The sequence below is a fragment of the Clostridium disporicum genome (assembly GCF_001405015.1).
GTDB classification, from domain to species: domain Bacteria; phylum Bacillota; class Clostridia; order Clostridiales; family Clostridiaceae; genus Clostridium; species Clostridium disporicum_B.
In genome coordinates, this window is record NZ_CYZX01000006.1 from 115,344 (window position 1) to 169,711 (window position 54,368).

A 54,368-nucleotide genomic window follows, 5' to 3' on the forward strand; every position below is an offset into this window, starting at 1 on the left:
AGAGAAAAAAAGAGATGTTTTAGGATATTTTATAGGAATAGAAATATCTAGTATAGATGCTTCAGAAAAAATATCTAAAATCTTAACTAAAAAGTTTAAAGATATATGTGATAGGGTTTATGATGAAATAGTAAAAATAGTGGCTTAATCGATAAGATTAGGCTATTATTTTTTATAAAATTAGCATCTAAATATTACGGAAAATGTAAAATTTATTATAATATTTCAATATTTAAATGAAGTAAAGATAACTACCTAATATTTAATATGAATATTTATTAAGTAAAATAGTAAATTGAAAAGTGTCAGTGTATTTTATAGAATATTAAGTAACAATAATATATTAAAGGTAATATAAATATAGTAGATATAAAATATGTTAGGAATACTAAAGGTGTATTATGTAATAGAAAGTTGGTGCGCAATGAGTGAGTTAATAAGTGAATTAGGAATAGTAGATACCTTTTTTAAATTGTTATTAGCATTAATATGTGGAGGAATTCTTGGAATAGATAGGGGAAGAAAAAATAGGCCTGCAGGATTTCGAACTTATATGCTTGTATGCGTAGCATCAGCTATTGTTATGATTACAAATGAATATATAACAACAAAATATGGTGGAGATCCATCAAGAATGGGTGCACAAGTTATTAGTGGAATTGGTTTTTTAGGTGCTGGTACAATAATAGTTACAGGTAGAAATAGAGTTAAAGGACTTACTACAGCAGCTGGATTATGGGCATCTGCTTGTATCGGGTTAACTATAGGAATAGGTTATTATTCAGGAGCTATAGTTGGATGCTTAATGATTTTTGTTGCTATGGAACTTTTACATGGATTGGAAAAGAATTTAATGTATAAAACAAAGGAGATAACTTTGTATGTTGAATTTTCATCTATTACTGATATTGGAAAGTTTATAAAGTCTATTAAAATTAATGGTCTTAAGGTAAGTGATATGGAACTCATAAAGTCAAACAATATAAATGAACCGATTGTAGGTGGTATATTTACGATAACATCTCCAAAGATGACATCATATGATCATGTTATTGAAATATTAAGAAAATCAGAAGGTATATGTACGATTGAAGAAGTGTAGAGCGTATATCGAATATAAAGAGTTATATAAAAGTAATAGACAATTTTAGGAAAAGTAATATAATAATAATATAAGTAAGTTAAATTATAGAAAGGTAAAGGTATTAAGCTGATGAGAATGTAATGTATTTTCGATTTATATGACAACTAAATTTTAAAATAGGCCGAATAGTAAAAAATTATTTTTACTGAGGTTTTATTTGTGTTGTTTAAAGTTGAGAGATACATTACTGTTAAATTGATATACCTTTAATTAAAGTTTATCTGAATGTCAGATATAAATTTAGCTATTTTAATTAACTCATTAATAGAAGATAGTGGTTTTATTTAACTATGCTTTTGTATAGTTTGATTAGTTATATAAAAAAGGTTATTAAGTAAGTGATTATCTCTCCAAAAAAGAAGGAGGGATTTTTTTATGATTTTAATTAAAGTTGATAAGTTAAAAGAAGAAAGATTAATTATAGTAAGAAATAAAATAGCAGAGATTATTTCATTAATATCTATAGAAAGTAATAGTGAAAAAAAGAGTATGTATGAAAAACAATATGAAGAATTATTAAAGGAACTTAAAGTATTATCATAGTTAGCAAAAATAGTTTAGTATTCAAAAGATATATGTTAAATAATTGATAAAATATATTTTATTGGATATATAAATGGTGTATAATCATAGTGGCCATGATAGATAGTATTTTTTGAGAAAGTAACGTAGTTACACATTTATTTAGTAGAGAGTAAGCTCGATAATAAAAAAGGAGTGATGTTTTATGATGAATAAAAGAACTTATTTAGATATTGTATTAAATGGTGAGGCTGGTATTAAATAACCTTACGCATATGTAAAACTTAATACCTCCTCACATAGGATTTTTATTTGTATTTATGTAGGAGGAAAAGAAAATTGAATAAAATAAATTTATATAATATAGGATTAACAGAAAGATTTAAGCAAGAAGCTACTATGTATGAGAACTTATATTTAGCAAGAGTATCAGTTCAGCATAAGGATAAGTATAAAGTAATTACCGAAGAAGGAGAAGTATGGGCTGAAGTTTCAGGAAGGTTTAAATATGAAGCTTTAGGTACAGAAAGTTTTCCAGCTGTTGGCGATTGGGTAATGGTTGATAGATTAAATGATTTAACTGGCAATGCTATAATTCATAAGGTGTTAAGAAGAAAGAGCGCATTTGAAAGAAAGGTTGCAGGTTTTAGAAGAGATGTACAGGTGGTAGCAGCTAATATAGATACTGTTTTTATATGTATGGCTCTTAATAATGATTTTAATATTCGTAGACTAGAAAGATATATTTCAGTAGCTTGGGATAGTATGGCTACTCCTGTAATTGTATTAACTAAGTCAGACCTTTGCGATGATATATTAGAGAAGCAATTAGAAGTTGAATCAGTTGCCATAGGTATAGAAGTTATTGTAACAAGCTCAATGAGTGGAGAAGGTTATGAATTAATAAAGCGATATATAGGAAGAGATAAAACAGTAGCATTTATAGGAGCATCAGGAGTAGGAAAATCAACTCTTATTAATAAATTAATGGGAGAAGAACTTCTTGAAACTGGAGGAATAAGCAATTATGATAAAGGAAGACATACTACTACATTTAGGCAGCTTTTAATTTTACCAGATGGTGGAGTAGTTATAGATACTCCAGGAATGAGGGAACTACAATTGATTACAGCAGATTTAGATAAATCATTTGCTGATATTGATAGTTTAGCAAGAGATTGTAAATTTTCAGACTGTAAGCATGAAAGTGAACCAGGATGTGCAGTAAGAAAAGCTATAGAAAATGGTGAGCTTGATGAAGAAAGATTACAAAGCTATAAAAAAATTAATAAAGAACTTAAATATCAAGAGCTAAATTCAAAATCTTTAGAAAAAGAAAAAATCAATAATATGTTTGGTAGCATATCAAAGATGAAAAAAGCAAGAAGAGAAGTTAAAGCAAAGAACAAACGAAGATAAGTGTATTTTAAAATAGAGTGATTTTATATCACTCTATTTTTTATTTGTTTTTATAAAGATTTGTTAAGAATTTCTTTATATTATATGAAATTAAATTATCAATAAAGGTTTTGTATGATTCTATAATTATTTGAGCATTATAATATTTAATTAATAAATGCTAATAAAATTTTGGGAGAAAATAATGAGGTACATAATAAAATTATTATTAATTATAACAATAGTAATTATGATAAATATTACTTTAGAATCTATGATTGATTTAGATATGAGCAGATGTGTAAATGTAGAGTATAAAGAAAATGAGAAGACAAATGGAGATGAAAAACAGCTATTATTAAATAAGTATTTTGAAAAAGAAGTTGATTTAGATACTATAATCAGAAATAGTTCTTATAGAATAATAGCTCATAGGGGATACTCAAATATAGCTCCAGAAAATACTATACCTGCTTATAAAATGGCAGGTGAATATGGATTCTATGGAGCAGAAGCTGATGTATATGAGACAAAAGATGGTTACTATATATTAATGCATGATGAAACTGTTGATAGAACTACAACAGGTACAGGATTAGTATCAGAGTTGACATTAACTCAGATAAAAGAACTAACAGTTGATTTTGGAGCTAATATATCAGAATATCCAATGTTAAGGGTTCCGACATTAGAGGAATTTTTTATTGTATGTAATGAATATAATATGATACCTGTTATAGAGATAAAAAGTATTAGTAATCCGCATACATTTATTGATTTAATAAAGAAATATGGATTAGAAGATAAATGTATTATTATATCATTTAATAGAAAGTTATTAGAAAATATAAGAAGCATAAATAAAAAGATTAATATACAAGCTATATTAGATATAACGATAGATAACATTAATTACTGTAAAAAAAATAATTTTGATATTGACACATCATATAAAGCTTTAAGAAGACAATTAGTTAGTTATGCACATTCAAAGGGGGTAAAAGTTAACACGTGGACTATTGATGATATTAAAACAAAATCAAAGGTAATAAAATATGGTGTTGATTTTATTACTACAGATTTGTTCATTAACTAAAGAAAGGTGATAGATAATTAATTAAAATTAAATTTATAGTAATAAGAGTAATTGTTATTTATGTAATTCTTTTGTGATATTTAATTATATATTAGTGAAGTATTTTATAAAATAATAGATAAGGGGGGGAAGTGTTCCTCCTTATCTATATTTATTATTTTAAAGATTTTATCTTTTTATTAAGCTTATTATAAATATTGTTAATTATATATTCTTCAGTACAGAAATCTGAAAGTTTATCTATTGGTAACCATTTAACTCCTTCGGTTTCTTCTTCGTTAACTACCAATTCTTCGTTTTCATCAGCTTCTAGAAGATAAGTAACATTAAGATGAAGGTGACTTGATACATAAGAGCCTCTTTTAATATGTCCATTAACAGTTATTACATCTAAAGAAAAAATATCATTAATAACTGGAACTACATTTTTAATACCGGTTTCCTCTTTAGCTTCCTTTATAGCAACATAAAGTAAATCACTATCACCATCAGCGTGCCCGCCAGTCCAAGCCCATGAATTATATATTTTATGATAAATCATAAGGACTTTATCTCTATTTTTGTTTATAACATAACCAGAGCTAGTTATATGCATTACTACATTTTCTCTAGTTAGTAAGTTGTTAAAATTAGAAATAGCTCCTAAAATAAGTTCTTTATCTTTAGCTTCTTGTTCGTTGTATGGAACATACTTTTTTATATCCTCAATCCAACTCATTATAAAAACCTCCCTATAAATAATTTAAGAGTTATAAATTATTTATTTAAATTATAGTGTAAAAAATAACCTACAGCAATAATGTACTGTAGGTATAAATCAAGTGTTTTGTAAAGCAGTAGTTATTTATCTTTGATAAAGTTAAACTATTCTATTAACATAAGACTATTAAATATCTAAAAGATTTTTCTTATAGTTAGAGTAAAGATTTCTTAAAAGGCTCATCTTTTCATCTAATTCTAGAGAAAGGTCTGATGCAACTTGAAGATTATTTGTAGCAAGTGCAGTTTTAATTCTTGTAAATAAACTTTTTGTTGTATAAGTATCTTTCATTATATAATGTCTTAAATCATTTATTTTCATCCAGTTAGAAACATCTAAGTCAAGAGCTCTATCTAAAGAATGTAGGCACTTACACGCTCTAACTTCATCCATGTATCTGTTTATAGTTCTATTTCCAATTTCAGTCATCCATCTTTCAGTCATAGCTATTCTAAAGCTGTTTATAAGCTTATCGTTCATAACATCATTTCTTTTTAAGATGTTTAACTTTTCTGGATATAAATCTAAAGCAGAAATATTTTCAATAACTGTTCTTGGTGGATTACCAAAGAATTTAACTATTTCTTCGTCAGAGAAATGTTCAAATACATCCTCTTCAGTTCTATAAGCTCTATCTTTTTCTAAGTAGTCAGCTTCATCACCAGCATTTTTTGATAATTCAGCTAATAATTCATCTTGAGTTTTATTATTATTAACTGCATAAAGTATACCATCAAGCATAGCCATATAAGAAACAGCCATAGTTATATAAGTATTTGAGTGTGGATTTGGTGAACGAAGCTCAAATCTTGTTGCAAGTGGGTTTGCTAAATCTCTTATTAACCCAATAAGTATAGTTCTATTTCTTGATGGATTATCAGGACTTAAACCTAATGAAGTAACTATACACACTGGTGCTTCAAAGCCTGGTTTTAATCTCTTAAATGAAGTATTAGTTGAAGATATAAATGGATTCATAACTTCATAATTCTTAAGAACTCCCATTAAAGCCCCATATCCTATAATAGATAAGAAGTGATTTTCATCAGTGTGGAATAGGTTAACTCTTTTGCCACTCTTAAGCTTTAAGCTTACTCCTAAGTGAGTGTGCATACCAGATCCAGCAACACCTTCAAGTGGTTTAGCAGAAAAAGTAACTTCTAATCCATTTCTTCTAAATGTCTCTTGTATTAATATTCTTATGAATAATTCGTTATCGGCAGCTTGTACAGCATCAGAAAATTTCCAGTCTATTTCAAGTTGTTCCATTATATGATTAAAGTTACCAGAAGCATCAAGTTTTGCTTTAACTCCACCAACTTCTTTATGACCCATTTCAGGTTCAAAACCATATTCATCCATTAAAAGTAAGCATTCTTCCATAGCAGTACGAACAGCACCTTTAGTTCTTGTCCAATATTGTTCGTGAAGAGCTTGAGATGTATGTAATTCTTCAATTTCAGCTATGTTGTTTGGAGTCTTAACCCAGAATTCTAATTCAGTAGCAGAAGTTATAACAATATCTTCGATATCATCTTTTGAGACTTTATAACTAGTTAATATTTCAGGAGTAGAATTAAAGATAGTCCATAAATTTTCTTTAAAAGTAGTAATTGCTGATTTTAGGATATTTCTTGAATCAACAGCAACGTCATTGTGTAATAAGAAGCAAGGAATTCTTAAAGTTCCTACAGGTTTATTTGAGATTGGATCAATAAAATCATAGTTATAATCAACAAACCAATTACAGTTTAAATCGGCAACCATATCTACCTTTGCGTTGTTTAAAGTTGCTATACCAGGAAGTACAACTGAAGAACCATCAGTTTGAACAGCTACTCCATTTAAAAAAGTATTAATATCTTCTAAGAAAAGACTTACAGGAATTTTTTCATCAGTATCATTTCCAGAAAGATCTACTCCTACAAGTGATACAAATTTTATTTGTGGATTAAGATTTAAGATATTTTTTAAATCTTCAACAGAGTGTTTAGTTTTAGGTATTGTATAAAGTAAATCTTTAATCATAATATTATTATTCAATAAACATTCGTAAAACTGAAATATTATTGAAAAATCTTCACATCCTTTCGATAATAAGTCGTATAAAATAAATAAAAACAAAATTATTATTCGTAAAATTGTATAATGAAATTTTATTATAAGTAAATAATACTGTCAATGAAAAATGTAATTTTTTGATGAAATAGTAAATTATTAAATATTATGAGTTATTATATTGATAATTATTAAAGTATGAAGTAATAAATGAAGAAAGTATAGGAGTAAATAAAAATCGCGTTTCTAATCTAAAGCTATCCTAATATATGTTTATATAAATAAATGGTATAATATGGATGGTGATAAAGGGATAGAAAGGAGAGAAAGAGATGGAATTTCCGATGCATATTGTAGCTGCAGGGGCTTTGGTTACTAATGAGAGAGGAGAAGTTTTACTTGTAAAGAATCCTTATAGAGGATGGGAGTTTCCAGGAGGACAAATTGAAAATGGAGAAGATTTAATAGAAGGTGTTACTAGAGAGGTTTTTGAGGAATCAGGAATTATTATTAAGGTAGATAATCTTGTAGGGGTATATTCTAATACTAAATCGTATCTAGGGTGGGATAATGAGACAATAGTGCCTACTAAAGTTATTTTTGACTTTTTAGCAACTGCAGAAGGTGGAGCTTTAAAGTGTAGCGAAGAGAGTGTTGAAGTAGGTTGGTTTGAAAAAGATAAGGTTTTAAATATGATAACTGAACCGTGGTTACTTGATAGAGCTGAAGATATGTTAAAGTTTAATGGCGAAATAGTTTATAGGGTATATTCAAGTAGACCATATGAAATATTTAGAGAAACGAAGCTTTAGATAAAAATGATATGAATATTTCAGAAAAATATTTACAAAAGTGAATTGACAGTATATTACAAGGTATGTAATATAGATTATAAAGTAAATAGAAAATTGCTAGGGGTGCCTTTTGGCTGAGAGATAGCTTGCTATTAACCCTTGTACCTGATCTGGATAATACCAGCGGAGGAAAGCATCGTAATGTATTTAAATAACTAATAGTATTTTTATATATAAGCATAGCCATATTCTGTTGGAATATGGCTATTTTTTTATTCAAAGAATCCATTATGGTATCAGGGAAGTTTGATATTTACAATATTAAAACTAGGAGGAACAAAAATGAGAAATTACAAAATACCTACACTAACTATTGCAGGTTCAGATTCATCAGGAGGTGCAGGTGTACAAGCTGATTTAAAGACATTTAGTGCAATAGGGACTTATGGAATGAGCGTTATAACAGCAATAACTGCTCAAAATACACAAGGAGTATTTCTTGTGGAGGATTTAAGTGAAGAAGTTATAAGAAAGCAGATAGAAGTTGTGTTTGAAGATATTGAGCCAGCTGCTGTAAAAATAGGAATGGTATCTAGTCCAGTGATAATCTCTTCTATAGTAGAAACTTTAAAGAGGTATAATCCGAAATATTTAGTAGTTGACCCAGTTATGATATCTAAGAGTGGATATTATTTACTTAAACCAGAGGCTAAAAAGAGCTTAATAGAAGAGCTTATTCCAATGGCATATATAATAACACCAAATACCCTTGAGGCTGAAGAAATATCTGGGATGAATATAGAAACAGTAGATGATATGAGAGAAGTAGGAGAAAAAATATTAGAACTAGGACCTAAGTATGTTCTTATGAAAGGTGGACACTTAGAAGGAGATGCTGTTGATGTACTAATAGGTAAAGACACTTTTGAAATTTTTAAGCAAGAGAGATTAGATAGAAAAAATACTCATGGTACAGGTTGTACTTTATCATCTGCAATAACATCTCACTTAGCCTTAGGATATGACATAAAAGAAGCTGTTAGATTAAGCAAGGAGTATATAACTGAAGCAATAAGACACAGCTTTGATATAGGCAAAGGAGTAGGGCCAGTAAATCATTTTTATAAATTTGAGGATTAGTGAGGAATAGGCAATGTATGAATTAATTAATAAAGTAAAAGAAGTAAATCCGTTAGTATTACACTACACAAATGAAGTAACTATAAATGATTGTGCCAATATAACTTTAGCAATAGGGGCAAGTCCGTTAATGAGTTATTCGGATGAAGAGGTAGAAGAGATAGTAAGTATTGCAAGTGCTGTAGTAATAAATATTGGAACAATGAATTCATCTAGATTAGATTTGTTTATAAAGGCTGGAAAGGCTGCTAATAAATATAATAAGCCAGTAGTTTTAGATCCAGTAGGAGTGTTTGCTACAAAAACACGAACAGATTTTACAAATAATCTTTTAAATGAAATAAAGTTTGATGTAGTTAAAGGGAATATCGCTGAAATTAAATCTATTGGTGGACTTGATGTAAGAGGGCAAGGGGTAGATTCTTTTGATGACGGCGAGGATATCTCAGAGGTTATAAAAAAGGTTGCTAAAAAATTAGATACTATTGTTGTTGCAACAGGCAAGGTTGATTTTATAAGCGATGGATATAGAGTTATAAAAATAAATAATGGTACTACAAAGCTTAAAAGTATTACAGGTACTGGCTGTATGACAGGAAGCTTAATAGGTAGTTACTTAGGTACATTTGATACTTTAATGAAATTAGGACAAGTACTTAAAGATAAGAAAGTTGAAGCTGTAGCTATGGGGGTACTTACTATGGGATTAAGTGGAGAACTTGTGGACGTAAACAACATAGCTATAGGAAGTTTCAAGGAAAAATTAATGAATAATGTATATGAACTAAATGTAGATAAACTAAAGGAATTTGGGAGAGTTGAATAATATGAAGTTTACGGATGAATTATTTGAAGAAGTTAAGGAGCTATGGGATAGGTATTTAGAGCATCCTTTTGTAAAAGGAATTGGAGAAGGAACCTTGGATAAAGAGAAATTTAAAAAGTATCTTATACAAGATTATTTATATTTAAAGGATTATGCAAAAGTTTTTGCTCTTGGATTAGTTAAAGCAAAGACTATGAAAGAAATGAAGTTTTATAGTGATTCAATTAGAGGTACTTTAGAAGATGAAACACAAGTGCACACTAACTACTTAAGATATTTCGGATTAAGTGATGAAGCAGTAGAAAAGTATAGATGTGAACTTACAACAGCAAGCTATACAAGTTATATGTTAGCTATTGCATCTAAAGGAGGTTCAAAGGAGATAGCTATGACTATAATGCCCTGTACTTGGAGCTATTATTATATAGGAAAAAACCTTTATGATAGATATAAAGATACATTAGAAGATAATTTCTATAAGCCGTGGATTGAAGAATATTCATCTGAAGAATTTAAAGGATGTGCTGATGCATGGATAAATTATATTGATTATTTATGTGAAAATATATCTGAAAGTGAGAAGGAAGATTTAAAGGATATATTTATAAAATCAAGCCTTTATGAGATGGAATTTTGGAATATGGCTTATGAAGGATAATTTATTTATGGAGGAATAAATATGACAATTATTATAGGAATAGCAGCAGTTATTACATTTATACTATATTTTTTAGATTTAAAAAAGAATCCTATTAATACTAAGCAGATGGTTATAATTGCAATGGTAAGTGCAATATCATTTATCTTAAGTTTAATACAGTTTATTAAATATCCTCAAGATGGTGGAATATCACTATGCTCAATGATGCCTGTCATGGTTCTTTCATTGCTTTATGGAAGAACTGCAGGGCTTACAGGAGGAATTATATTTGGATTATTATCAATGCTTAATGGTGTATATGTAGTTCATCCAGTTCAATTTTTATTAGATTATATTTTGGCAAGGATGGTACTTGGACTAGCAGGTATCTTTGGAAATGATAATAAAGTTAAAGTTATATTAGGATCAGCATTTGCTGTTACTGTTTCAGTGTTTATAAGCTTTTTATCTGGGGTAGTATTCTTTGGGGAATTTGCACCAGCCGGTATGGGGGTAGTTTTATATTCATTCTTGTACAACTTTACAACAGCAGGAATAGAAGGAATATTATCGATAGGTGTAATTGCACTTATTCCGCTAGAAAGATTTAAGAAGCAGATTGCAAAAGATAGTAAGGCTGCGTAATAGAAGGAGCAATATATAATACCGGGGAGGAGTAAATTAATGAAAGAATTAAAATTATATCTTGTAACAGATTCAGATATCTTAAGAGATAGAGATTTTTACAAATCTATAGAAGCTGCACTTAAAGGCGGAGTTACCATGCTTCAGCTTAGAGAGAAAAATGCTTCTGGAAAAGAGTTTTTAAAGAAAGCTGTAAGGCTTAGAGAATTAACTAGAAAATATGATGTTAAATTTATTATTAATGATAGAGTCGATATAGCAATGCTTTGTGATGCAGATGGAGTACATGTTGGACAAAGTGATATTCCAGCAGATAAAGTAAGGCAGCTTTTAGGTCCTAATAAAATCATTGGAGTTTCAGCAAGAACGGTAGAGGAAGCAAGAACAGCAAAAGAAAATGGGGCTGATTATTTAGGGGTAGGTGCAATGTTTACTACAACAACTAAACTTGATGCAAAGGCTATTTCTATAGAAAAATTAATGGAGATAAAAGAAAATGTTAATCTACCTATAGTTGCAATAGGTGGCTTAAACTTAAATAATATAGAAATGCTTAAGCAATGTAATATCGATGGCTATGCAGTTGTATCTGCAATTCTTAAAGCAGAAGATATAAACACTGAATGTGAAAAATGGATAGATGCAATTAGTACTTAGAGTTAAATTAGGGATGAAAGATATAAGACATAAGATAGGAGAAGTGTGTATGGAGATAACAAAATCAAGTTTAAGTACAACTAAAAAGATTGTTTTAAGTGGAATATTAGTTTCTTTAGCTACAGTTCTTGGAACTTTTTCCATACCAATTTTGGGAGCTAAAGCATCACCGGTGCAGCACTTTATAAATGTAGTTACTGGAATAACATTAGGACCTGCATATGGAATGGGATGTGCTTTTATTTCATCACTATTAAGAAATATATTAGGTACAGGAAGTGTTCTGGCTTTTCCTGGAAGTATGATAGGTGCATTTTTAGCTGGAACTTTATATAAAAAATATCACAAAAGTGAGTTGGCAGTAATTGGAGAGGTTATTGGTACAGGAGTAATTGGTGCATTAGTAGCATATCCTTTAGCAGCTTTTGTACTTGGTAAGGAAGTAGCTATGTTTGTATATATAGTTCCATTTACTACAAGTTCCTTACTAGGAAGTATAATTGCATATATAGTTTTAAAACTGAAAGTAATAAGAAACTTCTTATAGATTAAATAAAAATCAAAATGTCATAAGTGCAGAGGAATATATAAATTTGCTACTGTAAAAGTATGGTTTATAATAGTAGGTTATAAGTGCCTGAATAGATATAAGATTCAGGCACTGATTTTAACTATTATAAAAGTGAATTTAAAAAATTAATATCATAGATAAATATAAATTACATATTTATACTCACATAGACTAAGAATCTATATGAGGTATATTTTTTTCAATTAATCTCATAAAAACGTCAGGGGTAACAATTCTCACTTTAGGATTTTTGTTTAATTTGGTTATTACATCATTAACATTATCCATAGTATTACTCCAAACATGTACGTAAACAAAAGTATATGAATTAGGGTTTTTAATATCGGTATATCCTAAATTTACTCGTGTATTAATGTTATTAATAAGTTCAGTTTCATCTTCTAAACCTCCCCAAAGTAAATCACGACAAGAGACTACAGGTTTATTATTTGACCAGACTATTTTTCCTTCATAACTATTGTTCTTATAATAATTAAGGTATAAAAGTCCATTTATATTAGAGTTATTTGTATATTTATCCCATAAATCTTTCTTGTAAAAAGCGTCATCATCAAGTATTAGAATATAATGTTGATCGACTATAGCCATATACTCGTTTAATCTTTTTGTATAATCACCAAGTTTTTCAAAAGGAAATTTACTAGGGTACATGTAGCCATTACCAGAAGCAGGAACAACAAAATTATCGGAATACTTTGAATGACTAGCAGATTTATAATATTTATCAAAAACTGTAGGAGCTAAATAATAAATTGAAGGACTAATTGACCATCCTAAATTGAAATTACCTCTATATGGAGAGCCGAACCAATTCTTTACACTATAATTGCTACCAAGTAGCCATTGTTGATTATCACCATCAGACATAATGAATGTAACATAGTGAACACCATCTTCATCAATAAACTCAGTATTTGATTTTTGAGTTTTAGGAGTGGAAGGATAAGAACTTAGAACAGAAAGGTTGTAAGACCAGTCTGCAGCTATAATATCTACTCCATACTTTGATGCAATTGATACATTGGTGTATTCATCAGGGCCCCATCCTAAGATATGACCACCATCATCCATAGAATTAAAGATAGTTTCTCTTAATGATGTATCACTTAAATTATCCTCATAAAAAATGAGGGATTTTGACATAATAGCATAATCTCTTAAAGATGTAAATTTATCGGATGGAAGTTCTATTACGATAGAATGATTTAAACCTGAATTCCATAAATTATTATATGCCCAATACTTATCTGTATTTATACAATCTTGTATTAAATTAGTTATTCCGTGTTTATTAATAATAGACTCAATAGATTCTTCAATAGCAATAGAATTTTTTAGCGAGGCTAGTGTACAAGCGTTATTTATTGATGGGGGTTTTACATTACTATAAAGTACATATCCATCAATATAAGAGTTAAATATATCTATTAGTTTCCATGGATCCTTGATAGTTTTATATTTTACATTATATATGGTCTTTAAATCTTTTAGCCAAATTTCGTAATCAGGTTCACTTGGGCTAAGAATGTAAATTTGTTTTTCAGATTTATTGGATATAAGACCTTGGAGTGTTGCAATCATGGTCTTTTCTTCATTCGTCATATTATCTTCAGATATAACATAAAGGTATTTAGGCATTTTATAATTTTTAATATAAGTATCAGTAATTGAATCATTAAAAAAATTATTACCAGAAATATTTAAATTACTTAAGCTATCTAAATTTAAATATTTAATATTTTCAATACAACTTATATCACTAGTTTTACGGAAGTTTCTTGGAAGTATTTTTGTATTTACCGAATCTTCTATAATATTGACATCTGACATAACAGTAGGAGAATATGTAAATAGTGTAAAAGAAAATAGAAAAGATATGAAGAGTAAAAAAGTTTTTTTAAACGACTTTATCATTTGTAAGGCCTCCATATTAATATGTTAACAATTATTATCGTTAATCAATATAGGATAATTTATTCAAAAAATTATAAATAAGTAATAGATACTTCGTGGTTATGCTAAATAGAATGTTTTGATATAAAATAAATATAGTACTCTAAGTAGAGAGATAGTCATATTATATAATGATAATATTTTTAGAAAGAGTTGGAGTATATGGATAAAGAGCATGAAGCAAATCTAAGTTATACTATATGTTATGCTTTGCGACATGAGCCGTGGAGATTTAACTTAGAATTAGATGAAAATGGTTTTTGCGAAGTGAATGATTTATTAAATAGTCTAAAGCTTTATTATGATGACATTACTATTTTAGATATTAAATATGTTGTTGAAAATGATCCTAAGGGAAGATTTGAATTAATAGAAAATAAAATAAGAGCTGTTTATGGACATTCATTTGAAAGAAAAATTATTTATAATGAGATTATTCCACCAGATATTTTATATCATGGAACAACTTTAGAAGTATATAATGAATTTATTTCAAAAGAAGGATTAAAGCATCAAAAAAGACAATACGTACACTTATCATCTACAGTAGAAACAGCTATTATGGTAGCGAGACGTAGAAAGAATAAAACTCATATAGTTTTAGAAATAAATGCTAGGGAAGCATATAAAGATGGAGTGAAATTTTATAAAGCAAGTGATGATATATATCTTTCAAATGATATTCCAGCTATATATTTAAAAATTAAAAATATATAAAATGAAGCCAATAGAATTTTTAGGAGTTTTATTGGCTTTAATTATAATATAATTTTATCATTATACTGTGGTTTAGGATTGCAATAAAAACAAAACAATATAAAACACATATAATATATAAGATTAATTATTTTAGGAACTATTATATGAAAAAGTCTAAAAGAGTTAAAAATAATTGTAAAGATAGTAGAAATTTAAATAGAAAATTAGCTAATGAAAAGAATGATTATAGTAAAGAAAAATCTTCTAGTAGTGACACCTCATCAAGTTCTACAGAAAGTAAAGTGAATTATGAAGAATTAATTGCACAAATAAATCAATTAAATTTATCATTTGATACATTATTAATTATATTAACAGCTATATTGTTAAATATATATTATGTTTATTATACTAGAACACAAGCTTTAGATACGCTTAATAATACTAAATACGCAGATTTGTTGATAGATGGTACAAAGTTACCAAGAATAACTAATGCGATGTTTCTGTATGCAACAGCAATTTTTTTAGAAATTAATTATAGTAATTATGAAAACTTAAATTCAGTACAAGGTGAAGAAAGAAATTGCAAGGAAATAAATAAAGCATATAGAGCATTTTTTTCGACACTTCTAGTTCTTATAGCAACAGCAATGAGCAGAAGTAATTTAGAGGTTTAAAAAACCTCTATTTTTAATTTATATACGTAATGTAAATAATGTTAAAGAATATTTAAGATATTTACTACACTTAAGCTCATTAATTTAGATTAATATGATTTAATTTGATGTTTTAAGGAATAATTATTATAGAGAGGATTTACTTGGAGGTTTTATATGGAATGGAATAATATTAAGACAAAGGATGATATATATAAGTTAATGAATGTGTTTGGAAACTTTCATGATAGCTGTATAAAGGAAATACATTATGTTAGTGGAGCTTATGTAAATGAAAATTTAGAGATGAATCCTATAAATAAAAGGCGCAATGTTACTGTAGTATTTCAGAGACAATTAAGTAACCCATCAGAAATTGAGGTTGTTTTTGAGAAAATAAGCAAGCTAAATTTGGCACCTGTAAATGAAAGATATGATTGTATAATTTTAGATTCATTCATGGATATTTTTGAAGGGGAAATATATTGGGCTGATAGTAAAAGTTTTGATATACATGATATAAGAGATTATGATGATTTTACATGGATATGTTCAGAAAATGTTAAATGGAGATGTATAAATTAGAGTATTTATATTAAAGAATTAATTTATATAAATAAATAAGTTTTTTATGAATAAGATTACTACAAAGAAATATGACTTATGCAAAGATTACGAATAAATGCAGAAGTCATATTTTTTATTTTTATGAAGGAATATTTTAAAATAAACTAAGTCTATAGACTAAAAATCTTTCTCTAGAGTCCTTAATAAAAAGTTCATCTATTTTAACTTCTTTAATAAGTGTGAAAGCTGTACAGCTTTCTAAGTAATATATGTAATCATCAGAAGGATAATATAAAACTATATCTACTACTCTATTACATTTTTCAATAGACTCTAAAATATTATCAACTATTTTCATAAATATTTGTATTGAAAAAGGGTTAAAGAAGTAAAATTTATTATCTTTTTCAGACACTATATAGTTTTCAGCAAAATCATTTACAAAATTAATTTTACCTATAGATTTTTTGTGATTAAGTAAATAAGAGTTTGTATTTGATAAACAATCATTATAGAAATTCTTATCCATTTCTACACCTGTAACATTAGAATTAAAAAAATGATTTATATAAAATAATAATCTGCCTTTTCCACAACCATAATCAACAATATAATCAGAGTCACATACTTTATACTCTTTAAATAAAAGTTCAAGTGCTGAATATGGTGTTGCCTCGTATCTATTATAGTGAAGTGATTGGTGAAAATTCTTTTGTTCTTTCTTTGTTTCGATATTTAATAATCTTTCGTAATCCTGTTCTATCATAGTATTTCCTTTCGTAATAGTAGTTTTTCTACTGTTTATATAATGAAAATAACCATATATATAATAACATTAGAATAAGGTAAATATAAATAGTATATTTAATTCTGTGAATATAATTTGAAAAATATGAATTACTAGATATACAATAATTTATTATATATTGCAATATAATTTCAGTAATGGAAAATTAAATAAAAAACAAACAATATTAAGGTTATGTGGTATAATTTACAGGATAAGAACTCAAAAGGAGAAAGATATGAGAAGTGAAAAATCTTATAAATGGACAATTATAGCTTGTTATATAGGATATTTTGTACAAGCTACAGTAATAAATTTAGTACCAATATTGTTTGTAACGTTAAGAGAAGGTTATGGGTTATCTTATTCTCAGTTAGGTGCGTTAGTACTTATAAATTTTGTTACCCAAGTAATATTTGATGTAGTATTTAGTAGGCCTGTTGATAAATATGGGTTTAGACCATTTGTTGTAGTTGCTCATGGAATATGTGCATTAGGGTTAATATTATTTTCTATAACTCCAAGGGTATTTAGTGAAAATATTTTCGCAGGCTTTGTGCTTTCTACTATAATATTTTCAGGAGGGGGAGGACTTTTAGAACTAGTTATTAGTCCGATTATTGATTCTATACCATCAGATGATAAGGCAACGGCAATGAGTTTGTTACATTCATTCTATGCATGGGGACAAGTAACGGTTGTTGTTATAACATCTATTTTTTTATTTTCTTTTGGAAAAGAAAAATGGTGGATTATTATGATGATTTGGGCAATAGTTCCTATAGTAAATTTCTTTATATTTATGAGAGTGCCATTAACTCAAAAATTACACGAATCTAAAATTATGAAGATAAGAGAACTTATAAAAAATCCTATTTTTATAGTTGCTTTTTTTGCAATAATGTTAGGTGCTGCATCAGAAGTTAGTATGAATCAGTGGGCAGCGACTTATATGGAAAGAGGACTTTTAATACCTAAGTTTGTAGGAGATATGTTAGGTATGTGCTTCTTTGCAATTATGTTAGGAATAGGTAGAGCTATATATGGAGTATATGGTTCTAGAATAAATATAAATAAGGTGATGATTTGGGGATCGCTAGGAGCAGCGATATGTTATTTAGTAGTAGCTATATCACCGTATAATTGGTTATCTATTATAGCCTGTGGAATTTGTGGAATATTTGTAAGTTTATTATGGCCAGGAACGTTAGTAGTGGCATCAAGCAGGTTACCATTAGCTGGAGCTTCCATGTTTGCATTACTTGCTGCAGCAGGAGATGTTGGAGCAGCTATAGGGCCTTGGCTTATTGGTAGAGTTACTGATTTTACAACTAGTAATTGGACATCTTCTGCTAGTTATTCAATTAATTCTGAACAATTTGGATTAAGAGTAGCTATACTTTTAGCTGCAGTGTTTCCAATATTGACAATGATTTTTCACAGTATATTAAAGAATATTAAAGTAAAACAGAAAAGTTATGAATGTGAGAAGATAAGTTACGGAGAATAAATGAGCGATTAAGCTAAAAAGCTACAAATAATAATTTAATGTGATTTAAAACACTCTAAATATAATATTTAAAAAGTTATCTTATTAGTTCAAGATAACTTTTTATTTTTAAAAATAAAATATTTGATTATCAAAATAAATTCTGATATTATATCTGTATTGTAATTTTTACATAAGCTATAAAGAACCTCATTAATGGGGTTACTTATATTGAAGGGTGGTAAAAAAGATGAGAAACAAAGGAATTATTTTATTTTTATCAATTATTTTATCAATTGTCTTAGGAGTTACTTCGTTATATACTCCAAGACCTAAAAGTGAAGACAGTGGATTTTCTACAGAAATTGCAAAGGAGCATATAAAAGAGATTTCTAAGGAAGTTCATAGTATACAAGAACCAGAGGCCCTAGGAAGAGTTAGAGAGTATATATTAAATGAGTTAAAAGAATTGGGATTAGAACCAGAAGTATTTACATATGAAGGTGTAGAAAGTTCTAAAGGTGGTATATATGACATAAATAATATATATGCTAAAATTGATGGAAAAAATGGAGAAGATGGAAGTTATATTATGCTAGCATCTCACTATGATTCATCGCCTAAGAAGAGGTCAGGAGAGGATGGAGAGTCAAAAGGAGCAGCAGATGCCGGATATGGTGTATCTACTATCTTAGAAATAGTTAGAATTATAAAAGAAAGTGGACAAGAATTAGAAAATGGTATAAAGATATTAATTACTGATGGTGAAGAAATGGGGCTTATGGGGGCAAAGGAAGAGATGAATAATAACTTTGACCTATATGAGAATGTTAACTTTGTAGTTAATTTAGAAGCACGTGGAATTAAAGGACCAGCTTTGATGTTTGAAACTAGTAACAATAATAAAAAGGTTATAGATTTATACAAGAAGGCTAATTTACCAGTATCATACTCTTTAGCTGCTGATGTATATAATAAGATGCCTAACGGTTCAGACTTTACAGAGTTTAAAAATGCAGGTTTACCTGGAATAAATTTTGCTGTATTGAATGACTTAGATTATTATCATACAAAGAATGATAATTACGATAATATAAGTGATACATCTATCCAACATTATGGAGAACAAGTACTACCTATAGTACAAGAATATGTATACAACGCAAAATATGGACAAGCTGATTATTTTCAATCTAATCAAAATAGTGTGTTCTTTACCTTATTACCAAATGTATTTATAAATTATACTTCACTTATAGCTACTATACTTGCGGTAATTTCATTAATAGCCTTAGTAGTTATTATGAGAAACTTAAAAGTAAACGCTAAGATGGTAGTAAAATGGATAGCTGTTTGGACAGGATTAGCATTAGCTAGTACAGCAATAGGTATAGCAATATCTTACATAATTTCAATGGTAAGTGGTATTGAATTTAAAATAACGTATATGCCTAGAATTACAGGTTCAGATTTCATTGTTTTAATGGCTGTAATTTTAACTTCTGTTTTAGTGGTACTATTATCAAAGAAATTAGCTAAAAATAGAGAAGATTTAGAGTCTATGCTGTTTGGGGGACTTTGGTTTAATGAGTTTTTATTAGTAATATTTATGATAGCCCTTCCAGGGGGAAGCTACTTGTTCTTATGGCCAGTAATTATGACTCTTATCTCTATAATTTTAACTAAGAAATTTAAAAATCAAAATATGTTATTAATAGCTACTATGTTTACTATAGTTATGTATGTACCTGTAATTTACAATATTTACATTGCGTTAACTATTGGGGCATTAGGAGTAGTCATGTTATTAACATTAATGTCTCTATCAACTATAGTACCATTAGCTCTTAATGTATCTATGGAGAAGGAGAATGTTATTAGAAATATATATAGAAAAGTTGCATAGATAAAATATAGATGGGTATGTATCAAAATAATTTTTGATACATACCCATTAAAATTAAATTTAGCCTACAGAAACTTCATTTTTAGAATCAATATACTTTAAATTATCTGAAGTTTTTAAATTTCTCATTTCAATGTTATATAACATATTTACATCTTAGTATGAAATATATGCAACTTAGTATAAAAGCATTGTAGTGTAATAATAGAAGTCATATACTTAAAATATGGAAAAATTATAGAGGGGGCTTTAAATGAGAATAATTATAAATGAATCGGAAGATATAGAGGAATTAGAAATAGTAGTTAATTGTAAGAGAGTAGATGAAAATTTGCTTAAAATGATAGCTACAATTAGAGCCTTCGATAGAAAGATAACTGGAACAAAGGATGGGAAATTATTCATTTTAGATGTAGACCACATTTACTATTTTGAATCAGTTGATAAAAAGACTTTTATTTATCTTCATAAAGATGTTTATGAGAGTAGTTTAAGATTATATGAATTAGAGGATAAGTTTGCCAATTCGGATTTCTTTAGAGCATCTAAATCAACTATTATAAATCTTTCTAAAATAAAAGTTATTACTCCTGTATTTGGAGGAAAGCTAGAAGTTATTTTGGAAAATAACGAAAAATTAGTAGTATCAAGGCAATATGTGCCTTTATTAAAGAGAAAGCTTAATTTTTAAGGAGGTGTATTATTATGAGAACATTCTTCATTAATAGTTATGAGATAAAGAAGTTATGCTGTTTGTTTTTTGCAGGTGAAGTTATAATGTATGCTTTAATAGGACCATTTATTGGTGCTGATAGTATATCGTTTTCTCTTATATGGCAAATGGCTGCAATATCAATATTGTTAACTATGCTGCAATATGTATTATATACTTTTAATTTTATGAATAAGGTAAAAAGGGAAGTTAAAGTATTAATTCATTATTTTATATTAATAGGATTAGGATATGGATTCGCAAAAGTTTTTAATTGGTTTAATTTAAATGATTTAAATAATATCATTATAGCAGTTAGTATTTTTACTGTATGCTTTATAATAACAGCTGGCTCTATTTACATTTATACAAAGCTTACTGGTGAAAGATTTAATGAAAGGTTGAAGGTATATAAGGAATTAAAAAAAAGTAATGAAGGTGAGGGAAATTAGATGTATGCTATTGAAACGAAAAGTTTAACAAAAAGTTATGGGAAAAGTAGAGGTATAGTAGATGTTAATTTAAAAGTTAAAGAAGGAGAAATTTTTGGATTTGTAGGACCTAATGGAGCGGGTAAATCTACTACTATAAGAACATTATTAAATTTTATCTTTCCAACATCAGGAGAAGGTAAAATTTTAGGGAAAGATATTGTAAAGAAAAGTTCAGAAATAAAAAAGATTCTAGGATATGTACCTAGTGAAGTTAAGTTTTATGACGATATAAAGGTTAAAGATATAATAAAGTACTCATCAAGCTTTTATAATTCTTGTAGTAAGGAAGAAATAACTAGGCTTTGTGAAAATCTTGAGGTAGAAGTTGAAAAGAAAATGGGAGAGTTAAGTTTAGGCAATAAAAAGAAGGTTGCTATAGTACAAGCTCTTATTCATAACCCTAAATTACTTATATTAGATGAACCAACAAATGGATTAGATCCACTTATTCAAAAAAAGCTATTTGAAATTTTATTAGAGCAAAATAAGAAGGGAACTACAGTATTTTTATCTTCTCATAATTTAGTAGAGGTTGAAAATTTCTGTCACCGAGTTGCAGTTATTAAAGAAGGTAGAATTATTGATACTATTGAGATAGATAAGCTAACTAAAAATCTAGGATTAAAAGTTACTATAGAAGCTAAGGGAATAAAGAGAGAGGATATAGAAAGCTTAGGAGGAGAAGTTATATCTTTAAAAGGTACTGAGTTTATATTTAATTATTCAAATGGTGCAGATGATCTTATAAAAGCCTTATCAAAATTTTATATAGATAAGATTTTAATTCATGAACAAAGTCTTGAAGATACTTTTATGAACTATTATGAAAATGAAGGGGGAAAATAACCATGAATATTTTTAAATTTGAATTTAAGAGGCAATTTAAATCTCTTATAATTTGGTCTATTGTATGTAGTGCATTAGTTATAATGTTTATGGCTCTTTTTCCTAGTATGAAGGATATGGGAATGCAAGAACTTGTCGGAGATAAGTTAGGTGCGATGCCTTCTACTCTATTGGAAGCTTTTAATATAGATGAAATGATGGATTTTTCAAATATTAAAGATTATATGGGGTATTGTCTTCAATATATAGTGATGGCAGCAGGAATATATGGGTTAATATTAGGAGCATCAGCTTTAAGTAAGGAAGAAAAAGATGGGACAATAGAATTCCTTTATTCAAAACCTATAACTAGAAATAAAATAGTTACCTCAAAGCTTTTAGCATCTATAGTAATTATCTTTATATTCATTTTTATAATTGGATTAGTAACGATGGCAATAGGTATAATAGTAAAACCAGAGGATATAAAGACTATAGATTTATTGATGGATATTAAGATTATGTATATTGGAATGGCTATGCTTTCTTATACATTTATGTCAATAGGATTTTTATTATCAATGATAATAAAAGCAAGAACTAATGTTACAGCAGTAGCTTTAGGAGTGTTTTTTGCAAGTTACTTTGTAGGTGTATTAGGAAAGTTAAAGGAGTCTTTTGAATGGCTAATATATTTTTCTCCTACAGATTATTTTATACCAGCTAAGATATTTAAAGATGGATTTGAACTTAGATATGTAATTGTAGCAACTGTTTTAATATTAGTGAGTATTGTTGGAACTTATATAATTTATAATAAGAAGGATTTAGGCTAAGTAGTAAAATTAATAGCTACGATATAAAATCTAAAAGTTTTTAAAATGTAATAATAAAAATTTAAATATTAACTAAAAAATTATATCCCAATGATATGCAAAAAAATACGTATCATTGGGGTATGTTATTTTAAGGAAATTTTAAGAATTTCGATAGCTTATATTTAAGATTTTATATTTATAATCATTATTATCATGAAAAATGGAGGAAAAGTAATGAAGGTTTTAGAGGTAAATAATTTAAAAAAGACCATTGGCAAGAGAGAAATCATTAAAGGTGTAAGCTTTGAAATAAATTCAGGAGAAATTTTTGGCTTCTTAGGTCCTAATGGGGCTGGTAAGACTACTACAATAAGAATGCTTGTAGGTTTAATTAAACCTACAGATGGAGAAATTAAAATATGTGGACATGATTTAAAAAAGAATACAAGCAAGGCATTAAAAGAAGTTGGTGCTGTAGTTGAAAATCCTGAGTTATATAAATATTTATCAGGAAGAGAAAATTTAATGCAGATAGCAAGAATAAGAAAAATATCTAAGGAGCAAGTAGAGGAAACTATAAAGCTTGTTGGACTTGAAAATAGGATAGATGATAAAGTAAGAAAGTATTCATTAGGTATGAAGCAAAGATTAGGATTAGCAGCTTCACTTTTATCAAGACCTAAGCTTCTAATTTTAGATGAGCCTACAAATGGATTAGACCCTTCAGGAATATTAGATTTTAGAGAGGTAGTTCAAAAGGCTGCTAGAGAAAGAGATATGGCTGTATTTGTATCTTCTCATATTTTATCTGAAGTTCAGAATCTTTGTGATAAGGTTGCTTTTATTAATGATGGTGTGATTAAAGCTGTAGAGGATATTAATAAAGAAAGCAATACAATGGAAACAGATAGTGATGTAGTATGTTTAGTTTCTAATGATGATAACAATATTTTAGTTAAGGAAATAAGCAAGTTATCTTATATTTCATCATGTAATGAAAGTGATAAAGGATTAAAGATAATAATGGAATGTAACTCCACTCCTAAACTAGTTAAACATTTAGCTATGAATAACTTTAGTATTGAAGAAATTTATAAAGAAAGAAAAGGGCTAGAGCAGAGATATATGGAACTAGTAGAGGGAGGTATAAGATAATGTTACTTACACTTATTAAAAATGAACTTATTAAATTATTAAAAAAGGGAAAGACATGGATAGTATTTGCGCTGTTTGCTTTGTTTATAGGAATTACAATCTTTGGGCAATATAGCTCAGATAAGAATATGAGGATGTGGCAGTCTCCAGAGAAACAATTGGAGATGGCAAAAGAGAACTTAGATTACTACAAAGAGGAGCTTGAATTAAATAAAAATTCTGATGTAAATCCAGAGTATATAGCATCTTTGGAGGAATCAATAGAATATTCTAAAGAGCAGATAAAGAGTTATGAAGATATAATTAAAAATGGTGTAAATGAAGATGAATGGAAAAAGCAATTAGATGAAGAAATAGAATATGCCAAAGAATCTATAATAAGATATGAGAAGTATGATGATGAATGGTCAAAGCAGTACGCTATGGAATCAAAAGAAAGATTAGAGCAATTAACGTATCTTAGAGATAATAATATTCAACCACTTTATGGATGGGAATATGATGCATATAATTATATGAGTTCACTAATGCAGTTTTTAGGAATGGCTATATTAGTAGCTGGTATAGCTGTATTTATGAGTGATATAGTATCAGGAGAATGCACTCCTGCAACATTAAAGTTTTTACTAATTCAGCCTGTAACTAGAGGAAAAGTGTTACTATCAAAATTTATAGCAGTTACTATAACTGTTCTTACGATGATTTTAGGAGCAGAAATTTTAGGATTCTTATTTGTTAATATAACTAGTGGAGTTAATAATTCTGCATACCCAGTAAGTATTGGAACAGTTTATGAAAAGATAATAAATGCTGATGGAACAACTATATTATCAAAAGTTGTAGGTTCAGGACATATGGGAACAAACTTAGAGTTATTTACAAAAGCTATGTTATTCCAAGCATTATTTATAATAACAGCGTGTGCAGTTATCTTTATGATTTCTACATTAATAAAAAGTAGTATGATAACTATGGCGATTTCAGTAGTAGTTACAGTATTCTTAACTATAGGAAGTTATAACCTGTCAGCATTAAGAAAAATAGCACATTTAGTATTTTTAAACTTTGGGGACTCAATAAGTGTATTCACAGGAAGCAGTGCTATGATGATGCAAAATCCAAATATGACAGTAACAAATGGAGTAATAGTAATGATAGCAACAACATTAGTTGCATATTTAATAGCACATATTAATTTTAGTAAAAAAGATATATTAATATAGTAATAAGGAGTTGTTTTGAGACAACTCCTTTAGTTTTGGTTAAATGTGGAGTGTGTTTGAAATTATTGTGTATATAGTTGAAAATAGGAATTTTTATAGTAGAATAAAATGTAGAGTTTTTTAGGGGTAGGAGGTGAGAAGTTATAAGTTTTTTTAGATTTAATAAAAAGATAATAGCGTTGCTATTGGCTTTTTATTTGATTATTAATATTTTTACCAATATACAGTACTCAATATTAAATGAAAATCACAATTGCTTAAGAGGTCATTGTGAAATTTGTATTAATATTGAAAAGAGTGCAGAAAATTTGCAGCATTTTGGATCAGCACTTATAATCTTCTCTCTTATGAAATCTATAGGATTAGATTTTATCCAATATCTTGTAAGAAAAACTAAATATTTTCTTAATAGCATCACATTAATTAGTTTGAAGGTGAGGCTTGATATTTAAATCTCTAGATAATGATTTTAAATATTTAATACATTAAAAGGAGATTATAATGATAGAAATAAGAGACGTTTATAAAGAGTTTTCAAATGAGAGAATTAATTTTAGCAATATAAAATTTGAAGATAATAAATCATATGTTATATTAGGACCTTCTGGATGTGGTAAGTCGACATTACTAAATATTATTAGTGGAAATATAAAAGCTGATGGAGGAACTATTACTATAGATATTGATAATTCTCTATATAATTTAGAAAAATTATCAAGTGAAGAACTTCAAAAATATAGACGAGATAATATAAGTTATGTATCTCAAGAGTTTAATCTTTTTAATGATTTTACGGTTAAAGATAATTTAAAGTTAATTGAAAAAGTTAAAGGGAAGAGGATATCTATAGAGGAAGCTTTAGATGTTGTAAGTTTAAAAAATAAAGTAAATCAGAAAGTAAAAACTTTGTCTGGAGGAGAAAAGCAAAGAGTTTGTATAGCAAGAGCATTGCTTCAAGAAGGAAAGATACTTTTATGTGATGAGCCAACTGGTTCATTAAATCAAGCTTTAGCTAACGACATTATAAAATCTTTAATAGATGTTCATAAGAAAAATAAAAATATGTTAATAGTAGTTACTCATGATGATAGATTAATAGAGAACTTTGATTGTGTAATAAAATACGATGACTTTATAAAGATGAATATTGGAGGTGCTAATTAATGTTTAGATATTCAATAAAATCTTTATTAAGCAAGAAAACAGTAAGTATATTATTTATTATATCAATATGTATAGCAATTTCTATAAGTATGTTATCTATAAATATTAGTTCACAAATAGATGAAGGATTTTATCAGGTAGATAAAAAATACGATATTATAGTTGGACCTAAAGGTAGTAGTACTCAATTAGTAATGTCTAGTTTGTTTTTCTCAGATGACCCATTAGGAACTATAGATACGGATTATTTAGATAATATAATGGATGAATATGAGGTAACTACTATAGTTCCATTAGCTATGGCTGATTCATATAAAGGAAATAGAATAGTAGGAACTACAACTGATTTGCTAAATGATTATAGCTTGAAATCAGGAGAATTATTTAAAGAAGATTATGAAGTTGTTGTAGGATATAACATTGCTACTAGCTATAATCTTTCTATAGGAGATGAAATTACTACATCTCATGGGACAAGTAACTATGCAGAAGAACACACAAGTTCACCATATATTTTAGTTGGTATCTTAGATAAGACTAATACATCATATGATAACACTCTTTTTACAAGTATAAATAGTGTATGGAATGCACACGATGAAGAACACATTCATTCAGAAGAAGAAGAGCATTCTCATGAAGGGGATGATCATAATATGGGTTATACATCTATACTTGTTAAAACAGGAAGTTTGGCAACAGCAAATAAAATAGAAACTTCTTTAAGTGAAGATGTTGATGTACAAGCTGTAAACACTACAAAGATATTAAGAAAGCTAGTTGGTAATATTGATATGAGTAAGCAGGTTGCTTTATTGCTTTGTGGAATAATAGTAGTGTTAGCATCACTATTAACTTGTGTAATGAGCTTTTTAATGCTTGTTAATTCTAAGAATGATATTAAGTTACTTAAGTTTTTAGGAATGAATAAGAGTAAAATATATAGCTACGTTTTAGGACAAGTAATAATATTAATAGCTGTAAGTATAACTATTTCTTTATTAATTAATAGGGTAGCTTTAAGTCTAGTAAATAATATATCATCATCTTTAGGAATAGTACTTGACTTAACAAAGGTATATCCAACAGAGTTTTATATTGTATTCATATATGTTGGAGTTATTATAGTATCAACCCTTATATATTCTTACATTAGAGTAAAAAAGGAGAAGTAGTAATGAAAAAGCTAGTTTTTATATTATTTATAATACCTATGATAATGATTGGATGTGTAGCATCAGGTGAAAAAGATAATAATGAAATAACAGAAGTAAAATTTAAAGATATGATAGATATAAAGGAATTAGAAAAGTTAGATGGAAAGAAGATAAAAATGGTTGGATTCTTTGCACAGAGCTCTCCGTTAGATGGATCAATGGCGTATTTAATGAATATGCCTTATCAGAATTGTGCATATTGTCTACCTAATACAAATCAACTTATGAATACTATGGCGGTATATCCTAAGAAAGGTAAACAAATAGAATTTACAGACCTACCAGTAGAAATTATAGGAACTATAAAGTTTGAAAATATAACTGATCAAATGGGATATTCATATAATTATAGAATAGTTGATGCTGAAATATCTTTAGCAGATGTTGATTCTATGAGTGATGATGTGAAAATATATACTGATTTAGTTGATAGGGGGTTTCCTGATAAAATAAGCAATATAATATTACTTATAAATAATATACAGTCAATTAGAGTTGAGGGAGAAAATTTAGAGTCTGTAGAATTAATTCCAGATGAATTAGTAGAAGAGGTATATGAATTATTTAACGGATTAGATAAAGATAAGTATATTGATGTCCTAGCAATAGTTGATGAGGTAAAAATATTAGTAGATAAAGTTAATAATTCATTAATAACTAAAGATTATGATAGTATGGATGAGTATATAGATAATGAAGTTGAAATTTTTTATAAAGTATATGAATGGTTAATGAAGCCACAAGTATAATTAAATATATATATTTATATAATATTAAACACATTTTCAAATGTAGAATCAACTAAAAATATAATATTTTATTGTTAATTAAGAAAAGCTTGGACATAAAATGTCCAAGCTTTTAACTTTATATCTGCCATAAGGCATCTTTATATTAAACTAAGTTAAATATGATTCATTTGCCATAAATACAAACCTAGTTTACCATTCTCCTGGATAGGCAAGAATAGTAACTTCTACTTGTCTACGTCCCCAGCTAACACACTCACTATGTGTGTTAAAATATACATCTACTATGTTTCCTTTTATAGCACCACCTGTATCTGATGCTATTGCAACTCCATAACCTGATACATGAACCTTTGAACCTAAAGGAATAACATTTGGATCAACTGCAACGGTACTTATTCCATTTGGATTATGGATTGGCTTTAGCCCAATAGCTGTTATGCCACCACCAGTATAAGCTGTTGATTCCATTTGATATGTTGCTTTACCATCTTCATCTAATGATGGAGGGGCAACAGGTGGAGTGTTTGCCTCTTCAATTATAACATTACCTTGATAAATTCCATCTTGAGCTAGTCCAATTACATAAGAGCTAGTTAATTGAGGGAGTAATCCTTCAAGTGTATTAACTGCATCTTGAATTTGTGATATTGAAGAGGTAGAAGAGTTAATAATTGATAATGGGTGCTCAACAAGAGTTTTTTCATTAGCTTCAATTATTGCAAAAACCTCATTTTTTTGTTCGTTAAGTTCATTTAAAGCTGATTGCTGTTCAGACTTCTTACTTTCAACTTCAGCTAAATCTTTAGATATTTCTTCATTTAGTGAATTCAATTCATCTTCATTCTTTTTTAGTGATTCAGAAGTTTGTTCAAGTTTTTCTTTCTTTTCATCTATATCCTTCATAAGTTCTTTATCAAGAGATATTATTTTTGATACAGAATGTATTCTGTTAAATAAATCTGAAAAACTTTCTGAATTAAGAACAAATAATATAATATTAGAAGTAAGGTTGCTTTTATACAGGGAACGAACTCTAATATTAAGTTTATTTTGTGCTTCATCCATTTCTTTTTCATTTTGGATTAATAGGTTTTTAGTGTTTTCTATCTCTATTTTTGTATCTTCAATTTTTCTGTTATTTTCCTCTAGATTTTGATTTATTTCTTCAATTTCTACATCTAAGCTAGAGATCTTTTCATTTATTTGTTTAATTTCCGTGTTAAGTTCTTGGTACTTAACTTTATGTTGATCAATAGATGTATTTTCAGGAGCTGCCATTACAGGAAAAGAAACATTAAAAGTAACACATAGTGCTAAAGCGCTAGCTATTAATTTTAATTCTTTATTCAAAATATACCTCCTAGTATCTAATGGTTACATATCTAGTATATAACATAAACATAAGAAGATGCAAATTTACTCTAGCAAAAGGAATATATGTAAAAAATACACAGTAATGATATAATGGTTATAGTGCATATATTTTGTTATATAAAGATAAGAATAACATGAATATATATTTAGGAGAATAATAATGAGTAATACAAGTAGTATAAATAAAACAATATCTGAAATAATTAAGGAAAGAACCTCAGTAAGGACATATGAAGAATGTGAAATTGATGAAGATAAGATAGTAAAAATTGAAGAGTATATTAATAATTTGAAGGGGCCCTTTAATGAAAAAGTAAGATTTAAGTTAATAAACTCAAAGGAACCTTTAAAGGGAGAAAAGATAGGTACTTATGGAATTATAAAAGGTGCTAATAATTTTATTGCAGTTGCTTATGAAAATGGTGAAATGGCATTAGAAGAAGTTGGGTATGAAATGGAAAAAGTAATTCTTTATATAACCTCTCTTGGATTAGGAACTTGTTGGATTGGAGGTACTTTTAATAAGGGAGAGTTTTCGAAGTCTATGGAATTAAAGGAAGATGAAGTTTTACCTATAGTAACTCCTTTTGGTAAGAGTGGAGAGAATAAGCGTTTTATAGAAAAGACTATGAAGTTTTTGACTAAATCAAAAAAGAGAAAAGAATGGTACGAAATTTTTTTCTTAAGAGATTTTTCTGTACCATTGACACCAGTAATTAATTTAGGTTACTTTAAAGAGGTACTTGAAAATGTTAGATTGGCTCCATCGGCACTTAATAAGCAACCTTGGAGAATAGTTAAAGATGGTAATAAATTTCATTTCTATATTAACTCATCTAAGAAGAAAAATGATAAGTTAACATTTGATATTCATAGAATTGATATGGGAATAGCTATGTGTCATTTCGATTTAACATGCAAGGAATTAGGATTAGAAGGAAGGTTTATTAAATGTAATCCAGAGATAACAGATACACCTAAAAATATTAGTTATGTTATTACTTGGGTCCATGAGAGTGTTTAAGTTAGGTATATATAGATACTTTTTATGGATAAATTATTAAATATGTGGATTTCTAATTTTGAAAATATAAGTGTATTATAATTACTTATGAGAAAGTTTGTCTTATGACAATATAATGGAGGAAAAAGTAAATGGAAAAGTTATACTATTTAGATAGATATATTAAGGAGTTTACAGCTGAGGTTGTAGAGGTTAAAGAGATAGATGGAATGTATCATGTAGCTTTAGATAAAAGTGCATTTTTCCCAGGTGGAGGTGGTCAACCTGGAGATACTGGATTTATTGAAAGTAGTAAAGTAATAGATGTATATGAAGATAATGGAGTAGTTTATCATGTTCTTGAAAAGAAACCATTAAAAATACATAGAGTAAAATGTAAAATTGATTGGGAAAAAAGATATGATGGAATGCAACAACATTTAGGACAGCATGTCTTATCAGGGTGCTTTTACTCATTGTTTAATGCTAATACTGTAAGCTTCCATATGGGAAGTGAAAGTAGTACTGTAGATATTGAGGGATTCTTAGAGGAAGATAAAATAAGAGAAGCTGAAAGATTTGCAAATGAAATAATTAATCAAAATATAGAAGTTGAATTTTTTACGCCAAGTAAATCAGAGCTTAAAAAGATAAAAATAAGAAGAGCTTTACCGAAAACTGATGATGCGATTACTATAGTAAAAATAGGAGATCTTGATATAAATGCTTGTTGTGGAGTGCATCCTAAATCAACTTTAGATTTAAGAATGATTAAGATTAAAAGATGGGAAAAACATAAAGGCGCAACTAGAATAGAATTTTTAGCAGGGAAAAGAGCTATAGATGATAGCTTAAGGAGAGATAGTATAATTGCGACTATTTGTAAGTCAATGAAATGTGGAGAAAGTGAAATACTGAACATAATAAGTAAATCAGCAGAGGAAATTAGAGAATATCAAAATGAAAATAGAATGTTAAAATTAGAACTAAGTAAATATGAGATAAAGGAAATGATAGAATCTGCAGATAAGATTGGAGATATATCTATTATTAAGAAGATTTATGAAAAGTCGGATTTAAAGCATATTGGGAAGCTTGCAGAAAAGTTAGTAGAAAATAAAAAAACAATAGCGTTGTTTGCTGTAAAATATGATGATAAGTCAAATCTAATCTTTGCATCGTCAAAAGACAATGATATATCTATGAATGAGTTATTAAAGGATGCAATTACCTTAATTGATGGTAGAGGTGGAGGAAGTAAATTTTTAGCTCAAGGTGGAGGGAAAAAATCAAATAATTTAGAAGCCACTATAGATTACGCCTTTATGAAGATAAAAAATAGCCAAAATTAATATACAAACATTTAACATATTCATCCATAATGCATATAATGTAGTATAAAATTAACTATACAAAGGAGATAGGAATTATGGACAAAAGATGTTTTAATGATTTTGATGATTTTGATGATTTTGATTTGAATGAATTTGATTTGGATGAATTTGACCTTGATGATGAAGAAAATATAGAATGTGACAGAGATAGATTTCGTAGAGAAAGAGAATGTGATGAAAATTTTGTAAGCGAATTTGATGAAGATACTTTTACAGAAGGCATAGAAAATAGTAATTGTAATTCTAGAAATGGACAATGTATTAATGCCATTAATGCAGCTTTTTGTGCTGGAAAAGAGCAAGGATTTAGACAAGGTAGAGCTGTTGGCTTACGAGAAGGTAGAAGAGAAGGCTTTAGAGCTGGATTCAGAAAAGGATTCGAAGAAGGAAGAAGAGTTGGCTTTAGAGAAGGCTGTGAAGCCGGAAAACGTCAAGGATTTAGAAATGGTTTTGAAGAAGGAAGAGAAGTAGGACGTCAAGAAGGTAGAGAGGCAGGAGTAAGACAAGGATTTAGAGAAGGATTCAGAGCTGGGTTTAATGAAGGCTTTAGAAGAGGTAGAGATTGCGTTATAAAGAAAGTATTAGAAAGCTGTAACAATTGTAGAAACATTAGAAACGGTAGAAACTGTAGAAACCGTTAGTTATTATAGGTTGTATCAAATTTTGATACAACCTTTTTTGTATCTATTACTTCTATTACATATTTATTATTAATTAGAGTGTTATTTATATTTTGTAATAATTAAAGTATTTAGTGAAATAATAAAATTAGCGGTTGTAATAAATATTACAAAATTTAAAAATTAGACTTTAGGAGGATAAAATATGAAAACAAAGTCATTAGTATTAGCGTTATTTTTAGGAGTAGCCTTATTAGTTGGTTGTGGCAATAATGGTACTACAAATGATACAACTAATAAAGGAGCAACTACTGAAGAAAAAGAAAATACAAATACAAATAATCCTGGAGATGCAGATGTAGTAAGTTCAGCATCTTTAGCAAGTGATGAAGAAACACTTAAAAAAGCTTTAAAAGATAGTTGGATAGTATTATTAAAGAATGATATAACTACAAGTAAAGATTTAGTAGTAGAAGGAGACTTTACTAAACCGGATAAAAATGATTCTTCAAAGATGGTTCCTGCTGGTCGTACAATAGCTCTTTATGAAAATGATGATAATAATACAACTAAATCTTATACATTAACAACACCAAAAATTACTGTTAAGAGTAAGGATACAAAAATAGAAGGTGGAACAATAATTGGAGATGTATATGTAGAAGCTGAAGGATTTGAACTTGAAAATGCTAAGATTGAAGGTAATGTGTATTTCTCAAAACAAGAATATAAAGATTCATTTGAAATGGATGATAAGAGCACAGTTACTGGAGTTCAAGAAGTAAAGTAAATTAAGAATAAAAGATAAATATTTAAATAATAATAGTTAATAATAATTTATGGGAGGCATTTAATATGCCTCCTTTTATTTTATTAATTATTACTGTAGTTTAATTAAGTTTATAAATAATGGAAGATCAGAATGATTAGAAAGTAGAATATATTAAATTATATTTAAAAGAAGAAAAAATACTTAGAGTCACTTTGTATATTGACAATGAAAAAGATGTAAACTATATTGAATACATAGATAAGTATCTATATAGGAGGAAATATGAAAGATAAATATGAAGTAAATGCAAAAATATTTAAAGCTCTTAGCGATCAGAATAGATTGAAGATTATTCATATATTATCAGATGGTGAAAGATGTGCTTGTGAGCTATTAAATTATTTTAATTTCACTCAACCAACATTATCACATCATATGAAAGTATTAATCGACTGTGAATTAGTTACTTCAAGGAAAGAAGGCACTTGGAACCATTATAGTTTAGTAGAAGAAAATGCTAAAGAATTAGTTGATTTTTTGAATGAAATAATATATCCAGAGAGAGAGTAATATGTAGTTACAGGTAGTAAATAAATAGATAAAAATTAATCATGGAGGAAAAATGAAAAAAGTTGATTTAACTAAAGGTAAAGTTTTAACAGTGCTTACAGCTTTAGCAGTACCTATAATGGGAAGTTCTTTATTACAATTTACATATAACCTTGTTGATATGCTTTGGGTTGGGGGGCTAGGGAGTGATGCGGTAGCAAGCGTTGGTTCATCAAGTTTTTTTATTGGATTAGGATATTCAATAAATTCTTTAGTTGTTATAGGAGCAGGAATAAAGATATCTCATGCTATAGGTGGAAAAGATAATAATAATGTAAAAGAGTATATAAATACAGGAATAGCTATCAACTTTTTTATAGCAATTGTATATGCTCTAATTCTTATTTTTTTAGGAAAGAATTTTATAGGATTTTTAAATCTAGGTAATCCTATAGTAGAAAGGGATTCATATTATTATCTTGCAATAAATGGACCAATATTGTATTTTTCGTTTTTTAATTTTCTTTATTCAAGGATTTTTGGAAGCTTTGGAAATAATAGCGATGCTTTAAAGATTAATGCGATAGGGATAGCAGTAAATATAATTTTAGACCCTATATTCATTTATATCTTTAAATTTGGAGTTATTGGAGCAGCATTAGCTACATTGATAGCTAATGTAATAATGTATGTATTGTATAAGGTGAAATCTAAAGGTTTATTAAAGTATGATAGAAGTTTAAATGTAAATTACGAAAAAGTAAAAGAAGTAGCTAAGTTAGGGTTTCCTATGGCATTTCAAAGAGTGTTATTTACTCTGGTAAATATAGTTCTAGCAAGAATTATTGCAATTTTTGGTACCAATGCTATTGCAGCTCAAAAGATAGGATTACAGATTGAATCTATAACATATATGGTTATAGGCGGTTTAAATGGAGCTATATCAAGCTTTACAGGACAAAATTTTGGGGCCAAGAAGTTTAAAAGAATTAATGATGGATATAATACTGCACTAGCAATTGGAATATCGTATTCTATATTAATGTCCTTAATATTTATATTTTTTAAGGAACCAATAATAAAATTATTTATAAGAGATGTAGATACAAGTTTAATAGCTTATGGATATTTACAAGCAGTAGCTTATTCACAAGCTTTTAGTACAATAGAAATGGTATCTAATGGACTTTTTACAGGACTGGGAAAGCCCAAAATACCTGCGACTATAAGTATAATATTTACTGTATTAAGAATTCCAATGGCATTAGTACTTATGAAGTATTATGGAATAAATGGGATATGGTGGAGCATTGCCATATCAAGTGTTTTAAAAGGAGTAGCAGCTTATTTAATATATAAATTGAAGGTAAGCAAGGAGTATAAAATATGTTAGATAAAATTAAAGATATAATTATAAATAATAAATCAATAGGTAGTTATGGTATTGAAAGGGAAGGACTAAGAGTAACTAATGAAGGAAAGCTAGCCTTAACGCCTCATCCAAAGGTTTTTGAGAAAAAGATATGCAATCCGTATATAACAACAGATTTTTCAGAAAGCCAAATTGAGGTAATTACACCAACATTCAATTCAGTAGAAGAATGTTATAATTTTACAAATGTACTTTATGATATTGTAGCTCAAGAAATTGGAGATGAATACTTATGGCCAATTTCAATGCCCTGTATCTTACCAGAAGATAAGGATATTCCAATAGCTGAATTCTGCGAGTGTCCTATGGGAATAAATGCAAGAAGGTATAGAGAGCAATTAATGAAAAAATATGGAGGCAAGAGACAATTAATATCTGGAATTCATTATAATTTTTCATTTCAAGATGACTTTTTAAAGGAGCTTCATAAAAAGGTAGGTGAAGGAACGTCATTTAGGGAGTTTAAGGATAATGTTTATTTAAAACTTGTAAGAAATTATTTAAGATATAGATGGCTTATAATATATCTTTTATGTGGTTCAAATGTTATTCATGATAGTTTTGAAAAAGAATACATAGAAAGCTTAAATAAGATAAATGAAGATACATATCATAATGAAAGTGCTTTATCTTATAGAAACAGTCAATATGGTTATAAAAATAATATAGATCTTTATCCAAATTATGACTCTGTTAAAGCTTATGTAGATAGTATGAACAATTTTGTTAAGGATAAGGTTTTAGAAAGTCATAAAGAATTATATAGTCAAGTAAGATTAAAAGCAGCAGATATAGATAATTTTTTAGAATCTTTAGAGAAAGATGGAATAAAGTATTTAGAATATAGGAGCTTAGATATCAATCCTTTTGAAAAAGGAGGAATCTCTTTAAATGATTTAAAATTCTTAGAAGTATTTAATATTTTCTTATTGGTTAAAGAAGAAAGTGATTATGAAAAGTGGCAAGAGGAAGCATTAGATAATCAAAAGCTAATTGCAGAGCAAGGATTAAGCAATGTAAATTTAAAGAGAGATGGGAAAAATATTTCTAAAGAAGAATGGGGATTAGAATTATTAAGCTATATTAAAAATATTAATGATAAATTAAATTTAGTATCCAATGAAATTATTTTAGAGATGATTGATAAAATTAAAGATTTTAAGAGTACTTATGCTTATAAGATGCTTAAAAAAGTAAAATCAGAAGGTTTTATAGATGCAAATTTAAGCTTAGCTAAGAAATATAAAGAAATTGCATATAAAAATAGATTTAAGCTTGAAGGATATGAAGACTTAGAATTATCAACTCAAATTTTAATGAAAGAAGCTATTAAAAGAGGTATAAAAGTTGATGTATTAGATAGAAGTGAAAATTTTATATCATTAAAGAAATGTGATAAAAAAGAGTATGTGGTTCAAGCAACAAAAACTTCTAAAGATAATTATGCAACTATACTAATTATGGAAAATAAGGTAGTTACAAAGAAAGTTTTAGAAGATAATAATATTAGAGTACCTAAAGGTGAAGAATATACTTCTATAGAAGAAGCAAAGGTTAAGAGTGATAAATTTATAGGAAAACCAATAGTAATTAAACCTAAGTCAACAAATTTTGGCATAGGTATTAGTATATTCACTGAAGGTGCAAGTAAAGATGATATGATAAAAGCCTTTGAAATAGCTTTTGAGAATGATAAAACTGTTTTAATTGAAGAATTTATAAAAGGAAAAGAGTATAGATTTTTAGTTATAGGAGACAAGGTTGCCGGAATACTTCATAGAGTACCAGCTAATGTTATAGGTGATGGAAAGAGCACTATAGCAGAACTTGTAGAAATTAAAAATCAAGATTCTTTAAGAGGAAAAGGATATAAAACACCGTTAGAAAAGATTATACTTGATAAAAATGCAGAACTTTTCTTAAAACAAAGAGGACTAGATTTTAATTATATTCCTAAATGTGATGAGATAGTTTATTTAAGAGAAAATTCTAATATAAGCACAGGCGGAGATAGTATAGATTATACTGATGATATTCCGCAAAAATTCAAAGATATAGCAGTAAAGGCGGCTAAGGCAGTAAAGGCAAAAATATGTGGAGTAGATATGATGATAGAAGATTATAAAGAAGAAAATTCACCATATGCAATAATAGAATTAAACTTTAATCCTGCAATTCATATCCACTCATATCCATATAAAGGTAAAGAACGAAAGATTGCCGTTGAAGTACTTAAGTTATTAAATCTTATTGATTTAGGTGATAATCATAAATAAATATTAATGTGCATAAAAAGAGAACATTTAATTAGTTAAGTATTATATATAGAATAAAAACTCTGCTAAATTATATATTTAGTGGAGTTTTTTAGTAAGAGTTTACTCTTTTCTATTTTATATTTAGCTAATCAGTTAATAAATGTTGTGCAATCTTCTTTTTAAATTCACTTTAAATACAGGGTGTAAATGTTTAAAAATATTAGATTTAGGTATTAACTATGAAAAAAAACAATATTATTTAATATAGTAAATAGTTAATTAGAGTGGGAAAGTAATAGGGGTTAAGGAGTTGAGTAAACATTATGGGATTAACATTAAAAGAGGTACTTTATACATTTGAGAAAATAGAAAAGAAAATTACTTATTATAAACAGTTTTTAAATGAGCTTGATGCTATTATTGGAGATGGAGATCATGGAACAAATTTAAGCAAGGGATTTAAAGTTGCAAAAGAAAAAGTTAAAGATAAAGAGTTTAAAGATTGGGGAGATATATTTAGAACAGTAGGTATGGCTATTTTGTCTAATGTTGGAGGAGCGTCAGGACCACTGTATGGAACTGCATTTATGAAAGCATCTATGATTGGAAAAGAAAAAGTTGAAATTAATATTGAAGATTTTAGAGATATATTAAAGGTTTCAATAGATGGAATTAAGATGCGGGGAAAAAGTGAAAAAGGAGATAAGACTATGTTAGATGCATTAATTCCAGCTTATGAAGAAATTAATTATGGAATAGAAAATAAATTATCTGTATTAAATACGCTTAAGAATTCAGTTGAAGCAGCTAGAAATGGTGTTGAATATACTAAGTTTATAGTTGCTAGTAAAGGAAGAGCACTTTATTTAGGGGATAAGAGCATTGGACATCAAGATCCAGGAGCAACTTCGTCTTTAATTATTTTAGAAGTAATATTTGATACAGTAAATGAATTAAGGAATTAAAATTGGGGTTTTAAGAGGACCTTGTGATAGAATATGCGAAAATGTTTTCAGAAAATTGCATTTATTAAAATATAAAAAAGTACGGAAAGATGTATTTAAAGACATTTCGTACTTTTTTATATTTATTAAATTAATTTATTCGATTACTGTAGTTATAGAATTTATCCAATCATTCTTCAAGATATTTATATCTTTTCCTGTAATATCTTTTAAAGCTTCTTTTGTATTTAATGATTTATAGATTTTAATTAGATTATCTTTGCCAATAGAATATTCTAAATACTTAACAAAGGATGCAGAGTAGATATAAAAGATTGGTTCACTATTATAATCAATATAATTAGGTACACCATTTTCTCCAACTAAATCAAAAGCTGTTAAACTTTCTAACGTCCCACTATTATAAAATTCAAGAGAGAGTTTATCAATGTCACAGCCATTATTAGGATAAGTAGGATCTCCATTAAGTTTATCATTTAAATATACAGCCAAACCTTCTTTAATCCATAAGGAACTACAATCCCAAGCTATTATATGAGTTAATTCATGGATATAGGAGCTAGTGTTTTCCCTTACATTATCTACTGATATTAAAGAAGTATGTTCTATATTAATATTTTCATTGTTAAACTCAGGATCGTCCATAGACCCATCTATACTAACAAAAACTCTAGAATTAATATAGTGATCAGAATTTAGATTAATCCCCAAATAATTTTCTATAGCTATAATTCCATTATCAATTTTTTTTGCAAATTCTATCAATTCATCTTCAGTTAAATAATCAGCTCTAGAATATAAAATGGCATATTCTGTGCAATATCGTATATAATCCTTTTTATAATCATAATCAAAAGTATATAATTCATCTAAGTCAAGTTCTTCTTGTAATTCTGTATCTATAGTATCATCTTCGGCTACTATTGGATCAGCATAATTATTAATGCTGTAAAGAGCGTTAGAACATATGATTATAACAATAATAATAAAAGTTAAAATTACAAATCTTATTTTCCTCATAAAATAATAACCTCCATTAAAGTTATAGTATTATATATTCTTAATAATTAATAAAAAGTATAGGAATTTAAAACTTTATTAATATATGAGGAAGTATAGGGAAATGTTCTATTGTATAAATTCATTTTTTTATGGTAATGTAATAACTATAGATTTAATTGATAGAGGTAGACTAATGAAAAGATTTAAAAAGGTTTATATAGAAACAACTAATATTTGTAATTTAAGTTGTAATTTTTGCCCTAAAACTAGTAGAGAGTTAAGGTTTATGGAAGTGGATAGCTTTAAAAAAATAATTGATGATGTAAAACAATATAGTGATTATGTATATTTTCATCTTATGGGAGAGCCATTTTTGAATAAAAATTTAGAGGAATTTTTAGAAATATGCAAAGAGGCTGAGTTAAAGGTTAATATTACGACTAATGGAACTTTAATAAATAATGTCAAGGGAATTTTACTAAAAAGCAAAGCTTTAAGACAAGTTAATATTTCACTTCATAGTTTTGAAGCAAATGATAGTAAAGTGACTTTAGAAGAATATATAACTAATATTACTAGCTTTATAAATGAAGCTAATGAAAATTCCAATATAATCTGTTCAATAAGGTTATGGAACATGGATACTGAAGAGTTAAAGGCTTGTAATAGCTTAAATAGCAATATATTGAGAATTCTTGAAGAAGAGCTTAATATAGAATTTAGTTTAGGTGAAAGATTACAAGAAAAGTCAGGAATAAAGGTAAGAAAAAATTTATATGTAAATATGGCAGAAAAATTTGAGTGGCCTAATATAAATCTAGTAAATGAAGAAGCTGAAGTGTTTTGTTATGGATTAAGAGACCAGATTGGTATATTAGTTGATGGAACAGTAGTTCCTTGTTGTTTAGATAGCGAAGGAAATATTCCGTTAGGAAACATATTCAAAACTCCACTAGGAGATATAATAACATCAAAAAGAGCACTTGATATATATGATGGTTTTTCTAATAGAAAAGCCGTTGAAGAGCTTTGTAAAAGATGTGGATATGCTAAGAGATACTAATTGAAAGAAAGTGCGAAGCACTTTGGTGAGAAGTTTAACTTCGTCAAAGGGGAAAAGTCAGCTAAAGCTGAGGAGAAAATAGTGCCTATGTCAATAGGGAAAAGATATCTAATGAGATAAAATGCTTTTCTTTGCTACTTATAGTAGCATTTTTCCCTTAACGTAGTTAACTTTTCCACGCTACGTAGTAGCCTTTCACTTCGACAAAGTCGACTTTTCACTTGCGAGCCTTAGCTCGCACTTTATTTATTAGAGTAGCTTTCTCCTTCAACTCTATCGTAGGTTAACACATCTAATATAGCATCTCTATCACTAATACTTTGAATATTAGGAGAGTATATTGGTGTTGTTTCCATATGATTTATCATAGTTGATGAAAATTTATCTAAAGGTGTTCCTAACGACTCTATAACTACATATGGAAGATAAAATGTAGATATTTTCGTATCATTCAAATATGAAAAATCTTTATCATAATTATTATATATTAGGTATTTTTGATTATATAAGTTTTCTGTGTTACTAGAGTCTATTCCAAATTGACTATATATATCAGATGTAGGGGTAAAGAATGGATAATGATCCCCAACAAATACTAATATTACATCTTCCTCGAAATTATTTAACCATTCTAAAAACGACTTCAAGTCATCAGAAGTTTTCTTAATACCTTCAAGGTAGTATTTAAGTTCATTTAGGTCAGATGTACCATCTGTAATATTGTCATCATCGTAATACGGTTGATGATTTTGCATAGTAGTAGTAAATATATAACTTGGACTATCATCTTGCTCTAATTGTTGTTTTATTTTCTCAAAAACAGAATAATCATCTATATATCTTCTGAATCTAGTACTATCGTTAATCATATCTTCTTCAAAGAAAAGATTATTAAATCCATAACCACCATAGATAGAGTTTCTACTATAAAAAGAACCGCTAAAAGGATGAATATAAGTTGTATTATATCCTAAATACTTAAAATAAGATGGTATAGAGTTAGTTAGATTATCATCAGTTAATAGATTATGAGGTATTGATGGTGTATTAAGAGAATACACTGGTAGTCCAAATAGTAATTCAAATTCTGTTCTTGGAGTGTAACCTCCAAAAGTTGGAACAACACAATTACCTATAAAGTTATCTTTTGAAATTTCATCAAAGCTTTCGTAGTAAGATGATAAATCTAAAGAAGATTCAAGACTTCTAAAATCACCAAATGATTCAGACATAATAAATATTACATTAGGTTTTTTATAATCATCAGAAGTTTCATTTATTTCAGATAAACTGTTATTTACAAGATCTTCAGAATAATTTTCAGGTTTACGTAATCTCGAAGTAAATTTATTAGATGTTGTTTGAGATAAAAATCCTATAAGACCGTTTGACTCGAAGCTCTCGTTTATAGCAAATATATTTGTTGATGTTTCGTTATCTAAATTAAAAGTTGCATAAATATTTGTTGAAGGTTTAGGAAGAAGTATACCTAAAAGTAATGTGCAAATGCAAATGAAGCTTGTTAAAAATCTTCTTTTGAAAGTAAAAGGAAGATTAAAGGTATATTTCTTGCACAATACTATATAACCAATAATTAATATTAAGCATATTATTAAAGGCCAAGTGAAGTTTAGTTTTGCAAACTTTCCTACGTCTCCTATATTTCGAGTCATAACTAAATCACTTAAAGTTAGATGAGTTCCACTAGTTGTATATTTAAAATACTCTACTGTGGAAAGTATATACAAGGTTATACTTAGAATTCCTACTGCTATATGACTCTTTTTTGTAAAAAAGAGTATTGCAAAAAAGAGAACTGAAATTAATAATACGCTATATAAAAATGCTGGAAATTTACTAGTTACAAAACCTAGTAGTTTATTGAAGCTTTGCATATGATTAAATTCAGTAATTAATACAATAAAAATAGGAAAAAAGCAGTAAGTAATAATTTTAATTAGTTTATTATCCTTTAATTTCATATTAACCACCTATATTATAAAAATTTAGTATATATTTTATTATGATACTATATTTTACAAATAAAGCAATTGATAAAAACTTAAATAATTCTTAAATATTCTGTAAATATTACCCTATCTTTTGCTTTTTGATAAATCTTCAAAAATTTCAAACTTATAAGTTAAAGGTTCTATTATAAAAAATAATATAAAAAATAAAATGAATGCTAAAAGATATTTTATCCAAGATTCGATATTTATATAAGCGGAGTCAGTTATGATTGCCCAAAAGATAAAGGTTAATAGCATTATTACACTAAAAATAAATTTAGATTTTATTGATGCGATAAGCTTATTTTGGCATTGAGGACAAGTTATATATTGTGAATGTTTTCTGATAAAGATATCTTTAGTAGAAAATTTATAATTACAATGAGGACATATTTTCTTAAGCATTTTAATACCTCCTAAAATTTACAAATATAATACTATGTATTATAAAATTTTTATAAATATTACAGCTAAACTTATTATATTAAATAAAATATTGTTAAAGGATAATACTATAATTATAAATTCATCACAAATTATAGAAGGAGTAATTATATGTATTATAGAAAAGAATATTCTGATGTAATAAAAGAATTAAAAAGTGATGCTGAAGGTATAACAAGTAGCGAAGCCAAAGATAGACTAGAAAGAGATGGATACAATGAGTTAAGAGAAGGATCTAAAGTTCCTATATGGAAAATGTTTTTAGAGAGTTTTAAAGATCCATTAGTTATAGTATTACTTATAGCAGCTATAGTACAGATATTTTTAGGTGAAGTAGTAGAATCGCTTATTATATTTTTAGTAGTAATATTGAATTCAGTGTTAGGTGTTACTCAAACAAGGAAAGCAGAAAGTTCATTAGATAGTTTAAAAAAGTTATCAGCACCAAGTGCTAAAGTACTAAGAGATGGAAAAAAGATAACTATTCCTGTTAAAGAGATTGTAGTTGGTGATGTTGTATTTTTAGAAGCAGGAGACTATATACCAGCAGATGGTAGACTTATAGAAGCTCAAACATTAAAAGTAGTAGAAGGGATGCTAACTGGAGAGGCTGAGGCAGTCTTAAAGCATACAGATAAAATAGATGAAAAAGTAGGAATAGGCGATAGAAAAAATATGGTGTTTAGTGGTGCTACTGTTGTTTACGGAAGAGGCAAGCTAGTAGTTACCCAAACTGGTATGAACACTGAAATGGGAAAAGTTGCAGCACTTTTAGAAACAGCAGGAAGTAAACAAACACCTCTTCAACAAAAGCTTGATGACTTTGGCAAGAAGTTAGGAATAATGATAATGATTTTAGCAGCGGCTATATTTGCAATTCAAGTTATAAGAGGATATTTAGGCGGAAGTGATTTAAAAGCATTAATTTTTGATTCATTTATGTTTGCAATTGCGGTAGCAGTAGCAGCTATTCCTGAAGCTTTATCTTCAATAGTAACTATAGTATTAGCTGTCGGAACTAAAGATATGGCGAAGAAGCAAGCTATAATAAGAAAGCTTCCAGCAGTTGAAACTCTAGGATCTACTAGTGTTATTTGTACTGATAAAACAGGGACATTAACTCAAAATAAGATGACGGTTGTAGATTTCTTTATGTATGGTATTACAAAAGAGGAAGTTAAATCAGAAAGTGATTCTTCAGAACAAGTTGAAGCTATGAATTTAAGTTCTACTTTATGTAACGATGCAGATATTACAGAAGATGGAGTTGAACTAGGAGATCCTACTGAGGTAGCACTTTTAAGATTTGCAAATAAAAGAGGAATAGACTATAAAGAGTTGAGAGAAAAATATGATAGATTGAGTGAAATTCCTTTTGACTCTGATAGAAAGTTAATGTCTACTGTAAATTCAATAAATGGAAATGCTATAATGTTTACTAAAGGTGGACCGGATGTAGTATTTAGTCGTGTGACAAAAGCATTAGATGATGGTGAAGAAGTAGATATTTCAGAAGAAATATTAGATAAGTATAGAAAACAAAACGAATATTTTTCTAATAGAGCATTAAGAGTATTAGCTTTTGCTTTAAAAGATGTACCAGATGAGGATTTTGTACCAGCATTAGAGGATGAGGTAGATATGACTTTAGTTGGATTGATGGCAATGATAGATCCACCTAGAGACGAAGTATTTGGGGCTGTAGCTGAAGCAAGTGGAGCAGGTATAAAAACAGTTATGATAACTGGTGACCATAAAACTACAGCAGCAGCTATAGCAAAAGAAATTGGAATTATGAAAGATGGAGATATAGCTTTAACTGGCCAAGAATTAGATGCATTAAGTGAAGCGGAATTGAAAGAAAAACTTGAACATATAACTGTTTATGCAAGAGTTTCACCAGAGAATAAGATTCGAATAGTAAAGGCATGGCAAGAAAAAGGTTATATAACAGCTATGACTGGAGATGGGGTAAATGATGCACCAGCTCTGAAACAGGCTGATATAGGAATAGGAATGGGAAGTGGAACAGATGTAGCTAAGGATGCTGCAGCTATGATATTAACAGATGATAATTTTAAGACTATAGTTTCAGCTGTTGAAGTAGGAAGAACTGTATATAGTAATATAAAAAAATCTATTACCTATCTTTTCGCAGGGAATTTAGGTGCTATAATAGCTATTCTATTTGCAGTATTTGTAGGATGGCCCAATCCATTTACAGCATTACAACTATTATTTATAAATTTGATAAATGATTCTCTTCCAGCAATAGCTTTGGGGCTTGAACCAGCAGAAAAAAATATTATGAGCGAAAAGCCAAGGAATATTAATGAAGGAATATTACAAGGTGGAACATGGCAATCAGTACTCATTAGAGGTATTATAATAGGAGTTGTAGTTATATTAGCTCAGTATGTTGGAAATAGAGTATCACCAGAACTAGGCGCTGCTATGGCATTTTCAACGGTAACAATATCAAGAATATTTCAAACTTTGCCAGCTAGATCAGATAAAGTTACAACATTTAAATTGGGTATATTTAAAAATATATATGCTATTGGCGCTATAATAATATGTCTTTTATTATATTGTTTAGTGCTTATTCCAGGAGTTAGAAGCATATTTGATATACCAGATAGCTTTGGAATGTTTAATTTCCTAATTTGTTTAGGATTTGGATTACTTGCAGCACTAATTATGGATATAAGTAAATTGTTTAATAAAAGAAAAGTTTAAAAAGAATTATTATATAGTATGCATCGTATTTCTTTAAAGTTAGTAATTAACATGTTGTTATTTTATTGAAGTACGATGTATTTTTGTTTAATAAAATATTTATTAAGATAGATGATATAGGGTGTAAATGTTACTTAACTAAATTATAATTAGATGTTTAGTAGGAAGTAAAATAATATGCTATAATATTAGGATAAGAAAATGTATGAGGAGATAGGGTATGGTATTAGTAAGTTGTCCATTAAAGCAAGATGATATAGTTAAATTAATAGAAGAGCATAGAATAAATGACGAAAAGGTATTTGCTTTACATAATAGAAAAGGAGTAAATCTTTATTTTGATTCTAAAATTGAAAATGATGAAGAAGCATCTTTAATAATTAAAAAAATAATAAAGTCTTATAAATATAGTAGTGCATTAATGTATAATGTTGTAACTTGTGATGGAGAAAAAATAAATTGGTATAAATAGATAGAATCAAATTTAGGATATCTTAAGAATATATTAAGATATATTTAAAGAAAAATAGGGGATTAAGGTGATATAATAGGTTATGGTATTATCATAGATAATAGAGCTATGTATGAAATGCGTAGTAAAGTTATTAAAAATGATATATAATATACAAACGAATATTTATCACAATTAAAAGTATACAAAATTGATAAATACATAATTTTAGAAATGTATTTAGATATTAGAAGAGGGAGCATGCAAAAAATGAATATACTGATTTTATCAGCATCCACTGGTGGAGGCCATATGAGAGCTTCAAGAGCTATAGAAAATTACATGAGTGAGCATGATAAAAGTGCAAATGTTAAAATCGTAGATAGTTTATTATATATTAATCCAATATTGAATAAAACAGTAACAAGTGGATATGTATATTTGGCAACAAAGACACCAAAAATATATGGTAAAATTTATGAACTAACAAATAAAGAAGATCGTTGGATTAGTTTTGTCAATAGATTAAATTATTTATTTGCAAATAAATTGTTACCGTTAATTGATGAATTTAAACCGGATGTTATAATTACAACACATCCATTTCCAACAGAGATGGTATCAATACTTAAAGCAAAAGAGCTTGTAAATATACCATTAGTATGTATAATGACAGATTATGCGCCACATAAAACGTGGGTAAACCAAAAAGTTGATGCGTATATAGTTTCAAATGATGATATGGTTAAAGAAATGAGCAAAATAGGTGTTAGGGAAGAGGTCATATATCCATATGGTATTCCTATAGAGCAAGTATTTTTTGAAAAAAAAGATAAGGATTTAGTATTAAATGAGTTAGAGTTAAATCCAAATCTACCAACAATATTAATGATGGCAGGAAGCTTTGGAGTAACAAACGTTTTTAAAATATATGAAGATATAATTAATATAGATAGAGAATTTCAGGTAATTGTTATTACTGGAAAAAATCAAAAGTTGTATGATGAATTTGCTAAAGTAATAAATAAGAGTGAAAAGCATACAAAATTAATATATTTTACTGATGAAGTTAACAAGTTTATGCAAGCAGCTGATATTATAATAACTAAGCCAGGTGGTTTAACAATTACTGAAGCTTTAGCATCTAATATACCTATGGCAATATTTGATGCTATACCAGGACAAGAAGAGGAAAATGCAGAATTTTTAATAAATCACAATATGGCAATTAAATTAGAAAAAAATCAAAGCTGTGATAAGCTAATAGAAGAATTATTAATGAACAAAGAAAAATTAAATAATATGAAAGAAGCTTGTAGATCTTTTGATAAAAATGATTCATCTAAAAATATTTGTGCATTAATAAATGAATTAGTTGAAAATAGTAAAATGTAGTATTAATAGATAAGTGGTGTAATATATATAGTATTGGTTAATTGATTTTAATGGGGGTTATTAAATGACAAAAACGAATGCTATTTACAAGTGTAATATATGCGGAAATATAGTTGAGGTATTACAAGAAGCTCCAGGAATGCTAGTATGTTGTGGGAAGCCAATGCTTTTAAAGGATGAAAGAACAAAGGAAGGTGTTGGAGAGAAACATATACCAGTAGTAGAAAAGAAAGATGCTGGAGTATTTGTTAAGGTTGGAGAAGTTGAGCATCCAATGCTTCAAGAGCATCATATTCAGTGGATAGAAGTTTTAACTGATACAGAAGTTTATAGATTAAATTTAAAACCAGGAGATAAACCAGAAGGATTATTTAATGTAGATTACGATAATATAGTTTCAGTAAGGGAATATTGTAATTTACATGGTTTATGGTCTATTAATTTAAAATAAAGCAACAATTGTGTACTTAGAATAACTAGGTACACTTATTTTTTTGATTAAAGTAAAGATAAAATGTTAATATATAATAAGTATAATTTTAATTTAAAGAGGTATAAGAATGAGAAGTATTAAAATTTTTATGATATCTGCATTTATGATATTATTAATGGCAGGCTGTGGGGGAGATAGTATAAAGGAAGAGAGTAGTAATGAATATAATACTGAAAAACATACTGAAGAAACTAAAGAATTAGATAAAATAAAGGAAAAGATAAATTCTATGACGCTAGAACAGAAAATTGGCCAACTTTTTATAGTAGGTTTTGAAGGAGATATAATAAATGATGAAATTATAGATCTTGTAAAGAATCAAGAAGTTGGAGGGCTTATATATTTTTCAAGGAATGTTTTAGATTCAAATCAAATAATAACTTTAAATAATGAAATAAAAGCTATAAAAAAAGATATTCCTTTATTTATATCTGTAGATGAAGAAGGAGGAGTTGTTTCAAGAGTTCCAGATGAATTCCTAAAACTTCCTTCAAGTGGATACATAGGTAAATTTGATGATGAGAATTTAAGTTATAATATAGGGAGTATTATTTCAAAAGAATTAAAGAGTCTTGGATTTAATATGGATTTTGCTCCAGTACTAGATATTGATAGCAATCCAAATAACACAGTAATAGGGGAAAGAGCTTTTGGTAATAATGCAGATATCGTTTCAAAATTAGGAATAAAAACTATGGAAGGGTTAAGAGATGGTGGAATAATTCCCGTAGTAAAACATTTTCCAGGTCATGGTGACACAGATATTGATTCGCATTATGGATTACCTATAGTTACAAAAACATTAGAAGAGCTTAATAACTTAGAGTTTATTCCGTTTAAAAATGCTATAGAAAATGGTGCAGATGTAGTGATGGTTTCAAGTATAATATTATCAAGTATAGATAGTGAATATCCAGCAACTATGTCAAAGAAAGTTACAACTGATATTTTAAGAAATAAGTTAAATTTTGATGGGGTAATAGCAACAGATGATATGACTATGGGAGCTATAATGGATAATTATAATTTGACAGATGCTGTTATTATGGCTATAAATGCAGGAAATGATTTAATACTTGTTTGCCATGGATATGATGATATTATAAAATCAATATCAGCTGTTAAAGATGCTGTTAGTAGTAATATTATATCAGAAGAAAGAATAGATGAAAGTGTATATAGAATCTTAAAATTGAAAGAAAAATATAGAGTAAATGATGATATAATAAGTAATGAAATTGATATTGAAGGTATAAACTTAGAAATAAATTCTTTACTTAACTAAGAAAGATTATAGATATATTGATTTGGAAGTAATTGTTATTGAAAAAAATTCTTTTTTAAATTAATGTATAAAAGAAAGCTATTAATAATAGGCGAAGAATTAAATTATAGTTAAAAGTAGCAAATGAAAAATGGAGGAAGTATGACGATGCAGTTAGAAAAAATATTGGACTTTTCAGTTAATTGGATTTTGACTGAAGGAGTTAAGATAGGAATAGGTCTTTTAGTATTATCTATTGGATGGAAGTTAATAAAAAAATTTAAAAAGTTTATAAATTCATTAATGGATAAAAAAAATGTAGATAAGACTTTAGGAAATTTTTTAGATACTTTTATAGAAGTTGTATTAAAGATTTTATTGATAATGATCGTTATGGAAATTGTAGGACTTAAAGCAACAGGATTAGCAGCACTGTTTGCATCAGCAGGATTAGCTATAGGGCTTGCACTTCAAGGAAGTTTATCAAACTTTGCTGGAGGAGTAATAATTCTTTTAATAAGACCTTTTAATGTAGGTGATTATATTGAAGGAGCAGGACATTCAGGAATAGTTGAAAAGATAAGTATATTTTATACTTGTTTAGTTACTCCAGATAATAAACAAATATTAATTCCAAATGGATCCTTAGCTAATGATAGTATAGTAAATTATTCTTCTAAAGATACAAGAAGAGTAGATTTGGTTTTCGGTGTATCTTATGATGATGACATATTTAAGGTAAAAAGAATTCTTACACAAGTTGTAGAAGCTAATGAATTGATATTTAAAAATCCAGAGCCATTTATATCAATAAATGAACATGGTGAAAGTTCTATAAATTTTGTTGTAAGAGCATGGTGTAAAACATCTGATTATTGGACAGTTCATTTTGATTTGTTAGAGAAGGTTATGGTTAAATTTAATGAAGAGAATATAAGTATACCTTACCCACAAATGGATTTACATTTAAAAGATGGGAAAATACAAGGAAATTAATGATATATAATTAAAGAAAAGATTATTGCATAACTATAAAATGCAATAATCTTTTTTTATTATATTATAAAAGTGCAAAAGTTATAATTTAAGGAATTATATAATATAAAAAAACATAATAATTAACATTATATAATTTATATTTATAAGATATATGTTTTTATAAAAAATGAAATAAATTAACTATGGGGTGAATTGAGAAATGAAAACTTTAATTATATATGGGAGTAACCATGGATGCGCAAAAAAATGTGCAGAGCTTTTAGAAGAGAACTTAAAAGGTGAAGTAGATATTGTTGATATAAGAAAAGATATAACTCTTGATTTAAATAATTATGATAAAGTTGTAATTGGTGGATCTATTTATATGGGAAAAATTCAGAAAGAGATAGAAGAAGTGTGTGAAAGTTATTGCGATAATCTTAAAGAGAAAAAATTAGGATTATTTATTTGCTGTATGAATGAAGAGAATGTTGAAAAACAAATTAAAGATAATTTTCCGGAAAAGTTGATATTATCTGCAAAAGTTCAAGGGTACTTTGGAGGGGCTTTTAATTTTAAAGATATGAACTTTTTTGAAAGGTTTATAATTAGAAAAGTATTTAAATCGTTAGCAAATACTAATGATAAATTTAAAGGGATTGATATGAAAAAGTTTGTTGACATGATTGAAAGAGAAAATATCGAGAACTTTGCAAAAGCAATGAACGAGATTTAAATATAGGAAGATAAGTTATGTATAATAAAAGATAAATTTCATATAATAACAATATAGCCAACTAACTTTTGCTTTTAAAGTTATAGGTGGTTATGGGGCGTTGCAGGACAAAATGCAACGTCTTTTAATTTGCTTAAAAAAATGGTAGCACATACATAAATCTAAACGTATTATAACAGTAAAAGGTATAAAGTGGAGGAATGTATGGACGCTTATCAATTAATAGGACTTCTTCAAAGAAAAATGCAAGATCCTAGGTTTGCAAGTAAATTCAATCAATTAGCAGATGAATTAAATTCTATACCAGGTTTACAACAAAAAGTAATGCAAATTGTTCAAATCGATAATGAAAAAAAGAGACAAAAAGAACTAGATAAATTACCGGCTAGAGCAAAAGCTATTGTTAAAGAGTTATTAGAAATGTTAAGATAATTACTTAAAATAATAAGTAAAAAAAGTGTGAATCACTTTTTGAGTTAAGAGTGAAGAGTTAAAAGTGAAAAGAGTTTAGGATGAAACTGCTATGCAGTTTCTAAATTTTAAAGTCAGATGTGTTAACTTTATTCCTAAACCATTAACTCTACACTCTTAACTTTTAATCAAAAAAAATGTAAAGCAATTTAAATTTTTTGTACATTTATGGCCATAGGACCTTTTTCTCCTTCACCAATTGAAAAAGATACATTTTCTCCTTCATGTAAATCTTTATCTGTTCCTTTTTCTTTTACTTGAGAATGATGTACAAAAACATCTTGACCATCATTTGCAGAAATAAATCCATATCCTTTCTCTTGATTAAACCATTTTACAGTACCTGTGTAGCTTGACATAAAATCTCTCCTTATTGTATAAAAAATATAATGAATCATTAAATAGTGTTTGATTTAAAGATATTAATTATACGTAAAGATAAAAGTGTAAAGTTAATGTGTTGGATTTATTCTTAAAGATGATATAATAAATTTAAAAATCATATAGAAATATTAGGAGGATAAAATTTGAGTAGTCACGTATTAGAAGAAGCTAGAAAGTGTCTTGGATGTAAGAAGCCGAGATGTACGGCAGCATGTCCAGTAAGTACAGAGATACCAGAGGTAATAAGATTATTATTAAGTGGAGATATAGATTCAGCAGGAGAAAAATTATTTAATAATAATCCGTTATCGGTAATTTGTTCACTTGTGTGCCCTCATGAAAAACAATGTGAAGGTAATTGTGTTTTAAATGCAAAAAATAATCCAGTACATTTTGGAGATGTAGAAAATTATATATCTGATTTTTATATACATAAAGCTTTTACTAAGTCAAAAATAGATAAAGAAAAGAGAGTAGCCATTATAGGATCGGGCCCTGCAGGAATAACAATTTCAATATTATTAGCTCAAAAAGGTTATAATGTAACAATTTTTGAAGCTCATGATAAGATAGGTGGAGTTTTAAGATATGGTATACCAGAATTTAGATTATCAAGAGATATATTAGATAATATAAAAGAAAAACTTGTAGAGATGGGAGTTAAAATACGTCCAAATACTATGATAGGGCCGTATATAACAATTGATGATTTATTTAGAGATGGATATAAAGCTATTTTTATAGGAACGGGTGTATGGAATCCTAGAACATTAAATGTTAAAGGGGAAACACTTGGACATGTTCATTATGGAATAGATTATCTAAAAAATCCAGATGTTTATGATTTAGGGGATAGAGTTACTATTATAGGAGCTGGAAATGCTGCTATGGATGTAGCTAGAACAGCAATAAGAAAAGGTGCAAAAGAAGTATATGTAATGTATAGAAAAGGTGAGATAGATGCTCCAGCTGAGAAATTAGAAGTAGAATATGCAAAGCTTGATGGAGTAAAGTTCCTTTATTATAAAAATCCTTTAGAAATTTTAGATGAAGGAATAAGATATACTGAAACTAAAGAAGTTTTTGATGATGAAGGAAATAGAAGTGTAATTGAAGATAAAGGTAAAGAAGGCGTATTTAATACTAATTCAGTAATAATTGCAGTAAGTCAAGGGCCAAGAAGTAACATCGTCTCAACAACTAAGGGGATAAATACATTACCTTCAGGATTAGTACATGTGGATGAATATGGCAGAACATCTAGAGACGGGGTTTTTGCTAGTGGAGATGTAGTTACAGGGGCAAAAACTGTAGTAGAAGCGGTAAGATTATCTAAGAAAGTTGCGGAAGCTATTGAAGAATATGTAACTTCAAATTAATATTTAGTATGAAAATTTATAAGATAATTAAATGTATTTGAGAAAATTAAATAAAGGCATATATTTTTAGTTAAATATATGTTATAATTCGTTTATAATATGAAGCTCGTATAAATTCGGTAATTGGTCCGAAAGTTTCTACCTGCTAACCGTAATTGGCAGACTACGAGGTATGTTATTTTAGTGTATAAATTTCTATTTATTATAGATTTTTGACTTAAATTAACCACCTCAAGTTTTTTTGAGGTGGTTTTTTCATTACTTTAATAATTAAATTAAAGTATACAGGTTTTTCTGTTTTTTTATTTATAAAAATATAGAAATTTATTTTAAGGTTTAAATATTTATAAGTATTATAGTTAGATATGTTTAAAGAATGAATTTATATGATACGTGATTATTTCTTTAGCAGTATTGGTGTTAGTATAAAGTAGTGGACACATTAAATCGAACTAAGTAAAATAATATTTAGTTAAGAAAGGATGTGTCCATTATGGG

General features: G+C 27.8%; 53 protein-coding genes and 2 riboswitches (1 of these 55 only partly in view). Of the genes, 44 read left to right on the forward strand and 9 right to left on the reverse strand.

Translation table 11 applies throughout. The features are described from left to right. From ARA56_RS05560 to ARA56_RS05575, 5 genes are all read left to right on the forward strand, one after another. On the forward strand, nt 1-148 hold the end of the coding sequence (locus ARA56_RS05560) for a hydrogenase maturation protease (protein ID WP_055264665.1). Its footprint begins 302 nt before the window's first position; the window shows 148 of its 450 coding nt (coding positions 303-450); its start codon lies beyond the left edge, outside the window; the stop codon is at nt 146-148. Nucleotides 149-376: 228 nt separating this feature from the next. Continuing rightward, the gene (locus tag ARA56_RS05565) at nt 377-1,102 is read left to right on the forward strand and encodes an MgtC/SapB family protein (RefSeq protein WP_055264666.1); all 726 of its coding nucleotides are present in this window, start codon (nt 377-379) and stop codon (nt 1,100-1,102) included. Nucleotides 1,103-1,519: 417 nt separating this feature from the next. Next, nucleotides 1,520-1,687 carry a hypothetical protein gene (locus ARA56_RS16620; protein WP_156334256.1) on the forward strand — a complete coding sequence of 56 codons (168 nt, stop codon included), beginning with the start codon at nt 1,520-1,522 and terminating at the stop codon, nt 1,685-1,687. Between the two features lie 318 nt (nt 1,688-2,005). Then, nucleotides 2,006-3,085 carry a ribosome small subunit-dependent GTPase A gene (gene rsgA, locus ARA56_RS05570; RefSeq protein ID WP_231071833.1) on the forward strand — a complete coding sequence of 360 codons (1,080 nt, stop codon included), beginning with the start codon at nt 2,006-2,008 and terminating at the stop codon, nt 3,083-3,085. A gap of 184 nt (nt 3,086-3,269) precedes the next feature. After that, nucleotides 3,270-4,160: a glycerophosphodiester phosphodiesterase gene (locus ARA56_RS05575; RefSeq protein ID WP_055264667.1), complete on the forward strand. Its 891-nt coding sequence runs from the start codon at nt 3,270-3,272 to the stop codon at nt 4,158-4,160. A 154-nt stretch (nt 4,161-4,314) separates the two neighbouring features. Here the strand turns inward: ARA56_RS05575 and ARA56_RS05580 are convergent, their stop codons facing one another. Then, entirely contained in the window at nt 4,315-4,878 is a 564-nt protein-coding gene (locus ARA56_RS05580) for an NUDIX hydrolase (protein ID WP_055264668.1), read from the reverse strand. A gap of 168 nt (nt 4,879-5,046) precedes the next feature. Then, nucleotides 5,047-6,948: a type I glutamate--ammonia ligase gene (locus tag ARA56_RS05585; protein WP_055264669.1), complete on the reverse strand. Its 1,902-nt coding sequence runs from the start codon at nt 6,946-6,948 to the stop codon at nt 5,047-5,049. Between the two features lie 362 nt (nt 6,949-7,310). Here ARA56_RS05585 and ARA56_RS05590 point away from each other — a divergent pair, with 362 nt between their 5' ends. From ARA56_RS05590 to thiW, 7 genes are all read left to right on the forward strand, one after another. Beyond that, nucleotides 7,311-7,790 (forward strand): NUDIX hydrolase, encoded by a 480-nt coding sequence (locus ARA56_RS05590; RefSeq protein WP_055264670.1) that lies wholly within the window; start codon nt 7,311-7,313, stop codon nt 7,788-7,790. 91 nt (nt 7,791-7,881) lie between these two features. After that, nucleotides 7,882-7,981: riboswitch (TPP riboswitch) on the forward strand. A 133-nt stretch (nt 7,982-8,114) separates the two neighbouring features. Further along, nucleotides 8,115-8,912, forward strand: a complete 798-nt coding sequence (gene thiD, locus ARA56_RS05595) for a bifunctional hydroxymethylpyrimidine kinase/phosphomethylpyrimidine kinase (protein ID WP_055264671.1) — start codon at nt 8,115-8,117, stop codon at nt 8,910-8,912. A gap of 13 nt (nt 8,913-8,925) precedes the next feature. Further along, nucleotides 8,926-9,738: a hydroxyethylthiazole kinase gene (gene thiM / locus ARA56_RS05600; protein ID WP_055264672.1), complete on the forward strand. Its 813-nt coding sequence runs from the start codon at nt 8,926-8,928 to the stop codon at nt 9,736-9,738. Between the two features lies 1 nt (nt 9,739). Beyond that, nucleotides 9,740-10,396, forward strand: coding sequence for a thiaminase II (tenA, locus tag ARA56_RS05605; RefSeq protein ID WP_055264673.1), 657 nt, complete (start codon nt 9,740-9,742; stop codon nt 10,394-10,396). A gap of 21 nt (nt 10,397-10,417) precedes the next feature. Further along, nucleotides 10,418-11,023 carry an energy-coupled thiamine transporter ThiT gene (gene thiT / locus ARA56_RS05610; RefSeq protein ID WP_055264674.1) on the forward strand — a complete coding sequence of 202 codons (606 nt, stop codon included), beginning with the start codon at nt 10,418-10,420 and terminating at the stop codon, nt 11,021-11,023. A 39-nt stretch (nt 11,024-11,062) separates the two neighbouring features. Then, on the forward strand, nt 11,063-11,680 hold the full coding sequence (gene thiE / locus ARA56_RS05615; RefSeq protein WP_055264675.1) for a thiamine phosphate synthase: 618 nt from the start codon (nt 11,063-11,065) through the stop codon (nt 11,678-11,680). Between the two features lie 49 nt (nt 11,681-11,729). Then, nucleotides 11,730-12,227, forward strand: a complete 498-nt coding sequence (gene thiW / locus ARA56_RS05620; RefSeq protein ID WP_055264718.1) for an energy coupling factor transporter S component ThiW — start codon at nt 11,730-11,732, stop codon at nt 12,225-12,227. A gap of 195 nt (nt 12,228-12,422) precedes the next feature. Here thiW and ARA56_RS05625 read toward each other — a convergent pair whose 3' ends face one another. Beyond that, nucleotides 12,423-14,186 carry a GxGYxYP domain-containing protein gene (locus ARA56_RS05625; protein ID WP_055264676.1) on the reverse strand — a complete coding sequence of 588 codons (1,764 nt, stop codon included), beginning with the start codon at nt 14,184-14,186 and terminating at the stop codon, nt 12,423-12,425. Nucleotides 14,187-14,387: 201 nt separating this feature from the next. Here ARA56_RS05625 and ARA56_RS05630 point away from each other — a divergent pair, with 201 nt between their 5' ends. From ARA56_RS05630 to ARA56_RS05640, 3 genes are all read left to right on the forward strand, one after another. Then, nucleotides 14,388-14,942, forward strand: a complete 555-nt coding sequence (locus ARA56_RS05630) for an RNA 2'-phosphotransferase (RefSeq protein ID WP_055264677.1) — start codon at nt 14,388-14,390, stop codon at nt 14,940-14,942. Between the two features lie 146 nt (nt 14,943-15,088). Further along, nucleotides 15,089-15,604 (forward strand): hypothetical protein, encoded by a 516-nt coding sequence (locus ARA56_RS05635; protein ID WP_055264678.1) that lies wholly within the window; start codon nt 15,089-15,091, stop codon nt 15,602-15,604. 156 nt (nt 15,605-15,760) lie between these two features. Further along, a complete protein-coding gene (locus ARA56_RS05640; RefSeq protein WP_055264679.1) occupies nt 15,761-16,168 on the forward strand; it encodes a hypothetical protein in 408 nt (135 codons plus the stop codon). Nucleotides 16,169-16,304: 136 nt separating this feature from the next. Here the strand turns inward: ARA56_RS05640 and ARA56_RS05645 are convergent, their stop codons facing one another. Continuing rightward, nucleotides 16,305-16,916, reverse strand: a complete 612-nt coding sequence (locus ARA56_RS05645) for a class I SAM-dependent methyltransferase (protein ID WP_055264680.1) — start codon at nt 16,914-16,916, stop codon at nt 16,305-16,307. A gap of 259 nt (nt 16,917-17,175) precedes the next feature. Here ARA56_RS05645 and ARA56_RS05650 point away from each other — a divergent pair, with 259 nt between their 5' ends. From ARA56_RS05650 to ARA56_RS05700, 11 genes are all read left to right on the forward strand, one after another. Further along, on the forward strand, nt 17,176-18,447 hold the full coding sequence (locus ARA56_RS05650; RefSeq protein ID WP_055264681.1) for an MFS transporter: 1,272 nt from the start codon (nt 17,176-17,178) through the stop codon (nt 18,445-18,447). 229 nt (nt 18,448-18,676) lie between these two features. Beyond that, nucleotides 18,677-20,332: a M28 family peptidase gene (locus ARA56_RS05655; protein WP_055264682.1), complete on the forward strand. Its 1,656-nt coding sequence runs from the start codon at nt 18,677-18,679 to the stop codon at nt 20,330-20,332. A gap of 253 nt (nt 20,333-20,585) precedes the next feature. Next, nucleotides 20,586-21,023, forward strand: a complete 438-nt coding sequence (locus ARA56_RS05660) for a LytTR family DNA-binding domain-containing protein (protein ID WP_055264683.1) — start codon at nt 20,586-20,588, stop codon at nt 21,021-21,023. Between the two features lie 14 nt (nt 21,024-21,037). Next, nucleotides 21,038-21,496, forward strand: coding sequence for a DUF3021 family protein (locus ARA56_RS05665; protein ID WP_055264684.1), 459 nt, complete (start codon nt 21,038-21,040; stop codon nt 21,494-21,496). Then, a complete protein-coding gene (locus tag ARA56_RS05670; protein ID WP_055264685.1) occupies nt 21,497-22,384 on the forward strand; it encodes an ABC transporter ATP-binding protein in 888 nt (295 codons plus the stop codon). It abuts the gene before it with no gap. A gap of 2 nt (nt 22,385-22,386) precedes the next feature. After that, entirely contained in the window at nt 22,387-23,199 is an 813-nt protein-coding gene (locus ARA56_RS05675; RefSeq protein ID WP_055264686.1) for an ABC transporter permease subunit, read from the forward strand. Nucleotides 23,200-23,415: 216 nt separating this feature from the next. Then, a complete protein-coding gene (locus ARA56_RS05680; RefSeq protein ID WP_055264687.1) occupies nt 23,416-24,336 on the forward strand; it encodes an ABC transporter ATP-binding protein in 921 nt (306 codons plus the stop codon). Further along, the gene (locus ARA56_RS05685; protein ID WP_055264688.1) at nt 24,336-25,559 is read left to right on the forward strand and encodes an ABC transporter permease subunit; all 1,224 of its coding nucleotides are present in this window, start codon (nt 24,336-24,338) and stop codon (nt 25,557-25,559) included. Before ARA56_RS05680 ends, ARA56_RS05685 begins: the two co-directional genes overlap by 1 nt. Before the next feature lie 501 nt (nt 25,560-26,060). Next, complete coding sequence (locus tag ARA56_RS05690) at nt 26,061-26,723, forward strand: ABC transporter ATP-binding protein (protein ID WP_055264689.1); 663 nt, start codon at nt 26,061-26,063, stop codon at nt 26,721-26,723. Next, the gene (locus ARA56_RS05695; protein ID WP_055264690.1) at nt 26,723-27,898 is read left to right on the forward strand and encodes an ABC transporter permease; all 1,176 of its coding nucleotides are present in this window, start codon (nt 26,723-26,725) and stop codon (nt 27,896-27,898) included. The genes ARA56_RS05690 and ARA56_RS05695 overlap by 1 nt, the downstream gene beginning before the upstream one ends. Nucleotides 27,899-27,900: 2 nt before the next feature. Then, nucleotides 27,901-28,689: a hypothetical protein gene (locus tag ARA56_RS05700; RefSeq protein WP_055264691.1), complete on the forward strand. Its 789-nt coding sequence runs from the start codon at nt 27,901-27,903 to the stop codon at nt 28,687-28,689. Between the two features lie 192 nt (nt 28,690-28,881). On the opposite strand, the gene ARA56_RS05705 is transcribed toward ARA56_RS05700, so the two are convergent. Further along, on the reverse strand, nt 28,882-30,042 hold the full coding sequence (locus ARA56_RS05705; protein ID WP_070205659.1) for a 3D domain-containing protein: 1,161 nt from the start codon (nt 30,040-30,042) through the stop codon (nt 28,882-28,884). Nucleotides 30,043-30,226: 184 nt separating this feature from the next. Here ARA56_RS05705 and ARA56_RS05710 point away from each other — a divergent pair, with 184 nt between their 5' ends. From ARA56_RS05710 to dhaL, 8 genes are all read left to right on the forward strand, one after another. Further along, a complete protein-coding gene (locus tag ARA56_RS05710) occupies nt 30,227-31,090 on the forward strand; it encodes a nitroreductase family protein (RefSeq protein WP_055264692.1) in 864 nt (287 codons plus the stop codon). A gap of 131 nt (nt 31,091-31,221) precedes the next feature. Further along, a complete protein-coding gene (locus tag ARA56_RS05715) occupies nt 31,222-32,421 on the forward strand; it encodes an alanyl-tRNA editing protein (protein WP_055264693.1) in 1,200 nt (399 codons plus the stop codon). 77 nt (nt 32,422-32,498) lie between these two features. Then, nucleotides 32,499-33,104 (forward strand): FliH/SctL family protein, encoded by a 606-nt coding sequence (locus tag ARA56_RS05720; protein WP_055264694.1) that lies wholly within the window; start codon nt 32,499-32,501, stop codon nt 33,102-33,104. A 184-nt stretch (nt 33,105-33,288) separates the two neighbouring features. Continuing rightward, on the forward strand, nt 33,289-33,873 hold the full coding sequence (locus ARA56_RS05725) for a hypothetical protein (protein WP_055264695.1): 585 nt from the start codon (nt 33,289-33,291) through the stop codon (nt 33,871-33,873). Nucleotides 33,874-34,137: 264 nt separating this feature from the next. Beyond that, nucleotides 34,138-34,425 (forward strand): ArsR/SmtB family transcription factor, encoded by a 288-nt coding sequence (locus tag ARA56_RS05730; RefSeq protein WP_055264696.1) that lies wholly within the window; start codon nt 34,138-34,140, stop codon nt 34,423-34,425. A gap of 52 nt (nt 34,426-34,477) precedes the next feature. After that, nucleotides 34,478-35,797, forward strand: a complete 1,320-nt coding sequence (locus ARA56_RS05735; RefSeq protein WP_055264697.1) for an MATE family efflux transporter — start codon at nt 34,478-34,480, stop codon at nt 35,795-35,797. Next, nucleotides 35,791-38,112, forward strand: a complete 2,322-nt coding sequence (gene gshAB / locus ARA56_RS05740; RefSeq protein WP_055264698.1) for a bifunctional glutamate--cysteine ligase GshA/glutathione synthetase GshB — start codon at nt 35,791-35,793, stop codon at nt 38,110-38,112. Before ARA56_RS05735 ends, gshAB begins: the two co-directional genes overlap by 7 nt. Nucleotides 38,113-38,417: 305 nt before the next feature. Continuing rightward, nucleotides 38,418-39,059 carry a dihydroxyacetone kinase subunit DhaL gene (gene dhaL, locus ARA56_RS05745; protein ID WP_055264699.1) on the forward strand — a complete coding sequence of 214 codons (642 nt, stop codon included), beginning with the start codon at nt 38,418-38,420 and terminating at the stop codon, nt 39,057-39,059. A gap of 135 nt (nt 39,060-39,194) precedes the next feature. Here the strand turns inward: dhaL and ARA56_RS05750 are convergent, their stop codons facing one another. After that, on the reverse strand, nt 39,195-40,079 hold the full coding sequence (locus tag ARA56_RS05750; protein WP_055264700.1) for a hypothetical protein: 885 nt from the start codon (nt 40,077-40,079) through the stop codon (nt 39,195-39,197). A 175-nt stretch (nt 40,080-40,254) separates the two neighbouring features. Here ARA56_RS05750 and ARA56_RS05755 point away from each other — a divergent pair, with 175 nt between their 5' ends. Then, complete coding sequence (locus ARA56_RS05755) at nt 40,255-41,124, forward strand: radical SAM/SPASM domain-containing protein (protein ID WP_055264720.1); 870 nt, start codon at nt 40,255-40,257, stop codon at nt 41,122-41,124. 242 nt (nt 41,125-41,366) lie between these two features. On the opposite strand, the gene ARA56_RS05760 is transcribed toward ARA56_RS05755, so the two are convergent. Both ARA56_RS05760 and ARA56_RS05765 read right to left on the reverse strand, forming a co-directional pair. Next, nucleotides 41,367-43,106, reverse strand: coding sequence for an LTA synthase family protein (locus tag ARA56_RS05760; protein ID WP_055264701.1), 1,740 nt, complete (start codon nt 43,104-43,106; stop codon nt 41,367-41,369). 114 nt (nt 43,107-43,220) lie between these two features. Then, nucleotides 43,221-43,541 carry a TIGR04104 family putative zinc finger protein gene (locus tag ARA56_RS05765; RefSeq protein ID WP_055264702.1) on the reverse strand — a complete coding sequence of 107 codons (321 nt, stop codon included), beginning with the start codon at nt 43,539-43,541 and terminating at the stop codon, nt 43,221-43,223. A gap of 150 nt (nt 43,542-43,691) precedes the next feature. On the opposite strand from ARA56_RS05765, the gene ARA56_RS05770 reads away from it, so the two are divergent. The 8 genes from ARA56_RS05770 to ARA56_RS05805 all read left to right on the forward strand — a co-directional run bounded on the left by ARA56_RS05770 (nt 43,692) and on the right by ARA56_RS05805 (nt 52,068). Further along, on the forward strand, nt 43,692-46,319 hold the full coding sequence (locus ARA56_RS05770) for a cation-translocating P-type ATPase (protein WP_055264703.1): 2,628 nt from the start codon (nt 43,692-43,694) through the stop codon (nt 46,317-46,319). Nucleotides 46,320-46,539: 220 nt separating this feature from the next. After that, the gene (locus ARA56_RS05775; RefSeq protein WP_055264704.1) at nt 46,540-46,791 is read left to right on the forward strand and encodes a hypothetical protein; all 252 of its coding nucleotides are present in this window, start codon (nt 46,540-46,542) and stop codon (nt 46,789-46,791) included. A gap of 249 nt (nt 46,792-47,040) precedes the next feature. Continuing rightward, nucleotides 47,041-48,165 carry an MGDG synthase family glycosyltransferase gene (locus ARA56_RS05780; RefSeq protein WP_055264721.1) on the forward strand — a complete coding sequence of 375 codons (1,125 nt, stop codon included), beginning with the start codon at nt 47,041-47,043 and terminating at the stop codon, nt 48,163-48,165. Between the two features lie 64 nt (nt 48,166-48,229). Beyond that, nucleotides 48,230-48,616, forward strand: a complete 387-nt coding sequence (locus ARA56_RS05785) for a desulfoferrodoxin (protein WP_055264705.1) — start codon at nt 48,230-48,232, stop codon at nt 48,614-48,616. 109 nt (nt 48,617-48,725) lie between these two features. Further along, entirely contained in the window at nt 48,726-49,943 is a 1,218-nt protein-coding gene (nagZ, locus tag ARA56_RS05790) for a beta-N-acetylhexosaminidase (RefSeq protein ID WP_055264706.1), read from the forward strand. A 141-nt stretch (nt 49,944-50,084) separates the two neighbouring features. After that, complete coding sequence (locus ARA56_RS05795; protein WP_055264707.1) at nt 50,085-50,918, forward strand: mechanosensitive ion channel family protein; 834 nt, start codon at nt 50,085-50,087, stop codon at nt 50,916-50,918. Between the two features lie 202 nt (nt 50,919-51,120). After that, nucleotides 51,121-51,636, forward strand: coding sequence for a flavodoxin domain-containing protein (locus ARA56_RS05800; RefSeq protein ID WP_055264708.1), 516 nt, complete (start codon nt 51,121-51,123; stop codon nt 51,634-51,636). A 204-nt stretch (nt 51,637-51,840) separates the two neighbouring features. Further along, nucleotides 51,841-52,068, forward strand: a complete 228-nt coding sequence (locus ARA56_RS05805; RefSeq protein ID WP_055264709.1) for a hypothetical protein — start codon at nt 51,841-51,843, stop codon at nt 52,066-52,068. 188 nt (nt 52,069-52,256) lie between these two features. Here ARA56_RS05805 and ARA56_RS05810 read toward each other — a convergent pair whose 3' ends face one another. Next, on the reverse strand, nt 52,257-52,466 hold the full coding sequence (locus ARA56_RS05810) for a cold-shock protein (protein ID WP_055264710.1): 210 nt from the start codon (nt 52,464-52,466) through the stop codon (nt 52,257-52,259). Nucleotides 52,467-52,634: 168 nt separating this feature from the next. Between ARA56_RS05810 and ARA56_RS05815 the strand changes: the two genes are divergently transcribed. Continuing rightward, complete coding sequence (locus ARA56_RS05815; RefSeq protein ID WP_055264711.1) at nt 52,635-53,870, forward strand: NAD(P)-dependent oxidoreductase; 1,236 nt, start codon at nt 52,635-52,637, stop codon at nt 53,868-53,870. 86 nt (nt 53,871-53,956) lie between these two features. After that, a riboswitch (purine riboswitch) is annotated at nt 53,957-54,056 on the forward strand. Nucleotides 54,057-54,368: the final 312 nt, after the last annotated feature.

What these genes read in the sequence shown, in the direction of transcription:
- ARA56_RS05565 (WP_055264666.1), top strand. Translation starts at nt 377, where the DNA reads ATGTTAGGAATACTAAAGGTGTATTATGTAATAGAAAGTTGGTGCGCA.
- ARA56_RS16620 (WP_156334256.1), top strand. Translation starts at nt 1,520, where the DNA reads ATGATTTTAATTAAAGTTGATAAGTTAAAAGAAGAAAGATTAATTATA.
- ARA56_RS05575 (WP_055264667.1), top strand. Translation starts at nt 3,270, where the DNA reads ATGAGGTACATAATAAAATTATTATTAATTATAACAATAGTAATTATG.
- ARA56_RS05580 (WP_055264668.1), bottom strand. Translation starts at nt 4,878, where the DNA reads ATGAGTTGGATTGAGGATATAAAAAAGTATGTTCCATACAACGAACAA.
- ARA56_RS05585 (WP_055264669.1), bottom strand. Translation starts at nt 6,948, where the DNA reads ATGATTAAAGATTTACTTTATACAATACCTAAAACTAAACACTCTGTT.
- ARA56_RS05590 (WP_055264670.1), top strand. Translation starts at nt 7,311, where the DNA reads ATGGAATTTCCGATGCATATTGTAGCTGCAGGGGCTTTGGTTACTAAT.
- thiD (WP_055264671.1), top strand. Translation starts at nt 8,115, where the DNA reads ATGAGAAATTACAAAATACCTACACTAACTATTGCAGGTTCAGATTCA.
- thiM (WP_055264672.1), top strand. Translation starts at nt 8,926, where the DNA reads ATGTATGAATTAATTAATAAAGTAAAAGAAGTAAATCCGTTAGTATTA.
- tenA (WP_055264673.1), top strand. Translation starts at nt 9,740, where the DNA reads ATGAAGTTTACGGATGAATTATTTGAAGAAGTTAAGGAGCTATGGGAT.
- thiT (WP_055264674.1), top strand. Translation starts at nt 10,418, where the DNA reads ATGACAATTATTATAGGAATAGCAGCAGTTATTACATTTATACTATAT.
- thiE (WP_055264675.1), top strand. Translation starts at nt 11,063, where the DNA reads ATGAAAGAATTAAAATTATATCTTGTAACAGATTCAGATATCTTAAGA.
- thiW (WP_055264718.1), top strand. Translation starts at nt 11,730, where the DNA reads ATGGAGATAACAAAATCAAGTTTAAGTACAACTAAAAAGATTGTTTTA.
- ARA56_RS05625 (WP_055264676.1), bottom strand. Translation starts at nt 14,186, where the DNA reads ATGATAAAGTCGTTTAAAAAAACTTTTTTACTCTTCATATCTTTTCTA.
- ARA56_RS05630 (WP_055264677.1), top strand. Translation starts at nt 14,388, where the DNA reads ATGGATAAAGAGCATGAAGCAAATCTAAGTTATACTATATGTTATGCT.
- ARA56_RS05635 (WP_055264678.1), top strand. Translation starts at nt 15,089, where the DNA reads ATGAAAAAGTCTAAAAGAGTTAAAAATAATTGTAAAGATAGTAGAAAT.
- ARA56_RS05640 (WP_055264679.1), top strand. Translation starts at nt 15,761, where the DNA reads ATGGAATGGAATAATATTAAGACAAAGGATGATATATATAAGTTAATG.
- ARA56_RS05645 (WP_055264680.1), bottom strand. Translation starts at nt 16,916, where the DNA reads ATGATAGAACAGGATTACGAAAGATTATTAAATATCGAAACAAAGAAA.
- ARA56_RS05650 (WP_055264681.1), top strand. Translation starts at nt 17,176, where the DNA reads ATGAGAAGTGAAAAATCTTATAAATGGACAATTATAGCTTGTTATATA.
- ARA56_RS05655 (WP_055264682.1), top strand. Translation starts at nt 18,677, where the DNA reads ATGAGAAACAAAGGAATTATTTTATTTTTATCAATTATTTTATCAATT.
- ARA56_RS05660 (WP_055264683.1), top strand. Translation starts at nt 20,586, where the DNA reads ATGAGAATAATTATAAATGAATCGGAAGATATAGAGGAATTAGAAATA.
- ARA56_RS05665 (WP_055264684.1), top strand. Translation starts at nt 21,038, where the DNA reads ATGAGAACATTCTTCATTAATAGTTATGAGATAAAGAAGTTATGCTGT.
- ARA56_RS05670 (WP_055264685.1), top strand. Translation starts at nt 21,497, where the DNA reads ATGTATGCTATTGAAACGAAAAGTTTAACAAAAAGTTATGGGAAAAGT.
- ARA56_RS05675 (WP_055264686.1), top strand. Translation starts at nt 22,387, where the DNA reads ATGAATATTTTTAAATTTGAATTTAAGAGGCAATTTAAATCTCTTATA.
- ARA56_RS05680 (WP_055264687.1), top strand. Translation starts at nt 23,416, where the DNA reads ATGAAGGTTTTAGAGGTAAATAATTTAAAAAAGACCATTGGCAAGAGA.
- ARA56_RS05685 (WP_055264688.1), top strand. Translation starts at nt 24,336, where the DNA reads ATGTTACTTACACTTATTAAAAATGAACTTATTAAATTATTAAAAAAG.
- ARA56_RS05690 (WP_055264689.1), top strand. Translation starts at nt 26,061, where the DNA reads ATGATAGAAATAAGAGACGTTTATAAAGAGTTTTCAAATGAGAGAATT.
- ARA56_RS05695 (WP_055264690.1), top strand. Translation starts at nt 26,723, where the DNA reads ATGTTTAGATATTCAATAAAATCTTTATTAAGCAAGAAAACAGTAAGT.
- ARA56_RS05700 (WP_055264691.1), top strand. Translation starts at nt 27,901, where the DNA reads ATGAAAAAGCTAGTTTTTATATTATTTATAATACCTATGATAATGATT.
- ARA56_RS05710 (WP_055264692.1), top strand. Translation starts at nt 30,227, where the DNA reads ATGAGTAATACAAGTAGTATAAATAAAACAATATCTGAAATAATTAAG.
- ARA56_RS05715 (WP_055264693.1), top strand. Translation starts at nt 31,222, where the DNA reads ATGGAAAAGTTATACTATTTAGATAGATATATTAAGGAGTTTACAGCT.
- ARA56_RS05720 (WP_055264694.1), top strand. Translation starts at nt 32,499, where the DNA reads ATGGACAAAAGATGTTTTAATGATTTTGATGATTTTGATGATTTTGAT.
- ARA56_RS05725 (WP_055264695.1), top strand. Translation starts at nt 33,289, where the DNA reads ATGAAAACAAAGTCATTAGTATTAGCGTTATTTTTAGGAGTAGCCTTA.
- ARA56_RS05730 (WP_055264696.1), top strand. Translation starts at nt 34,138, where the DNA reads ATGAAAGATAAATATGAAGTAAATGCAAAAATATTTAAAGCTCTTAGC.
- ARA56_RS05735 (WP_055264697.1), top strand. Translation starts at nt 34,478, where the DNA reads ATGAAAAAAGTTGATTTAACTAAAGGTAAAGTTTTAACAGTGCTTACA.
- gshAB (WP_055264698.1), top strand. Translation starts at nt 35,791, where the DNA reads ATGTTAGATAAAATTAAAGATATAATTATAAATAATAAATCAATAGGT.
- dhaL (WP_055264699.1), top strand. Translation starts at nt 38,418, where the DNA reads ATGGGATTAACATTAAAAGAGGTACTTTATACATTTGAGAAAATAGAA.
- ARA56_RS05750 (WP_055264700.1), bottom strand. Translation starts at nt 40,079, where the DNA reads ATGAGGAAAATAAGATTTGTAATTTTAACTTTTATTATTATTGTTATA.
- ARA56_RS05755 (WP_055264720.1), top strand. Translation starts at nt 40,255, where the DNA reads ATGAAAAGATTTAAAAAGGTTTATATAGAAACAACTAATATTTGTAAT.
- ARA56_RS05760 (WP_055264701.1), bottom strand. Translation starts at nt 43,106, where the DNA reads ATGAAATTAAAGGATAATAAACTAATTAAAATTATTACTTACTGCTTT.
- ARA56_RS05765 (WP_055264702.1), bottom strand. Translation starts at nt 43,541, where the DNA reads ATGCTTAAGAAAATATGTCCTCATTGTAATTATAAATTTTCTACTAAA.
- ARA56_RS05770 (WP_055264703.1), top strand. Translation starts at nt 43,692, where the DNA reads ATGTATTATAGAAAAGAATATTCTGATGTAATAAAAGAATTAAAAAGT.
- ARA56_RS05775 (WP_055264704.1), top strand. Translation starts at nt 46,540, where the DNA reads ATGGTATTAGTAAGTTGTCCATTAAAGCAAGATGATATAGTTAAATTA.
- ARA56_RS05780 (WP_055264721.1), top strand. Translation starts at nt 47,041, where the DNA reads ATGAATATACTGATTTTATCAGCATCCACTGGTGGAGGCCATATGAGA.
- ARA56_RS05785 (WP_055264705.1), top strand. Translation starts at nt 48,230, where the DNA reads ATGACAAAAACGAATGCTATTTACAAGTGTAATATATGCGGAAATATA.
- nagZ (WP_055264706.1), top strand. Translation starts at nt 48,726, where the DNA reads ATGAGAAGTATTAAAATTTTTATGATATCTGCATTTATGATATTATTA.
- ARA56_RS05795 (WP_055264707.1), top strand. Translation starts at nt 50,085, where the DNA reads ATGACGATGCAGTTAGAAAAAATATTGGACTTTTCAGTTAATTGGATT.
- ARA56_RS05800 (WP_055264708.1), top strand. Translation starts at nt 51,121, where the DNA reads ATGAAAACTTTAATTATATATGGGAGTAACCATGGATGCGCAAAAAAA.
- ARA56_RS05805 (WP_055264709.1), top strand. Translation starts at nt 51,841, where the DNA reads ATGGACGCTTATCAATTAATAGGACTTCTTCAAAGAAAAATGCAAGAT.
- ARA56_RS05810 (WP_055264710.1), bottom strand. Translation starts at nt 52,466, where the DNA reads ATGTCAAGCTACACAGGTACTGTAAAATGGTTTAATCAAGAGAAAGGA.